The organism is Acinetobacter thutiue (assembly GCF_030385805.1).
In the GTDB taxonomy this organism is placed as follows: Bacteria; Pseudomonadota; Gammaproteobacteria; order Pseudomonadales; family Moraxellaceae; genus Acinetobacter; species Acinetobacter corruptisaponis.
In genome coordinates this window covers 1,040,562-1,098,232 of record NZ_JAUDZE010000001.1, presented here as the reverse complement: position 1 = coordinate 1,098,232, position 57,671 = coordinate 1,040,562, and the positions used below count along the sequence as shown (strand labels likewise).

General features: G+C 41.7%; 52 protein-coding genes (2 of these 52 cut by a window edge). 36 read left to right on the top strand and 16 right to left on the bottom strand.

Annotated features, from left to right (window positions below):
- Positions 1–454 carry the 3' end of an ABC transporter ATP-binding protein gene (locus QTA56_RS05435; protein WP_267979914.1) on the top strand. 1,364 nt of this gene lie to the left of the window's left edge, so the window shows 454 of its 1,818 coding nt (coding positions 1,365–1,818); its start codon lies beyond the left edge, outside the window; its stop codon occupies positions 452–454.
- 27 nt (positions 455–481) lie between these two features.
- Positions 482–1,750, top strand: coding sequence for an acyl-CoA dehydrogenase family protein (locus QTA56_RS05430; protein WP_267979913.1), 1,269 nt, complete (start codon positions 482–484; stop codon positions 1,748–1,750).
- Between the two features lie 55 nt (positions 1,751–1,805).
- Here the strand turns inward: QTA56_RS05430 and QTA56_RS05425 are convergent, their stop codons facing one another.
- Positions 1,806–2,858 carry an ABC transporter substrate-binding protein gene (locus QTA56_RS05425; RefSeq protein WP_267979912.1) on the bottom strand — a complete coding sequence of 351 codons (1,053 nt, stop codon included), beginning with the start codon at positions 2,856–2,858 and terminating at the stop codon, positions 1,806–1,808.
- 286 nt (positions 2,859–3,144) lie between these two features.
- On the opposite strand from QTA56_RS05425, the gene QTA56_RS05420 reads away from it, so the two are divergent.
- Both QTA56_RS05420 and QTA56_RS05415 read left to right on the top strand, forming a co-directional pair.
- Positions 3,145–4,956 (top strand): ABC transporter ATP-binding protein, encoded by a 1,812-nt coding sequence (locus tag QTA56_RS05420; protein WP_267979911.1) that lies wholly within the window; start codon positions 3,145–3,147, stop codon positions 4,954–4,956.
- Entirely contained in the window at positions 4,953–6,785 is a 1,833-nt protein-coding gene (locus QTA56_RS05415) for an ABC transporter ATP-binding protein (RefSeq protein WP_267979909.1), read from the top strand. Before QTA56_RS05420 ends, QTA56_RS05415 begins: the two co-directional genes overlap by 4 nt.
- A 72-nt stretch (positions 6,786–6,857) precedes the next feature.
- Here QTA56_RS05415 and QTA56_RS05410 read toward each other — a convergent pair whose 3' ends face one another.
- Positions 6,858–7,946: an LLM class flavin-dependent oxidoreductase gene (locus tag QTA56_RS05410; RefSeq protein WP_267979908.1), complete on the bottom strand. Its 1,089-nt coding sequence runs from the start codon at positions 7,944–7,946 to the stop codon at positions 6,858–6,860.
- 313 nt (positions 7,947–8,259) lie between these two features.
- Between QTA56_RS05410 and QTA56_RS05405 the strand changes: the two genes are divergently transcribed.
- Positions 8,260–9,336: a sigma-54 interaction domain-containing protein gene (locus QTA56_RS05405; protein WP_267979906.1), complete on the top strand. Its 1,077-nt coding sequence runs from the start codon at positions 8,260–8,262 to the stop codon at positions 9,334–9,336.
- A 34-nt stretch (positions 9,337–9,370) separates the two neighbouring features.
- On the opposite strand, the gene tatC is transcribed toward QTA56_RS05405, so the two are convergent.
- The 7 genes from tatC to QTA56_RS05370 all read right to left on the bottom strand — a co-directional run bounded on the left by tatC (position 9,371) and on the right by QTA56_RS05370 (position 14,348).
- Positions 9,371–10,120 (bottom strand): twin-arginine translocase subunit TatC, encoded by a 750-nt coding sequence (gene tatC, locus QTA56_RS05400; RefSeq protein ID WP_267979904.1) that lies wholly within the window; start codon positions 10,118–10,120, stop codon positions 9,371–9,373.
- Complete coding sequence (gene tatB / locus QTA56_RS05395; protein WP_267979903.1) at positions 10,117–10,533, bottom strand: Sec-independent protein translocase protein TatB; 417 nt, start codon at positions 10,531–10,533, stop codon at positions 10,117–10,119. Before tatB ends, tatC begins: the two co-directional genes overlap by 4 nt.
- A 25-nt stretch (positions 10,534–10,558) precedes the next feature.
- Positions 10,559–10,762, bottom strand: a complete 204-nt coding sequence (locus QTA56_RS05390) for a Sec-independent protein translocase subunit TatA (RefSeq protein WP_267979902.1) — start codon at positions 10,760–10,762, stop codon at positions 10,559–10,561.
- A 95-nt stretch (positions 10,763–10,857) separates the two neighbouring features.
- Complete coding sequence (locus QTA56_RS05385) at positions 10,858–11,613, bottom strand: ABC transporter ATP-binding protein (RefSeq protein WP_267979900.1); 756 nt, start codon at positions 11,611–11,613, stop codon at positions 10,858–10,860.
- Positions 11,614–11,646: 33 nt separating this feature from the next.
- Positions 11,647–12,432, bottom strand: a complete 786-nt coding sequence (locus tag QTA56_RS05380; protein WP_267979899.1) for an ABC transporter permease — start codon at positions 12,430–12,432, stop codon at positions 11,647–11,649.
- Positions 12,432–13,271: an ABC transporter permease gene (locus QTA56_RS05375; RefSeq protein ID WP_267979897.1), complete on the bottom strand. Its 840-nt coding sequence runs from the start codon at positions 13,269–13,271 to the stop codon at positions 12,432–12,434. Before QTA56_RS05375 ends, QTA56_RS05380 begins: the two co-directional genes overlap by 1 nt.
- A 3-nt stretch (positions 13,272–13,274) precedes the next feature.
- Positions 13,275–14,348, bottom strand: a complete 1,074-nt coding sequence (locus QTA56_RS05370) for an ABC transporter substrate-binding protein (protein WP_267979895.1) — start codon at positions 14,346–14,348, stop codon at positions 13,275–13,277.
- Positions 14,349–14,662: 314 nt separating this feature from the next.
- Between QTA56_RS05370 and QTA56_RS05365 the strand changes: the two genes are divergently transcribed.
- From QTA56_RS05365 to QTA56_RS05350, 4 genes are all read left to right on the top strand, one after another.
- Positions 14,663–15,796: an LLM class flavin-dependent oxidoreductase gene (locus tag QTA56_RS05365; protein WP_267979893.1), complete on the top strand. Its 1,134-nt coding sequence runs from the start codon at positions 14,663–14,665 to the stop codon at positions 15,794–15,796.
- 190 nt (positions 15,797–15,986) lie between these two features.
- Complete coding sequence (locus QTA56_RS05360) at positions 15,987–16,814, top strand: energy transducer TonB (protein WP_267979892.1); 828 nt, start codon at positions 15,987–15,989, stop codon at positions 16,812–16,814.
- A 31-nt stretch (positions 16,815–16,845) separates the two neighbouring features.
- On the top strand, positions 16,846–17,583 hold the full coding sequence (locus QTA56_RS05355; protein ID WP_267979891.1) for a MotA/TolQ/ExbB proton channel family protein: 738 nt from the start codon (positions 16,846–16,848) through the stop codon (positions 17,581–17,583).
- Positions 17,583–17,987 (top strand): ExbD/TolR family protein, encoded by a 405-nt coding sequence (locus tag QTA56_RS05350; RefSeq protein WP_267979890.1) that lies wholly within the window; start codon positions 17,583–17,585, stop codon positions 17,985–17,987. Before QTA56_RS05355 ends, QTA56_RS05350 begins: the two co-directional genes overlap by 1 nt.
- A 117-nt stretch (positions 17,988–18,104) precedes the next feature.
- On the opposite strand, the gene QTA56_RS05345 is transcribed toward QTA56_RS05350, so the two are convergent.
- Complete coding sequence (locus QTA56_RS05345; RefSeq protein ID WP_267979889.1) at positions 18,105–19,688, bottom strand: ABC transporter substrate-binding protein; 1,584 nt, start codon at positions 19,686–19,688, stop codon at positions 18,105–18,107.
- 285 nt (positions 19,689–19,973) lie between these two features.
- Between QTA56_RS05345 and QTA56_RS05340 the strand changes: the two genes are divergently transcribed.
- The 4 genes from QTA56_RS05340 (at position 19,974) to msuE (ending at position 27,202) form a co-directional block, all read left to right on the top strand.
- The gene (locus QTA56_RS05340; RefSeq protein ID WP_267979888.1) at positions 19,974–22,586 is read left to right on the top strand and encodes a TonB-dependent receptor; all 2,613 of its coding nucleotides are present in this window, start codon (positions 19,974–19,976) and stop codon (positions 22,584–22,586) included.
- A 249-nt stretch (positions 22,587–22,835) separates the two neighbouring features.
- Positions 22,836–25,169 (top strand): TonB-dependent receptor, encoded by a 2,334-nt coding sequence (locus QTA56_RS05335; RefSeq protein WP_353739498.1) that lies wholly within the window; start codon positions 22,836–22,838, stop codon positions 25,167–25,169.
- 19 nt (positions 25,170–25,188) lie between these two features.
- The gene (locus QTA56_RS05330; protein ID WP_267979887.1) at positions 25,189–26,382 is read left to right on the top strand and encodes an LLM class flavin-dependent oxidoreductase; all 1,194 of its coding nucleotides are present in this window, start codon (positions 25,189–25,191) and stop codon (positions 26,380–26,382) included.
- Between the two features lie 97 nt (positions 26,383–26,479).
- Complete coding sequence (gene msuE, locus QTA56_RS05325) at positions 26,480–27,202, top strand: FMN reductase (protein WP_267979886.1); 723 nt, start codon at positions 26,480–26,482, stop codon at positions 27,200–27,202.
- Positions 27,203–27,595: 393 nt separating this feature from the next.
- On the opposite strand, the gene QTA56_RS05320 is transcribed toward msuE, so the two are convergent.
- Both QTA56_RS05320 and QTA56_RS05315 read right to left on the bottom strand, forming a co-directional pair.
- A protein-coding gene (locus QTA56_RS05320) for an IS3 family transposase (RefSeq protein WP_267979884.1) occupies positions 27,596–28,755 on the bottom strand; the annotation gives its coding sequence in 2 pieces (ribosomal slippage) (positions 27,596–28,509 and positions 28,509–28,755; 1,161 coding nt in all).
- Between the two features lie 69 nt (positions 28,756–28,824).
- Positions 28,825–29,055: a hypothetical protein gene (locus tag QTA56_RS05315; RefSeq protein ID WP_267979883.1), complete on the bottom strand. Its 231-nt coding sequence runs from the start codon at positions 29,053–29,055 to the stop codon at positions 28,825–28,827.
- Positions 29,056–29,346: 291 nt separating this feature from the next.
- On the opposite strand from QTA56_RS05315, the gene QTA56_RS05310 reads away from it, so the two are divergent.
- The 14 genes from QTA56_RS05310 (at position 29,347) to QTA56_RS05245 (ending at position 43,533) form a co-directional block, all read left to right on the top strand.
- On the top strand, positions 29,347–29,958 hold the full coding sequence (locus QTA56_RS05310) for a LexA family protein (protein WP_267979882.1): 612 nt from the start codon (positions 29,347–29,349) through the stop codon (positions 29,956–29,958).
- Positions 29,959–30,431: 473 nt separating this feature from the next.
- A complete protein-coding gene (locus tag QTA56_RS05305; protein WP_267979881.1) occupies positions 30,432–31,919 on the top strand; it encodes a porin family protein in 1,488 nt (495 codons plus the stop codon).
- A 24-nt stretch (positions 31,920–31,943) separates the two neighbouring features.
- Complete coding sequence (locus QTA56_RS05300) at positions 31,944–33,008, top strand: ABC transporter substrate-binding protein (RefSeq protein ID WP_267979880.1); 1,065 nt, start codon at positions 31,944–31,946, stop codon at positions 33,006–33,008.
- A gap of 82 nt (positions 33,009–33,090) precedes the next feature.
- Positions 33,091–34,344 carry an MFS transporter gene (locus QTA56_RS05295; protein WP_267979879.1) on the top strand — a complete coding sequence of 418 codons (1,254 nt, stop codon included), beginning with the start codon at positions 33,091–33,093 and terminating at the stop codon, positions 34,342–34,344.
- Between the two features lies 1 nt (position 34,345).
- Entirely contained in the window at positions 34,346–35,185 is an 840-nt protein-coding gene (locus QTA56_RS05290) for an ABC transporter permease (RefSeq protein ID WP_267979878.1), read from the top strand.
- 12 nt (positions 35,186–35,197) lie between these two features.
- Positions 35,198–35,995 (top strand): ABC transporter permease, encoded by a 798-nt coding sequence (locus QTA56_RS05285; protein WP_267979876.1) that lies wholly within the window; start codon positions 35,198–35,200, stop codon positions 35,993–35,995.
- A gap of 13 nt (positions 35,996–36,008) precedes the next feature.
- Complete coding sequence (locus tag QTA56_RS05280; RefSeq protein ID WP_267979875.1) at positions 36,009–37,079, top strand: ABC transporter substrate-binding protein; 1,071 nt, start codon at positions 36,009–36,011, stop codon at positions 37,077–37,079.
- A 13-nt stretch (positions 37,080–37,092) separates the two neighbouring features.
- On the top strand, positions 37,093–37,923 hold the full coding sequence (locus QTA56_RS05275) for an ABC transporter ATP-binding protein (protein ID WP_267979874.1): 831 nt from the start codon (positions 37,093–37,095) through the stop codon (positions 37,921–37,923).
- Positions 37,924–37,962: 39 nt separating this feature from the next.
- Complete coding sequence (locus tag QTA56_RS05270; protein ID WP_267979873.1) at positions 37,963–38,820, top strand: ABC transporter permease; 858 nt, start codon at positions 37,963–37,965, stop codon at positions 38,818–38,820.
- Positions 38,821–38,836: 16 nt separating this feature from the next.
- The gene (locus QTA56_RS05265; protein WP_267979872.1) at positions 38,837–39,859 is read left to right on the top strand and encodes an ABC transporter substrate-binding protein; all 1,023 of its coding nucleotides are present in this window, start codon (positions 38,837–38,839) and stop codon (positions 39,857–39,859) included.
- 138 nt (positions 39,860–39,997) lie between these two features.
- Positions 39,998–41,125 (top strand): sigma-54 interaction domain-containing protein, encoded by a 1,128-nt coding sequence (locus QTA56_RS05260; protein ID WP_267979871.1) that lies wholly within the window; start codon positions 39,998–40,000, stop codon positions 41,123–41,125.
- Between the two features lie 197 nt (positions 41,126–41,322).
- Complete coding sequence (locus tag QTA56_RS05255) at positions 41,323–41,538, top strand: TOBE domain-containing protein (RefSeq protein WP_004654121.1); 216 nt, start codon at positions 41,323–41,325, stop codon at positions 41,536–41,538.
- Between the two features lie 71 nt (positions 41,539–41,609).
- Positions 41,610–42,434, top strand: coding sequence for an ABC transporter ATP-binding protein (locus QTA56_RS05250; protein ID WP_267979869.1), 825 nt, complete (start codon positions 41,610–41,612; stop codon positions 42,432–42,434).
- 166 nt (positions 42,435–42,600) lie between these two features.
- On the top strand, positions 42,601–43,533 hold the full coding sequence (locus tag QTA56_RS05245) for a TauD/TfdA dioxygenase family protein (protein ID WP_267979868.1): 933 nt from the start codon (positions 42,601–42,603) through the stop codon (positions 43,531–43,533).
- Between the two features lie 28 nt (positions 43,534–43,561).
- Here QTA56_RS05245 and QTA56_RS05240 read toward each other — a convergent pair whose 3' ends face one another.
- The gene (locus tag QTA56_RS05240; protein ID WP_267979867.1) at positions 43,562–44,179 is read right to left on the bottom strand and encodes a TetR/AcrR family transcriptional regulator; all 618 of its coding nucleotides are present in this window, start codon (positions 44,177–44,179) and stop codon (positions 43,562–43,564) included.
- Positions 44,180–44,675: 496 nt separating this feature from the next.
- Between QTA56_RS05240 and QTA56_RS05235 the strand changes: the two genes are divergently transcribed.
- From QTA56_RS05235 to QTA56_RS05200, 8 genes are all read left to right on the top strand, one after another.
- Positions 44,676–45,638, top strand: a complete 963-nt coding sequence (locus QTA56_RS05235; protein ID WP_267979866.1) for a metal-dependent hydrolase — start codon at positions 44,676–44,678, stop codon at positions 45,636–45,638.
- Between the two features lie 46 nt (positions 45,639–45,684).
- Complete coding sequence (locus QTA56_RS05230; RefSeq protein WP_267979864.1) at positions 45,685–46,656, top strand: metal-dependent hydrolase; 972 nt, start codon at positions 45,685–45,687, stop codon at positions 46,654–46,656.
- A gap of 38 nt (positions 46,657–46,694) precedes the next feature.
- Positions 46,695–47,519: an SDR family NAD(P)-dependent oxidoreductase gene (locus QTA56_RS05225; protein ID WP_267979863.1), complete on the top strand. Its 825-nt coding sequence runs from the start codon at positions 46,695–46,697 to the stop codon at positions 47,517–47,519.
- 83 nt (positions 47,520–47,602) lie between these two features.
- Complete coding sequence (locus QTA56_RS05220; protein ID WP_267979862.1) at positions 47,603–49,123, top strand: flavin-containing monooxygenase; 1,521 nt, start codon at positions 47,603–47,605, stop codon at positions 49,121–49,123.
- 361 nt (positions 49,124–49,484) lie between these two features.
- Positions 49,485–50,360, top strand: a complete 876-nt coding sequence (locus QTA56_RS05215; protein WP_267979861.1) for a class I SAM-dependent methyltransferase — start codon at positions 49,485–49,487, stop codon at positions 50,358–50,360.
- A gap of 184 nt (positions 50,361–50,544) precedes the next feature.
- Complete coding sequence (locus QTA56_RS05210; RefSeq protein WP_267979860.1) at positions 50,545–51,303, top strand: LamB/YcsF family protein; 759 nt, start codon at positions 50,545–50,547, stop codon at positions 51,301–51,303.
- A 31-nt stretch (positions 51,304–51,334) separates the two neighbouring features.
- A complete protein-coding gene (locus tag QTA56_RS05205) occupies positions 51,335–52,927 on the top strand; it encodes a 5-oxoprolinase subunit B/C family protein (RefSeq protein ID WP_267979859.1) in 1,593 nt (530 codons plus the stop codon).
- On the top strand, positions 52,911–54,641 hold the full coding sequence (locus QTA56_RS05200) for an acetyl/propionyl/methylcrotonyl-CoA carboxylase subunit alpha (RefSeq protein WP_267979858.1): 1,731 nt from the start codon (positions 52,911–52,913) through the stop codon (positions 54,639–54,641). The genes QTA56_RS05205 and QTA56_RS05200 overlap by 17 nt, the downstream gene beginning before the upstream one ends.
- 244 nt (positions 54,642–54,885) lie before the next feature.
- Here QTA56_RS05200 and QTA56_RS05195 read toward each other — a convergent pair whose 3' ends face one another.
- Complete coding sequence (locus QTA56_RS05195; RefSeq protein WP_267979857.1) at positions 54,886–55,662, bottom strand: M48 family metallopeptidase; 777 nt, start codon at positions 55,660–55,662, stop codon at positions 54,886–54,888.
- A 214-nt stretch (positions 55,663–55,876) separates the two neighbouring features.
- On the bottom strand, positions 55,877–56,584 hold the full coding sequence (gene crp / locus QTA56_RS05190) for a cAMP-activated global transcriptional regulator CRP (RefSeq protein WP_267979856.1): 708 nt from the start codon (positions 56,582–56,584) through the stop codon (positions 55,877–55,879).
- 147 nt (positions 56,585–56,731) lie between these two features.
- On the opposite strand from crp, the gene QTA56_RS05185 reads away from it, so the two are divergent.
- On the top strand, positions 56,732–57,154 hold the full coding sequence (locus tag QTA56_RS05185; RefSeq protein WP_267979855.1) for an OsmC family protein: 423 nt from the start codon (positions 56,732–56,734) through the stop codon (positions 57,152–57,154).
- 69 nt (positions 57,155–57,223) lie between these two features.
- Here QTA56_RS05185 and QTA56_RS05180 read toward each other — a convergent pair whose 3' ends face one another.
- Positions 57,224–57,671 carry the 3' portion of a M23 family metallopeptidase gene (locus QTA56_RS05180; RefSeq protein ID WP_267979854.1) on the bottom strand. Its footprint extends 350 nt past the window's final position, so 448 of the gene's 798 nt are visible here — the last part of the coding sequence; the start codon falls outside the window, past its right edge — the gene reads right to left on this strand; it ends in the stop codon at positions 57,224–57,226.

The following is a 57,671-nucleotide window of genomic DNA, read 5'->3' as shown; positions in this document are numbered from 1 at the left end:
GCATTTCTTTGCATTATCCAAGCAAGAAGCAGCAGAACAAGTTGTACGGGTATTGAAACAGGTATCACTGCCTTTACAAGTTCAGGAACTGTATCCAAGAGATTTATCTGGCGGAGAAAGGCAACGTGTGGCAATTGCACGAGCTTTACTGTGTCAGCCTGATGTGTTGATTTGTGATGAGATTACCTCTGCTTTGGATGTTTCTGTACAAGCATCTATTTTAAAACTGTTACAGCAGTTGCAACAGCAAGGTGTGACCTTGTTATTTGTGACCCATAACCTTGGGGTGGTACGTGCCATTGCTGATCGGGTTGCCGTATTAAAACATGGACATATCGTCGAATACGGTGAAACCGATCAAGTGCTCAGTCATCCTCAACATGGTTATACCAAAACTTTGCTTAGCCATGCACCAAGCTTATTTAAGAGCAATGTGCATGATGCTTGCGCATAAAAAAGAACAGATTTTTCGGAGTTAAACATGAACGATATTCATCAGCACAATTTTTTAGAATTGGGTAGCGTAAGACATATTCAAAGCGAACAAGAAGCACTTGAGATTGCAAAAGAGGTAGCAAAGCAACTGAATCAATTTGCTCAAGATCCTGCCTATAACAAGACCGTACCTTATGAACAGGCGCGCTTAATTTCAGAAGCAGGTTTAACCGCAATTATTGTTCCTAAGCAATTTGGTGGCTTAGGCGCGAGTATTCCAACGCTGGCCAATGTGGTGAAAATTATTTCATCCGCAGATGGTGGTGTGGGGCAGTTGTTGCAGATTCATTTCACCATGTTCCGAGGGATTTTAACGGGTTATGAAGATGAAATCCGTGATCAGTTATTGCGTGATGTATTGAGTGGCAAGCGTTTAGGTAACGCCTTGGCTGAAGTGGGCGGTAAAGATAAATTTCAGCATAAGACACGGGTAGAACGTAATGCACAAGGGCAATTGATCTTAAATGGCAGTAAGTTCTATTCCACAGGTTCTTTATTGGCGGAATGGATTTCTTTATTTGCAGGTAGTGATGAGGGACCTGTTTCTATCCTAATTCACCGTGATACGCCAGGCGTAGAACTGTTGGATGACTGGGATGCCATGGGACAAAATAATAGTGTCAGTGGCACAGTGAATTTTAAAGATGTGATTGTCGATGAACGTTATGTCGCCAAGCGCAATACAGGTGGTTTGGGCACCGTTTTACGGACAGGTTTGACTTGGCCGCAGATTTTACATGCAGCAATGGACACAGGCATTGCTAAAGGCGCATTAGAGGGTGGGATTGATTATTTACAACATCATGCCCGTCCGTGGGTTGAAAGTGGAGTCGATTCTCCAACTCAGGAACCACATATTATTAAGCAAATTGGTGAGTTTGCTGTGTTAGTCCGCTCGGCAGAAGCACTTTTAGATCGCTCAGCACAGATTTTTGAGCAGCATTTAGCCAATGTCGAAGATGAAGATTTACAAACTGAATTGATTTTATCGGTTGCTGCGACTCGAAGTCAGTCTGATTATGCCTCTTTAAAGATTTCCAGTGAGATTTTTGGCTTATTAGGGGCAAGTTCAACTTTATCGAAATGGAATCTGGATCGTTTCTGGCGTAATGCACGTACGCATACCACGCATGATCCAATTCGCTGGCGTTTGTATCATGTTGGAAATTATTATTTAAATAATATTCCACCAGGTGAATATAATTCTGTGCTGTTAAAGAAGCAGGCAGAGAATGTGACTAAATTTTCTAAGTAAAATGAAGTAAATAAAAAAGGTTGTCATCACGACAACCTTTTCTTTTTAAGAGTTATTAAGCCACTTGCGCTTGGATAGAAATGTCTTGTGCAAGCCATTCACGGACATTGATTTGCGCAGGAATAAATTTCCAGCGATAGAGGAAGTCACTTAAATCCTGTAATGCAACAATCGAGATTTCATCAAAATTGGTATTCAGTTTTAGATGTGCATCTGTACCATAAGCTGCATGGACCCATTGCTCACTACTATTACATTCTTTCGCCAGATAACGATGGGTTTCATCGGCATGTGCATGTGCCCATTGTTCTGCCTGTAAAACAGCATCGACAATCGATTGTGCTTGTTCAGGATATTGGTTTAGAAAATCTTCATCAACCGTCAGTGTTCGAGGTGTGCCATTATTGGAACGTAGGATTGGATCAGGATGTGAACCAATATCAATAATGGTATGCAAGGCAAAATCATGGGCGATTTGTGCGGCATGCGCACCTTTTAAAAAGATCGCATCGACATCGCCTTTGATCAGTGCCACGATTTCTGCACTGGCATTGAGTTTATTTCTTTCGCCAAAGAAACTGGAGTCATTTTCTTCAGCCTGTTGTTGCTGCACTGCCAAAATATCAGCACGGAGGCAATCGACCAGTTCAAGATCACTGACATTCAGATCTACCGTTTTTAATGCATTTTCCAAACCACGAATGGCTTGAGCACGTGAGAAATCAATCAGTGCATCCTGATTGAGTGGTAGCCCAAAACGTTTAGCTTTTAAATCTGCAACGGTTTTAATGTTGGAATCATAGCGGGTGAGCAGCAATTGAATTTCATCTGCCCAAGATAAACCGATTACTTTGGTTTTTTGACCTGAAGCATAGGCCCAGATTGCAGGGATACTGCCACCATGCCGAACTGAATTGGCAAGCGTATGGTTAAAATGAGAGTTACGGATGTCTTTGGAATTGGATTCACGAATGGATTTAATCTCAATCTGTTGTCCGCCAAATTTTTCTTTGAGCCAACCTTTCTGAATGGAAATGCCGAGACCCGTAGGAACTGGGCAGCGTGTATACCAAAGTGTGTCTAGTGGCTGAGTTTGATGTGTTGTCATAGGAACATCCTTTTGTGGTTTATATGCTTTAAAGCAATATTGATGCCATTGATTAAGTTTATGATTTTTATGGATTATATTTAATATCTATTTTTATGATGTTGATATATCAAATTTTGTTGCGATTACAGCAGATCATTTGATGGAATGTTTTAAATTCAACACCTGTATATGGGGTGCTTTTATAAAAATTATATAAAACAATAGATTAGAATGTTTTTTAAATTGATGAATTTGGCATAAATCTCGCAATCATCTGCAAGTCTTAAATTCTTGCTGTATTTTTATGTTGAAACATTATCCATTGTTGCGAAGTCTGGCCTTATATCGTTTTATGCCATTTCGCTTTTTGCTGACGGCAACTTTATTTATCATGGCCAATATTGGCCTGGCCTTACAACAATATTCGATTGGTCATGCGCTTGATACCTTAAAACACAGTCAGCCTGAAACTTTATTTCAACATGCGGTGACTGATCCGTTAAATCCCTGGTTTTGGTTTATTTTGCTGACCAGCATTGCCTTGCTGCGTGCCATTATTCAGTATCTGGCAGGTTTGAGTGCCTTGACCATTGGGCAGCAATTACTCAGCATTTTGAGGGAACGAATTTTTAGTCAGGTGCAGCATTTAGATGTGTCGTGGCATTGGAAGCATGGATTGGGGGAAGTGTTATCCAGAACAACGCGGGATTCAGATAAATTAAAAGAGGCGTTAATCAACTTTTGGCGGCAGGTGTTTGAATCGAGTCTGGTGGTTGCTGCAACGGTGGGATTGTTGTGCTGGTATCATCCGTGGCTCGGACTAGTCCCACTGATTTTTATTTTTTTAGGTCTTTGGGTCTTGTTTAAACTCACCAATCAACTGGTCGCGCTTGATCATCAAGTGGCGCATGCCTATGAAAAGGTCAGTGATGCTTTAGCTGAAAGTGTCAATGGGGTTCGGGTGGTTAAGGCATTTCAACTGGAAGATAAGCTGTTACAGCGTTTTAACCATGCCGTAGATACCTTTATCCAGCATTCCATTCAAACCATTCGTACCAGCGCCAAGCGTTTACCGATTCCTCAAGTGATTATTGCCTGTTCCTATTTATGGGTGATCGCCTTTGGGGCTTATTTGATTGGTCAGAACCAGTTGCAGGTCGGGCAGTTTGTGGCAGCGGCACTGATGGCGAATTTATTGGTATTTCGTATCGAGAGTATTGGACAGGTTTTGCATATTTTTGCGGATGCACGTTCATCGGCAACCCGAATCTGGCAAATGCTGGATGAACAATCTGCCATTGTAGATGCCCCGCAACCTGTATCAATGCAATACCAAGATGGCTTAAACATTAAACTGGACAGTGTCAGCTTTCAGGATAAAACCACACAAAAGTATATTTTAAGACAATGTCAGGTTGAATTTCAGGCAGGTGAAATCGTCACCATTGTCGGGAAAACGGGTGCTGGTAAAACTACCTTGATGAATTTGCTCAATCGTTTTATTGATCCAACAGAGGGAAATGTTCTGATTGGTTCAGATCAGCATGGTTGGACGAATATTAAAGATTTAAGCCTGATTGAATTACGTCATTTGGTTCAGATCATTCCTCAGGAAAATTTCTTTTTCTCAGGGACTTTGGCAGATAACCTCAGAATTGCCAAGCAAGATGCAACCGAGCAGGAGATGCGAGAGGCCTTACATTTGGCGTCAGCCTCAGAACTGTTACAGCGCCTTGAACATGGGTTGGACACCTTAATTGGAGATAAAGGTGTGACTTTATCGGGCGGGCAAAAACAACGGATTGCGTTGGCACGTTCCATTTTAAAGAATTCACCGATATTGGCATTGGATGACTCAACCAGTGCATTGGATTCGACCACCGAAAAACAGGTGTTACATCGCTTATCTGCATTGTCTGAAAATACGCATCATCTCAAAAAAACCATCATTATCAACTCAAATAAACAGACCACCATCGCTTTATCTGATCGTATTATTGTGTTGGATCAGGGACAAATTATCGCTCAGGGAACACATCTCGAATTGGTACAACATTGCCCATTTTATCGGGAGTTAATGGGATTTCAGTTAGAGTCACAGGAGATTGAAGCATGAATACCACGGTTAAAAATTTCCGTCCTTTGACCAAAATCTCTGATCTACAAATTGAAGAAAACTTGGCGAAAACCTCAATCCATCGGGGAATGTTCAAGAAACTGATGCCTTTAATTTATCCCATTCGTTACTTAATTCTTGCCTTGATCATAGTAGAAATTCTGCAAGTGATGAGTATCTTTATCCGTCCGTGGGCGGTGAAGTACATTCTAGATTCTGGATTTCAGCAAGTGGCTGGGAAATTGATATTGCAACAACCTGTGTTGTTGACTGCACTTGCTATTTTGGCATTGAGTTGGATTTGTCGTTTTAGTTTGGCGGGTTTATCCAAATATCTTTCAGGGCGTGCTGCCTTAAGGGTAATTAATGATTTAAGGCGTACTTTATTCCAGCATATCCAAAGCCTGAATATTGGTTATTTTGATCGAACCAAAGCGGGACGGATTATTTCACGGGCAGACCGTGATGTGGATACTTTGGAACCTGTGTTGATACAGGGACCACCAGAATTACTCTCCGCAATGTTACGTTGTGGTTTAGCTTCAATCCTGTTATGGCATATTTATCCGCCATTTTTCTGGTGTTTATTTGCGATTTTGCCGATTTTATTTGGCATGACCGCCATCTTTAAAAAATCATCACAAAAGCATTGGGGACGAGTTGCAGAAGAACGTAGCCGATTCACCGCACATTTGGTTGAAACGGTGAATGGTGCCAAAATTATTCAGCAGCTCAATTATACCGAGACCAATCAGCGCCGTTATCGGGACTTACTAAAGGATTTTAATAACTCTATTATTTATGGCAGCAAGCGGACCAGTTGGTTTGCACCTTTTACAGGCCTGCTTTCAACGATTGCGACGGCTGGCTTTATTGTGATTGGCAGCTATGCCTATAGTAAGGGCGTGATCAGTATTGGACAGTTTGCTGAAAGTATTTTTTATGTGTTTTTATTTCTAGCACCTTTACAGGAATTGACTGATTTATTCGAGCGTTATGCCAATGGCGCAGCCTGTGCCCAGCGTATTTTCCTGCTTTTAGATACGCAATCTACGATTCAGGATCAAACGAATGCAGTAAAACTTGATCAGCTTAACGGTCATATTCGTTTTCAGGCGGTGAATTTTGCCTATACCAGTAAACCAGTCTTGCAGAATTTTAATCTGGATATCGAAGCTGGCAAAGTGGTGGCGATTGTGGGGCCGACAGGACATGGCAAAAGTACCATTGTGCAGTTATTAACACGGTTTTATGAACCTCAGCAGGGCGGAATTTTTCTGGATCGCTATCCGCTACAGGACATTCACCTTGCCAGTTTAAGACAGCACGTCAGTATCGTGTTACAAGACAATGTCTTGTTTAGTGGAAGCATCTTGGACAACTTACGTTTAGTTCAATCCAAAGCATCTGATCAACAACTGATTCAAGCGATTGAAGACTTGGGGGCAGATGAGATTTTGCAGCAGCTTCCACAGGGCTATTTCACTGAAGTGGGGACATTAGGTAAAAATCTCAGTCATGGTCAGAGACAACTGGTCTGTCTGGTACGTGCTTATTTAGCCAATCCTAAAATTCTGATTCTGGATGAAGCGACATCAGCCATTGATATTTATACGGAACAGAAAATCCAGTATGCGCTGCGACGTTTATGCCAAAATAGAACCTGTATCGTCATTGCCCATCGTTTAAGTACTATTCGGGAAGCTGATAAAATTGTGGTGATTGAAAATGGGACTGTGGTAGAACAAGGTTCTCATGAGCAACTGCTTCAACAACAGACGGCTTATTATCAGTTATATCAGTCTTATTTACACAATTGGCTTCAATAGTTTGCGTTAACTCATGCTCAATGCAAAACAGCCGCATTAAATTGCGGCTGTTTTATATTGAAGCCAAATATTTTAAGCAATCTGTTTTTGTCGTTTGGCTGCTTCTTCGCGTACAGCAGGGATGATATAGCGACCATAATCCACTGTGTCATAAATCGGATCATAGCCACGATTTAAAAAAGTGGTGATACCAAGATCGACGTAATCCAGTAATGCTTCAATAATGGTATCAGGTGTGCCGACAAGGGCAGTGGTATCACCATAAGCCCCGACGGCTGTTGCAGTTGGCATCCATAAGGCACGGTCATGGCGGTCACCTTGTTGTGCTGCTGCCAATAAGCGTTGTGAACCAACACCTTTAATTTTATGTCCTGACAGTGTGCCGTTATTCTGGAAAGTCGGATTTTTCTGAATATCCGCTAGAATCTGCTCTGCACGCTGCCAAGCAAGCTCCTCGGTTGCACCAATAATCAGGCGTACCGATAAACTGACAGGTGGTTGTGGCTTATTGGCTTTTTCTGCTGCAAGTTTCAGCTTATTGATTTGTTCTTTGACCCCAGCCAAAGGTTCACCCCAAAGTGAATAAAGATCGGCATGGCGGACAGTGATCTCATAGGCAATATCAGATGAGCCTCCAAATGAAATCGGAATCGTACCATTGATGGGTTTTAAGGGACAAAAAGCATTTTCTAGCTTGAAGTATTTACCCTCATAACTGATGGGTTGATCACTTTTCCAAAGTCTTTGGATGATATCCAGATATTCACCTGTGCGTTCATAACGTTGAATTTTATCAACAACATAGTCACCCTCTTGAGGCTCTGCTGTGATCCCTGTAATGGCATGTAAACGGATTCTTCCGCCGCCTGTAGTATGGTCAAGCGTGGCAAAAGAACGTGCCGCAAGATTGGGTGTTAAGAGTCCAGGACGATGGGCGATCATAAACCCAAGTCGTTCGGTATGCTGTGCCAGATACGCTGCAATTTGGGTACTGTCGGGGCTGCTTGGACCATTGGCAATCAAAACCTTGTCAAAGCCCGCATATTCATGCGCCCGTGCATGGTAACGTAAATATTCGAGATCAATTTTATGACCGATCCGTGTACCTTTGGTTTCTGACCATTGATTTGGAAAAACCATGCCGACAAATTCGATGCTCATTATTTCATCCATTTAAAAAATTTAGAGTAAAAGAGCAAAATAAATGCCAAATTTTAAAATGATATAAAATCAATAATTATGCGATTTATATTTTATAAGGTGTTTGTATTTGATCAAGAATCGGATATTTTGTTTGGAAACAAGCATTGCAGAAAAATGAAATTATATCGATGATAAAGTGATAAGTAGACGTGTTTAAAATAATAAATATTTAAATTTAGGATTAAATATCTGTAATTATTATTTATCAGCTTTGTAATAGAATTGTACTATTCTATTTTAATATCATCCTAATCTATTTAAAGGATTAATTATGAAATCCTATTTGGATAATGATTATAAAGTAATTACTTTGCCAGATAATGGGGTGCCTGTAAAACCAATTCGAGCAAAAGCAATTATTTTCTCAGATCAAAACTCCCGTAAGTTGCTCAATCAGGTCGAAACCATTGCACCGAGCTCTGCCAGTGTCATCATTCAAGGTGAATCAGGTACAGGTAAAGAGTTGATTGCACGTGAAATTCATTTAAAAAGTGATCGTAAAAACAAACCTTTTCTTGCTGTGAACTGTGGTGCTTTGGTCGAAACATTGGCTGAGTCAGAGTTGTTTGGCTATGAGGCAGGTGCATTTACAGGTGCCAATAAGACTCGACCAGGTATTTTTGAAACAGCAGATGGTGGAACCTTGTTTCTGGATGAAGTGGGTGAGTTGCCATTATCCTTGCAAGTCAAACTATTACGCGTACTACAAGAAAAAGAAGTGGTGCGTGTTGGGGGACGTAAACCGATTCCAATCAATGTGCGTATCTTGTCGGGTACGCATGTGGATTTGCGTAAGGCGGTGGCTGAAAATAAATTTAGACTGGATTTATACTATCGCTTGAATGTGGTTATGCTCAATATTTTGCCGTTGCGTGAGCGTAAGGGGGATATTCTGCCTTTGGTCGATTTCTTCTTAAACTCGTATTCGCAAAAACTGATTACACCAAAACCGAATATCAGTGATCGCGCAAGAAATGCATTGTTGAATTATAGTTGGCCAGGGAATATCCGTGAGCTGGAAAACAATATTCATTATGCTTTACTGATCAGTGGTGGTAAGACCATTGATATTGAACACCTGAGATTTTCAGAAGAAAGTGGTTCAGCTGCGTTACCTGATAATGATTTGATTCAGGAGTTTGAAGATATTCTGAAGCGTTTATTTCAGGAATATGATGGTGAAGCTTGGCATATTATTGAAGATAAGATCGTCAATACCGCTTTTTCAAGTTGCTGGAATAATCAGGTCAAGACTGCAAAAATGTTAGGTCTTTCGCGTAATGTTTTGCGTAATCTTCTATCTCGTTATAATTTATTACCCAATAAGAATGAAAATGAAATTGCATAAAAAATATTCTATTTTAAGAACATCCATCTTTAATCTATGGATGTTCTTTTTTTATTGTTGTTAATTTAGTGATCCATAAACCTAATTCAAACAATAGCCACATTGGCACTGCAAGGGCGAGCATACTAAAAATATCAGGTGGTGTGATAAACATGGCAATAAAGAAGAAGAACACAATGATATGTTTGCGGTGTTCCTCCAGTTGATGAATAGAGAGAATGCCAATAAAAATTAGAATATAGGTTAAAACTGGAATTTGAAATGCCAGACCGAAAGCCAGAAAAAGCTTGAGACAGAAGTCAAGATAGCTGTTGATATCGGTCATCGGCAACACATTTTCGGGTGAAGCCAACATAAAGAATTTTAAGGCAAGTGGTAAAATCAGGCCATAAGCAAATAAGAGGCCGAGATAAAATAAAAAGATGCTGGATAGTGCCAGCGTAATGCCAAATTTTTTCTCGTTTTGATACAGTGCAGGCGCAAGAAAGCGCCAAAACTGATACAGAATAAAGGGAATACTAACCAGAATTGCCAAGTAGATATTGAGCTTAAATGGTGCTAAAAATGTACTCATGACATCTGTTGCAATCATGGTTGAGTTGCTTGGAAGCAAGGAGATTAAGGGTTGAGCAAGAAAGTGGTAATTCTGTTGCGCAACTGGCAATAACAATAAAAAAATAGCAATAACGGCACCGATGCTATAGATCAAACGCTTTCTTAACTCTTTTAAGTGTTCGCTGTATTTCATTTCCTTGAGGGTTTCACTGGCGATTTGTTCGGTCATGCGGCTTGATCCTCACTCAATATCCTTGATGATGTTGGGTGAATTAAAAAAGGTACTTTCAATCCATCATTGGCGCTTTGATAAAGGTAATACTGTGTGTGCTGCGGTTTGATTTTGTCCTTAACAGCCTTGGTGTTTTGTACACTTTCGATGTCTTGTTGCATTTGTGCCAGTTGTTGTTTGAGCTGTTCTTCATTTTGTTTTATTTTTTGCAGCTCTTCCTGCATGATTCTTTTTAGTTCGATCAGTTCCAGTTCATTTTCCAGATCATTCTGAATTTTATTGAGTTGGTTTTTAATTGCCCTATATTTTATTAATACTGATCTTAAGGTCTGGGGGAGTTTTTCAGGCCCTAAAATAATCAGTGCAATAACAGCGAAAGCCAATAATTCACCAAAACTGATATTGAACATAATGCTTAATGACTCACACTTCGGTCTATTTTTCTTTATTTAATTCCAGATGATTGATATCTTTTAACTGATTTGTTTGTGTCAGTTGTTGATCATCAGCATGAATTGAATCTTTAAAGTCTTTAATTGCACCACCTAAGTCTTTACCCAGATTTTTAAGTTTTGATGTGCCAAATAATAAAATAACAACGACTGCAAATAATAAAATATGCCAGATTGATAAACCCATGATAGGTCTCCTAAATACTATAAAATAAACTGTATTAATATCACGATATCATCTATTTTCTAAATCATATTAATATCGATCAATATTCCATTTAATTATGCTGTGTGATCCAGCAGATGAAGTGCCTGATTACGGAAATTGAATAAGTTCTCACTGTCTTTATGCCGAGGATGAGCTAAAGGAATTGGAATGATTTCCTTGATTTTTCCTGGACGGGCAGACATGACAATCACACGATCTCCAAGATAGACTGCTTCTTCAATATCGTGCGTCACCAGAATCATGGTGATTTTTTCATGTTGCCAGATACGTTGTAGTTCAGCCTGTAAATGGCTGCGGGTCATGGCATCCAACGCACCAAATGGCTCGTCTAAAAGTAAAATATCAGGTTTGTTGACCAGTCCACGTGCGATTGCAACCCGCTGTGCCATACCGCCAGACAGTTCGTGCGGATAAGCATTTTCAAATCCAGTGAGCCCTACAATTTCGATATGCGCTTTAACCCGTGCCTCTTTTTCTGAACGGCTTAAGCCTGTTTCTTCCAGTGCCAAATGAATATTTTCAGAAACGGTGAGCCAAGGCAGTAAACGATGTTCCTGAAAAATTAAGCCTCGTTTTAAATCTGTCCCTTGGATCGGAATTTGATTGAGTAAAATTTCACCTTGATAGTCTTGATCCAGTCCTGCAATCAGACGGAGTAGGGTCGATTTTCCACAACCACTGCTGCCGACAATCGAAATAAATTCGCCCTGCTCAATGTCGAGATGAATACCATCTAAAACGGTTAAGTTGTTCTGATCACGCTGAAATGATTTATTGAGTTTTTTAATTGAGAGTAAAGGAAAAGACATATTGAAATCCTGATCGTATTTTTAAATTAGAGGTTAAGCCCGCCATTGCAGCAGACGTTTTGAAATCAGATGGATACAGGTGGTCATCAAAATACCGCTGATTGTGACGGTGATTGCGCACACCAGTAGGATGTCCATTTCGGCATTAATTTCAGCTTTCATCATGAGATTGCCTAAGCCTGCGCCCGCATTGAATAACAACTCACTTGCTGTGGTGGTGATCCAAGTAAAAGGTACAGCTAAATTTAACCCTGTTAAAATATGCGGTAGGGCTTGTGGTAAGCGGATTCTTTTAAACTCACGCCAAAATGAAAACTGATACATACGTGCGACTTCACTGTATTTTTCATCATAGTGGCTGAGTCCCTGAAAGGTGTTAATCACCAATGGGAAAAAAGAAGCGAGGGCAATAATAAAGATTTTGGCTTCTTCACCATTGCCAAGCCATAAGGCAATTAATGGGGTTAAACCGAGGAGTGGAACTTGTCGAATACTGTTAAACAGTGGCGAAACGAGCGCATTAAAAACTTTTGAATAGGCGAGTAACGCGCCTAAAATTAGTCCAGCTGTTGAACCAAATAAAAAGCCCAATCCCGCTTTTTTCAGGCTACCCCATGTGTTGAGCCACAATTCACCTGTTTCCAATAGCTGAAGAAAGGCAAAATAAATATTCTGTAAAGGGACAAAGGCATAGGCATGACTTGAGCCTAGTCCTGAGTTGTATTGCCATAAAGCCAGCAATATCACTGGAAGTACGAGACCTTGTAACAGGACCACAGGCTGTTGTAATGCACCTTTCAAAGTAAGTGATTGTGACATTATTGCCCCCTTGAACTGAGTGCAGGTGATATAAAGCGTTGTTCGACCAAACGTAAAAGCTTATCGAGACTAAAACCAATCACACCTGTGATAAATACACCGACCATCACCACGTCCAGACGAAGCATTTGCCGTCCCAGTTCCATCATTTGACCAATGCCAGTACCCGCTGCAAGTAATTCAACCGCCACTAAAATCAACCATGCCCGACCCAATGCGATTCGCAACCCACTGATTAAAGGCGGTAATGTTGAGGGGATGATGATGTACCTGAGCCATGCTCGTGTTTTAAGTTTGTAGATTTGACCGAGTTCAATATATTTTTTAGGAATATTTTTCACTGCATCTGCTGTTGCCAAAGCAATCGGGAAAAAACAGGCCTTGATAATCAGTAAAATTTTAAACAGTTCGCCAATCCCAAAAATGAGAATAAAAATAGGGATAAGGACAAAGATCGGAATCTGGTAAAGGATATTGAATAAGATATAAGTGTAATTACGGAATGTGGTAATTGAACCATAGGCAATTCCAAAAGCAATTGCACTGAGCGCTGCAATAGAAAATCCAAAAAACAGCCGAGAAAGACTATCCTTTAAATGCAGTTGTAGTTCACCATTCTGCAATAATCCAATAAATGCATTCCAGACCGTTGCGGGTGGCACCAGAATTTGAGTTGGAAAAATTTGTAAAGAGCAAATAAATTGCCAAGTGAGTAAAGCCAATAAAGGCGAAATCAGCGAGAGTAGCCAATAGCACTGCTCAGCAGAAATCCTCCTCCATAACGGCGGTCTAACCACAACGATATTCTTCTCAATCGGAGGATTCACAAGCGTTTTCATCGCTTAGTCTCCTTGTTTATTCTGATGCTCGTTTGCATGTAAGTTTTGAATGGCTTGATTAGTAAATTGCGGATTTAACAGCTCATATGCATTGATTGGCGTTTGAATCAATTGGTTTTTCACCGCATGGTCGATGACTCTGGCATAGTGCTGTTTAAGGAAATCGACCTGATATTCAGGTGACCAATCCTGTTGCCATGTACTTGCGCTATTCTGGCTTTCACGTTGAATGACAGTTAAGGGTTGACCAAACTTGGTCTGACTTTGCTGAAATTCATCTTGATGCTGAGATACCCAGTTCATTGCTCGTACGGTTGCATCGGCAAGTAATTGAGTGGTCTCTGGGTGTTGCTCAATATAATTTTTACGTCCCCATAGCTCTGCACGCATTTTCCAGTCAGCAGGCAAGGATTGAGATGACCAGATAATTTTTCCGAGATGGCGATCCTGTAAAGTCAATGCATCACTTAAAGTAAAAAAGGCATCCACACTTTTGGCGGATAAAGCCGCAGCGCCAGCTTGAGGGTTCAAGTTGACAATTTGAAAGTCTTTGAGGTTTAAGCCCTTACTTTGGATCAATTGACCAAAATTAATTTCCCACGGACGACCGCGGTGTAAGGCAATTTTTTTGCCTTTTAAGTCCTCAATACTTTTGACTGGTGAATCAGGTGGCACAACCAGATAGACGTTATTGCCAATCCCGCCAGGCACTACAATTTGCGTTCTCACGCCTGTGGCATTCAGTACCACAGCAGGAAGATTGCCATAAAAAGCAAAATCAATTTTATTGTTCAGAAAGCTTTCGTTCACTAAAGTGGCGACAGCCGCAGTGGTCACAGGTTCCCACTTTAATTCAATATTGTTTTGCTTTAAGGCCTGTAGAAAAACTGGGTCTTGTGAGATAAGTTGCGGTACGCCAATAAAGTCCAAGCTGCCCGAAGTCCCATTGGCTACAACGGCAATGCGGAGTTGTTGCTGGGCGGATTTGCTTTGAGTCGGTTGTTCGGTTTTTTGTGCATCGCAAGCGACTAGCCCCAAAAGACTAAAACTTAAAAATAAGCTAGGAAGAATACGCATATCATCATAGGAATTAAAAAATATAGGGGAATAGAGCAAGAACCAAGCCAAAATAATTAATATATATAAATCAACGGATTAATCATTTCTTCAATCGTGTTTGTGATTGAAGCAAGAAAGTATGTTGTGAAACAGACATTTGGAGCTATGCAAGTGTTGAAATTTCAACACTGTGTTTTTTCCTGTTTTTATAAGGTTTAATTAAAACAACAACATAGCTTGTAAATTCTTTGGATAAAAAGCGGCATGATTTCTGCTCATGACATAGATAACGAACCAGATGTCGTCAAACGTTTAATTTATTGAGAAGTATTATGTCAGTTGAGTTTTTATGGAGAATCCCTGTTCATGGGGATGGTCGTCGAGCACATCAGTTACATACCCGCGGTGAGTGGAATCAGTTAAATCCATCAATTCAATCTCCTCAACGTGTTGCACCGCAACATGAAGATCAATTGTTTGCCTATTATGATTATGTACAGCAAGTGGCAAAAGCGGCTGATATTGTTGGCTTTCATGGTGCCTTGATTCCTGCTTTTCCACATACAGAAGAGCCTTGGGTATTAGCCTCAGCATTAGCCAGAGAGACCAAAAGACTTCGACTGCTGATCGCGATTCAGCCGTGGTTTATTCATCCTGCCTATGCCAGTCAAATGGCTGCCAGTTTGCAGCGTCTAAGTCAGGGAAGAGTAGAGTGGAATGTGATTTCAGGAGGTGGTGGCGCACAGCAACGTGCCTACGGCGATTTTATTGAACATGATCAACGCTATGCTCGAACCAATGAGTTCTTGGAGTTTGTAAAAGGTTATTCACATCATGCTCCATTTGACTATGATGGCAAGTTTTTTCATGTTGAACAGGGAGGACTGAAATACCCAATGAATCAATATGATGTACCTCGTTTATGGTTAGCGGGTGCAAGTGATGCAGCCTTACACGTCGCAGGTCGCCATGCAGATATCCATTTAACCTGGGGTGAACCTGTTCAGCAGCAGAAAAAAGTCATTGAACAGGCACAAGCGTTCTTTGAACAAAACGCACCAGATCGCAAAGTCAAATTTGGTATGCGGATTGATATTCTTGCGCGTCCAACACAAGAGCAAGCTTTTCAAGAGCTAAAACAGATGTACGAAACCATTGCTGTTGATGGCAATGCCTTTGAACGTAAAGATACTGAGTCGGTTGGTGCAAAACGTCAGCAGGCCTTGGCACAGGGCAATCGTTTTGAAGACTTATTTGTAAGTCCGAACGTTTGGGCAGGTATGTCCAATGTACGTGGCGGGCCAAACTGTATTTTAGTCGGTAGCTATGAACAGGTTGCAGAGCGTTTGCAAGAATATATTGATATTGGCGTGGGTCATTTTATTTTAGCCAGTAACCCGCATTTGGAAGAAGCCTATCGGGTGGCAGAAGAAGTCTTACCCTTGGTTGGATATAAATTAAAATAATAAATTTAGATCCCTTTGAGATATCAAAGGGATCTTGTTGTTTGAACAGCATAATACTGTCTGAAAACCAACATCTTTCATATCGATCATTTAAAAAATATTGATTAAATTTATAAAAATTAAAAACTTATGCTGTTGGCATGACTTGTGCAATTTTTTATTCAATATTTTATTTTTCGTTTAAATCCCTATGAGTGAACTAATATTTAACTCGCATAAACGGGCATTGCTATTTGAACAATATGTATCTGCATCAGGTTCAAATGACATATCAGATCCGTTTACACGGCATTCTCTGGAGCTTACCCAACCATCTCCACCTCAATTGAATAAATTGTTGATTGCGATTATTGCAGTTGCTTCAGCGCATTTGGGAATTTGGTATATCGCAAAGCACTTACCAACACCTGCTTTGGACATTCATAAGCCAGAGCCAGTGGTGATTGAAATCGTGAAACCTGAAGAACCACCCAAAGTGATTGAGCCTAAAATTCCTCCTATCACAGAGAAACCTAAAATTCCGCCCGTTGTGGAAAAACCCAAGCCGATTTCCAAACAGGTGGAACAGCTCAAACCTGTAGCGAAAACGGTGGAGCAACCTAAACCTGTCGCAAAAGCAGTGGTTCAGCCAACGCCGCAGAAAGTTGAAGAAGCGGTGGTCACGAAAGAGGTGACACCTGAACCTGTTCAGAAAGTGGTTGAGCCTGTTAAGTCTGTGGATGACAACTTACCCGTGACCGAAGCGAAAGGTTATGCGGGTTATCTCAGCAATCCCGCACCTGAATATCCAGAACAGGCGCTGGAACGTGGCTGGGAAGGCTCTGTGATTTTACGGGTCAAAGTATTGGCAAATGGCAGCCCTGATACAGTCAGTGTCAAGCAAAGTAGTGGCAAAAAGCTATTAGACAGCGCTGCCGTTAGAACAGTAAAGCAATGGAAATTTTCACCTGCCTTAAAAGGCAAAACCCCTGTAGAAGGCTGGGTCGATGTTCCAATTCATTATCAATTACCGAAATAAATTTAATTTTATAGATTAAGAGGATATTTTCATGACTGACATTAATTCATTGATTCATGACAGCACAATCTGGTTATTAGTGGCTTTTTCTATTGTCACTTGGGTACTGATTGTCGTTAAGGTGATACAGACCCAAAGAGCAACCAAACAAAGCAAATTTTTTGTCGAAGAATTTTGGAAAGCAAAAAATTTATCAGAGGCTGTAACCAAATCGGAACTGGGTGAGGGGCCAACAGCACGTGTTGCGAATGCTGGTTTTCAGACACTGATTGAAGCAGATGAAAAAACACATCAAGACTTACAAAACAGTTGGAGCCGTCAGGACTTGCTGGAACGTCATTTACGTAAACAAATTTTGACTGAGCGTCGCCAATTAGAAAAAGGTTCAGCACTATTGGCTTCAATTGGTAATAACGCACCGTTTATTGGTTTGTTTGGAACGGTATTCGGGATCATTCATGCATTACAGGCGATTGCACATTCAGGTAATGCCAGTATGGATGTGGTTGCGGGACCGATTGGTGAGGCGTTGATTGCCACAGGGATTGGTATTGCCGTTGCTGTACCTGCTGTGCTTGCCTATAACTACTTTGTTCGTAAAGTTAAAACCATTGGTGCGGACCTGGATGATTTCGCAACTGATTTTCTAAGCTTAAATCAAAAGGCAGGTTTTCAGTTACCTACAGCTAAAACTAAAAACACCACAGGCAGTACAGTCGTAAATGATACTTCAAGCAAAGAAGTGAAAGAGAAAGGAGTATTTGCATAATGGCAATTTCTACCTCTCAAGATGATGATGTGGTCAGTGAAATCAACATTACACCGTTGGTGGATGTAATGTTGGTTCTACTTATCGTATTTATCGTCACAGCACCTTTGCTGACCAATACCGTGAAAGTGAATTTACCAAAGGCTGCACCAACTCAATCCACTGACCAGAACAAAGCCGTGGTGATTAGTGTCAATCCGCAGGGTGAGATATTCCTTGATAAGGATAAAGTGACGCTTGCAAGTTTCGAGCAGGAAATTCAGTCACGCAAAGACAGCAACCCGAAATTAGCTTTGAATCTGAATGCGGATGAGACTGTCCCATATGGAACAGTTGCAAAATTATTGGCAAGTATTGAACGAGTCGGCGTAGATAAATTATCGGTGATCACTGTTCCTCAATAATCACATCATCATGATGGAAATAGCTGCTTTGGCAGCTTTTTTCATGTATTAAAAAAGTAGAAGTTATAAAAAATCCCCTCTATAAAAAGAGGGGGCAATGCGACTAAAACAATAAGCTTAAGCTTTCCATAATTTCTCAAAACGCCATGTTGGGAAAATGGTATGTTCAGGTGCTAATCCGCCAATATCTTTTGCTGCTGCATCAAGGGTATGGCTAAATCCCCAGATCAGCATTCCACCACGTTCATGTTGAATTTGCTGTGCTTGGGTCAAATAAATTTTACGTTTAGCCAAATCGGGTTCAGCCAGCGCTTTATAAAACAGTTCGCTATATTCAGGATCTTTAAAGTTGACCTTGTTGGTTGTTGAAATCGGGGCATCATTTACCACGGCAGTGGACAAATAAGGTGTACCCACATTGGTTGAATTACTCGACAATTGCCACTTACTTCGATCAGGCCCATTAAATGTTGCAAGATCAACTTGTTTGACCCGTATAGTGACATTGGCAAGTTTGGCCTGTTCTGCAAAGATCAGTGCAGGCTGGGCGCTACCAACAGGGGCTATCAGTTCGACACTTAGACCATTTTGAAAACCTGCCTGTGCCAATAGGTTTTTGGCTTCAGCAATATTTTGCTGGCGTTGCGGCAAGTTCAGAAAAGCAGGGTCCTGTGGTGAATAGAGATCATTGGCGATACGTCCCTGACCATTCAGTCCACGCTGTACCAGTTCCTGACGATTGGCAATTAAACGAAATGCCTGACGCACTCTAGGATCATTAAAAGGGGCTTGTTGGGTATTAAAGTCAAAACCATTATGGGTATTGGTTTCAGAGCGAATGGTTTGAATATGTTTCGCCTGTTCCAGAATTTTAATATATTCGGGTGAAATCGCATTGGCGACATCAATTTGCCCTGCCAATAAGGCATTTAAACGCGAGACTTGATCTTTAAAGTCGATCACTTCAAAACTGTCTGCATAAGGTTGATCAGCCTTGAAATAGTTTTCAAAACGGGTAAAAACAGAACGTTGACCTGGTATAAATTGTTTGACTTTATACGGACCTGCACCGACTGGATTATGAATTGGATCAAAATCAGTTGGTACGATTCCACCAAAATTTACCCAAGTTTCAGGGAGCGCCACAAAACCAGCAATTGAATTGATAAAAGGGATACGGACAGTATATTCATCTAGTTTCTGGATGTGGTCACGATCAATCCATTGCACCAGATTACGAAACGGTGAGGCAAGCTTGGGATCAGTTAAACGCCGTACTGAAAAAATCACATCATCCGCAGTGATGGTCTTACCATGATGAAATTCCAAACCTTTACGCAGACGAATGGTCCATTCGCTGGCATTATGATTCGGTTCAGCAAACTCGGCTAAGGCAAGGCGTGGGAGCATATTTTCATCCCATTCCCAGAGTTTATTATAAATGGCAAAACCTCGGGTAATCCCTGCACTTGATGCAGACAAATGAGGGTCTAAACTGCCTGACTGTTGTCCACCAATCAGCCCTAGTCGAATGGTTCCACCATGTTTTGGGGTGCTTGAGACTGACCCCTGTGATTCTGTACTGCTTTGTGGCGATTGACCACAACCAGATAAACCACCAATTAAGGAGGCTCCACCTATCACTGAGAGGCTCTGCGTTAAAAATTTTCGACGTGATAATAAAAATGTTTGTTTTGTCATTCACAATACCTTGTTAAATCATGGTTTATGCTGGTATTGCACAATGAATGCCAATTCTTTATTTTTAATTTTTTAATATTTATCAGTTGCTTATCTAGGTTATATTTTTTATTAGTGTCGATATTTCAACAAATTTGTTGAAAAAATAAACATTCATAAAGATGATATCTAAAGCATTAATAAATTAAAATAATAAAATCAATATCTTATTTTTGGATATTTGGTCGTTTTAAGGTTGGCATAGGCTTTGCGTAACGCACTGTAAACTTAATTACTGAGTGTGATATGAAACAGTCTTTTCAACTAAAACCTTTAGTGATTGCTTTGGGATTCTTGGGAGCATCTTTACCATTACATGCTTTTGCTGAGGAAACGTCCAAACAATCAAGTGATTCCGAAAATGATGTCATTACCTTGGCAGATGTGGTGGTGACGGGGGCAAATAAAAAGCAAACCGTTATACCCAATCGTAAAGTGACATCGGTGTATGGAACTGATAGCTCCGTTCTTGATACACCCCGTGTGGTATCACAAGTTTCGGAACAACAATTTCGCGAAGATGTGATTCGTAGTGCCGATGATCTGGTTAAATACGCGCCAAGTATTACCCGAGGTGGAGGCCAAAATGCCAATTTCGCGCCACAGATTCGGGGACAAAACTCAGAAGTATTTCAAGATAGCCAACGGATTTATAGTACGCGTCATCCGACCAATTTAAATGCTTATGAAGCGGCTGATATCGTGGCAGGACCGACAGGGGTGATTTTCGCACCTACCTCTGGCTCAGGTGGATATATCAACTATCTCACTAAAAAACCTAATTTTAATCAGGTGGAAACAACTGTTTCTGGGTCAGTGGGTTCAATCTATGCGGGTAAAGGTGGTGAGCCGAATTTCTCAGTCAGTATTGATCATACTGCACCGATTTCTAAAGAATTGGCATTTCGCGTCAGTGCGACAGCACAAAAAACCGATGACTATTATGACAATGTGAAAAATAACTTTAATGCGTTCTATGGCGCATTGGCTTGGCGCCCTGATGACAGTCTACGTGTCGACTGGAACATCAGTTATGATGATTATTATGATTTTAATGTTACTCATGGCTGGAATAGGGCAGCACAACAATCGGTGGATAAAGGGCTGTATTACAAAGGTAGGGCAACGCCGATTATTCAAAATGGTATGACCTTTTGGTCGCCAGTATTTGAATCTGGAGCTGCGAATTCCAAAGTGATTGGTTGGCAGAATAGACAAAAGAATGACAAAAACCAATATATTGCAGTAGGTGCGGTTCAAACAACACCATTACCAAATGCAACAGCAGATCAGGCTGGAACGATTAGAGGCTGGGTCTATGATCCATCAATTCTAGGCAATGGCTTGGTCAAACTCGATGATAATGTTTCTGGTCGAAGCGAAGATAAAAATAGTGCCAAACGTTTTAGTACTCAATTAAAAACGGTAAAAGATCTAAATGAACACTGGTCTGTTGCCAATAGTACACTATATCAAGATAGTAAGGATCTAGGGGATTCAGTGGGGAGCTTCTTTACCGATCTGGAACATGAGCTATTTGATAACCGATTAGAATTCTTGGCGGACCATGATTTTGAAGTGCTCGGCGTTAAAATCAATAATAAAAGCAGTACAGGCGGTGCATATCGCCATGAGAAATTTACTTCTTTAGCGGCAAACAATAGCTTTAATATCAATCCTTATGATTTAACCAATGATCCCTCTCAGAAAAATCCTGGGGATTTATTAGGATTAGTGAATAATAGTGGTTCTACTGGGGGCTGGATTGGACAAGCAGGTGTTCCTCAATATTCTCAATACTTTGGTTATTTAAATCTGCCAAGAATGTATCCAAATGATCATGGCTTATATGCTGAAAAAGGTGGTTTCCCACCCAATGGTGGCGGCGCTGTCTATACAGGAAAAGGTTTCTGGGATACATGGAGTGTCTTCACTCAGCAGAATTTCACCTTTAATGATGTCTTTGGCATTAATCTTGGGATTAATCACAGTTCCATCAAAGCCAAACTTGAAAATCCACTGGTTCTCGTCCCAACAGATGTCCGTTCCGACACTAATAAATATAGTTTGTTGAGTTATCAGGCCAGTACATTTATCAAGCCGACAGAAAAAAGTACCTTGTATTTCACCTATGACAAAAGCACAGCACTGAATACTGGTGTATTTGGACCATTTTTAATTTGGGGCGCAGGCAACCAACTCAATCCACTCGCGTTTGATAGTCAAAGTGAATTAAAAGAAGTGGGAGTGAAATATGAACCGATCACTGATCAACTTTTCCTGACCTTGAGTGGATTTGAACAAAAACGTGATTTATCGCCTGATACCAACGGCAATATGGCGCGTTTTGAAGTGAAAGGGATTGAATCTTCAATACGCTGGCAGCTACAGAACAACCTTGCTGTAGGAGGGAACTTGACCTATTTAAATGCTGAATTTAGCTCAATTATTCCAGCAGGCTTTTCACCATTTGGTTTCCATGCAGACAATGCAACCGTTTGGGGAGATAGCAATGGTTTAAACCAGCGTAAAGCTGGGCGTTATGATGCAGCAGGAATCCCGAAATATTCTGCAAGTGCTTATGTGGATTATCAACATCAATCAGGCATTGGTGTGAACTTATCTGGGTGGTGGACAAGTGACTGGTATACCAATTTAAGCCAAACGGTCAAAGTACCGAATAACTATAATCTGGATTTGGGACTTTACTATCGACAACCGCAATGGACTGTTGGTTTGAATATTCTGAATTTGACCAATGAACGTAATTTCGTCAATGGTTTAGCAGGTTCAAATAGCGAGTTTTTACAACCAATGCGTCCACTGACCGTACAAGGGCAGTTTAGTTATAAGTTTTAAATAAGCGAGAACATCAACCATCTAAAGCCATACTGTTGTATGGCTTTTTTATTTATATTTTTTCATTAATAAAGGGTGGAATGCCCAATGTTGGAATAACAACAATAATACGGTTGGAAATGTCTAGCGATCAGCAGATTTGCAGGTATTTATTTTAGTGTTTTATTTTAAGTTGTTGAAAATATTTAAATAAAATTGATGGCATGGAAGTTGCCAATATAAGAATAGATTTATTCAAATGGAGTCACCATGTTTAAGGTTACAAAAATTAGGCAGAGTATTTTAACTGCTATGTGGGGAGTTACAGCGAGCGTTTCAACACTGGCTTTGGCGAACGAAGAGATTGATACAGGCATCACCGCTGAGCAACAAGCACAGGTTGTGAATGCAAAAGATGTAAAAAAGTTAAGTGATGTAATCGTGACTGCGCAATACCGTGCGCAAAATATTCAAAAAGTTCCAACAGCAATTACCGCTGTTTCTGGCAAAGATTTGGCTGCGAAAGGCTCGACCTTTATTGGTGATGTTTTAACGTATACACCGAATGCTGCTGCGGAAAACCCAGATGGTGATAGCCGTCCACGCTGGTATATTCGTGGTTTAGGCACGGGTGATGTGGCTGCATCAACTGTATTTCCTGTCGGAATTTATGCAGATGGTGTGTACTTGAATGCACCAGTTGCGGGTGCAGGTGATTTATTTGATTTGGAGCGTATTGAAGTTTTACGTGGACCACAGGGAACACTCTATGGGAAAAACACCACAGCGGGCGCAGTCAATTATATTTCCAAAAAACCAACCTTTTCAGAAAAACCAAATGGCTATGCAACGATAGGTGTAGGTGATCATAACCTACGTACTTTTGAGGGGGCTGCCAATGGCAAAGTCTCTGATAATATTGCAGTGCGAGGGGCATTTTACTCAGAAGATCGTGATGGCTATGCAAAGAATTTAGCGAATGGCGAAGATTATGGTGATGTTGATAAGAAATCTTTCCGTTTCCAGATTCTTGGCAAAATCAATGATCAATGGAATGCGCTGGTTAATCTTCATAGTCAAACCTACAATGGTTTGGGAAATAACGGTTCCTTAAGTATTGGGAAATACTGGGGAGTCTATGAAAGACCAGAGGGGCGTAACACCAATTTAGATTTAGATGAAAGTAATAAAATTCAGCATGATGGTGCGTCATTAACTTTAAATGGAGATTTGGGCGGCGGCCACAGCTTTACCTCAATCACTGCTTTTGACAAGACCACACAAAAGTCAATTTCAGATGGTGATTACACACCTTATGATGTTGCGCGAAGTTATAGCGATAATGAATGGCGTCAATATAGTCAGGAGTTTCGAGTTTCATCCGATGCGAACAAACGTTTAAGTTGGATTGCAGGATTACATTATTTTAACGAAGATTTAGATTCTACGGGTGTGAGTGCACGGGTCAAGAAAACTTTGCCAAATGGTGCTGCTGCACAGACGGCATCAACCCCTGCATTTAGAGATATTACTTATAATCAAGCCACACAAAGCTTTGCCGTATTTGGGAATAGTACCTATAAATTTACAGATAAATTTAAGGTGACTGGCGGATTACGCTGGACCAGTGAAGAAAAAGATATCAATCTAGATCTGACTCAGATTACAACAGGCGACTACAGCAAAGGCAGTTGGTGGAAAAAAGATGGCTATAGCAATGCGGTCTATAACCCAACTCTAAATGCGAATGGTTCAACTAGCCGTAAGAAAACATGGAATGAGTTGACCTATGACATTACACCAGAATATGAAATTACACCTGATTTAAATACATATTTCAGATTTGCACATGGATTCCGTTCAGGTGGATTCAATACTGGCTTATCGAGCAGCTTAACCCAGCTTGCCGATGTGAACCCAGAATATTTGAACAGTTATGAACTTGGTTTGAAGTCGGCTTTATTGGGTGGAGATTTAGTCGCAAATGCCAATATTTTCTATTATGACTATAAAGATATTCAAACCAATTTATTGGTTGCCACAGAGGGTCAAGGCGGTGGAGTCACCTCAGTTTTAGCCAATGGCCCTAAAGCTGAAGTCAAGGGTGCTGAATTGGAGTTGGATTATTTAGCCACTGAAAATCTACGTTTACGTTTTGCAGGTGCTTATTTAGATAGTGAATATACGGACTTTGTCGACAAAAACCCAGTAACCAATGTGGTTAATGCTGACAATACAGGGAATAGCTTGGTTCGCTCACCAAAATATACCGTCGGGATTGGTGGTGAATATACCTTTAATCTAAATGATGGCGCTCGTATTGTTGTTGGTACTGATGCAAGCTATCGTGACCGTGAATATTTCCTGGTTAACCGCCAAGACTATTCGGTTGATCCGATCCTCAGCCAAAAATCATATACCTTGTGGAATGCCAATATTGGTTATCACAGCGCAAACAATAAATATCAGGTCAATACCTATGTTAAGAATTTGCTGAATGAAGAATATCAAGTACATGGTCGTCCAAATGGTCCAGTGGGACAATATGTTTTAACCTATGGAAACCCACGTCAAGTTGGTGTTTCTCTCACAGCTAAATTCTAACTGTTATACGGAGAACATCATGGGAATTGAATTTTTTACCCGTTTACCTTTGCATGGTGAAGCTGAATTTTTAGCAGGTGATCCTCGCAATCGTGGTGACTGGGCACGTGTATCAGGTGTAGAAAATACAGGTGCTGTATCAAACTACCAAGTCGGTGACGACTTTACCTATATTGACTATTTAAGTCAGGTGGCGCGTGCAGCAGAAATCAATGGTTTTGCAGGTGCATTGATGGTTAATGCACCGACAGGTGAAGAACCCTGGACGGTGTGTTCTTTGTTAGCGCGAGAAACCAAGCGACTAAATTTTGTGACGGCATTCCAGCCTTATCATTTTAGTCCATACAATGCGGTACAAAGTGCGGCAACCTATCAGCGTGCAACTGGAAATCGTCTGGTCTGGAATATTATTAATGGTGGATCTGAGGTGATTCAGCGTCAGGTCGGCGATGCCACGCCTCACGATGACCGTTATGTCCGTGCGACCGAGTTTCTGGACGTGGTCAAAGGCTATTGGTATAACCCATCATTCCATTACCAAGGCAAATATTATTCTGCTGAGGGTGGCGGATTAAAGTATCCACTCAATAAAGCTGAACTACCGATTATTTGTACTGCTGGCTCTTCGGAAGCTGCGCGTGAGTTTGGGGCAAAGCATGCTGACTATTATTTAATGCGTGCTGAAAAACCAAGTGAAATTGCTGCACTGATTGCAGATGTGCGTCAACGCGCGGCCAAATATGGGCGTGACAATATCAAGTTTGGTTTATCCATTGATACCATTGCTCGCCGTACCGAACAAGAAGCTTTTGCAGAGGCACAACGTTACTTGGATGAAGCCGCTGAAAAACAACGTTTGCATGCTTCTGCTGCCCATGCAGGACTTAGATCAGCACGTGTACTCAGTTTCGAAAAAGAATATGCCGATAAGGCAGGCAGTAAAAATGTAGATGATTTCTTTATTCATCCTAATGTTTGGTCTGGCTTTGGTTATATTGGGATTCCACCTGGGGTTGCCTTAGTAGGTAGCTATCAACAAATCATCGAACGCATTCAAGAATATAACAGCATTGGAATCGATTTGTTCTTCTTGGCGGGCTATCCACATTTGGAAGAAGCCTATCGGTTAGGTGAACACGTTTTGCCGCATTTTAAACATCAACGTCAGGCATTACAGCGTATTCCAGAAGAGTCCAAATATCGTATTGCTTAACAGCTATTTTAAAAACGTTAGAACCAAGGCTTTTAGAGAAGAGCCTTGGTTTATTTCAATATAAATCAAAATTTAGTCTTAAATATAAGGTGAAATAATGTCTTATTTAAATGATAAACCGCTCAATATTGTTGCTGTTTCAGGTGGTTTAAATAGTCCATCAAAAACAGAAAGTCTGATTCAAGCCATTTTAGATGAGTTATCACAAGCCATAGAGGTGAATGTACACTTTGTAAAATTGAGTGAGATCGGCCCTCTATTGGGTGGTGCAATTTATCGAAATCAGTTACCTAAAAAAGTACAAGATGATTTGGCTGCAATTGAGGCAGCAGATGCTTTAATTGTCGGGACGCCTGTTTATCGCGCCTCTTTTACAGGATTATTTAAACATCTTTTCGACTTTGTTGAGCAAACTGCATTAGTTGATGTTCCTGTATTATTGGCGGCATCAGGTGGAAGTGATCGCCATGCGCTAGTGTTAGAACATCAACTTCGCCCTCTATTCAGTTTCTTTCAGGCACAGACTTTACCGATCGGTGTTTATGCAACAGATCGTGATTTTACCCCTGAATATACTGTCAAAAGTGAAGCCTTAAGTGATCGTATTACACTTGCGGTTGCACGAGCATTGCCGATTTTACAATGGGCACCTGCAAAGGGGCTACGTGAGCAAAAGGTAAAATCTAAATCGGAAAAAGCCAATCAAGATTTAGGGATTAACAAACAAATTGAGCAAGATCCAATTCTACCATCGGTTGAAGTTCCTAATCTTGATGTGGCTGAAGCAAGGCTACACGCCAAAAAAGTAGCTGTAATATAGAATTTAATTTTTGTATATCAGTATCTTGAATTTTAATATGATTGCAACTACTTCGTCTAAGCTTTATAAAAGAAATCAAAGGAATGCTTTGGTTTCTTTTATATTGAATACTACGTTAACCCACTTTAGAAATCTTGGTTGAAATTTTTGATAATTCAGACTTATATTTTTCTAATCTCATACCTCGTATTTCTCCCGCCACCCTTATACCTGAACCACAAAAAAGAGATTTTTTATTGGTTGAGAGTGTGGAGGAAAGTTGGAAGTTTGTTGAGCAGACGGTGCTTGAGTTTTTATATCAACTGGAGAAGTTTGGGAGGTTTAGAGTAGGTTCTTTGAATCAGGTAATGGAGCTTTATAAGGTTCGTGCCATTAGATTTGATACAGGTGATCCTAGACAGTATTGTGGACAGCGGCTGCCTCTAAATTCTTAAAATATTTCTGTTCAAATGCTTCAGGACTTAACCAGCCATTTGCAGAATGCTTTCTAATTCGATTGTAATAAATCTCAATATAATCAAACAAGACCGCATTCACCTCTTTTCGAGTGGGAAATACACTGCCATGTATCACATGACCTTTCAACGTATGAAAGAAGCTTTCAGTCACTGCATTATCCCAACAATTCCCCCTACGTGACATGCTTTGAATACAGTTATTTGTTAATAATAACATCCTAAAATCACGACTACAGTACTGTGAGCCTTGGTCCGAATGCACCATGACACCTGTTGGATAACCCTGACGCGCCATTGCATAATTAAATGCATCACATACCAATTGACGATCTATCCGATGGCTGGTTTGCCAACCTATAATACGACGACTAAATAAATCTAGCATCACGCATAAGTACAACCAACCGTCTTTAGTTCGAACATAGGTAATGTCGGTTGTCCAAACTTTATTTGGCAGAGTGACTGTAAACTGGCGATCTAACAGATTCGGTGCCGTCGGCAAACGATGATTTGAATCAGTCGTATACTTATATTTACGTGCAATCTTACTGCGTAAACCGAGCTTTTTTAGCATCTTTCCAACTGTACGTTCACTCATACAGTAACCTAAATCATGCATGTCGTGCACCAATGACGGTGCTCCTAAGCGAGCATGGTGTTGCCAATATACAGCTTTTAAATCAGCGTACTTCTGCTTGACGTATATCTGTCTCTTTCGCCAAGCATAGTAGCCCGAAGTGCTAACACCTAGGCATTTACAGGCAGAAGAAACCGTAATTTCAGTCACAGCTAGACCTTGGATTACCGTGTACTTTTCTTGGCATGATCTGTCAGGAAGTACACATGCGCCTTTTTTAAAATATGATTGGCTTCCCTGAGTTGTTTGACTTCTTTTTCTAAATCGAAAATACGTTGCTGTTCTGGCGAGAGCTGTCTTTTGCTGGAACCAGTTGGGTTGGCCTCACGAATCCATTTATCTAATGTTGAATAACCCACACCTAATTTCTGGGCGATAGCAGCCACAGATTCGTGTGAGTTTGAAAGTGCATAATTAATTGCTTGCTGTTTAAATTCTGGACTAAAGCGTTTAGCCATTTTTTACATCTCCAAAGTTAACTTTACGTTAGCTTTAGAGGGAAGCATTGTCCATTATTTTGGCTAGGATCAGGTAATGGGGTTGAGACCTTTGACAATATCGTTAAATTCAGAGCCATTCAGCCAAAAGGATTTCTTTAAAAACAGAGTAGTCATAATACTTTCCGCTGCCTCACTATTCTGGCTTTCACAAAACAGTCCATAACTATTGCCCAGCACTGTATTGTTTTCAATCAGGCGAATAAAGTAAGCATGTTTCTCATCAGCATAGCCAAGAATAGCATCACGTTGATTGTTCATTTTTCATGTCTCCACATCAAAAATATTTGAATAAAACCTAACTGCTGAAGATCAGGTATGATATTGAATTAGATCAATAACTTAATATTATTTAACAGGTTGGTTGATAATATAAGTTATTCATTTAAAACATAAATTCTAGTTTGTTGTACATCCTTGTCTAAGTGAAACAAGCTAAAATCTGATCTATGAAATTTATTGTTATGCAAAATTTTATGTACGTCAACTTGAATTTGTAACTTTTTCAAGTTAAATTAAATTATTGTTTAGTTATCTGGGTTTGGAGGAGCTATGTCTAAAAAAAATGAATTTGAGCATGGTGGTGCGAGAACCAATGCTGGGCGTAAGGCACAGTTTAATGAACCCACCAAGGTGATCCGTGTTCCCGAATCTCAGGTGGATTTTATCAAAAACTGGTTACTGAATAATGTCAAAACAGGTGCACGTACAGATTTGATGTCCTCATTAAAAATTCAGAATGTACAAGCCCAGAATGATCGAATCTACCATATTCCACTGGCAACAGAACGTGTGGCAGCAGGTTTTCCATCACCCGCGCAGGACCATGTTGAGCAATCCCTGGATTTAAATCAGTTTTTAGTTCGCAATGAAAATTCCACGTTTATCGTGAAAGCAAATTCTCTGTCTATGCTTGATGCTGGGATTGATATTGATGATCCCTTGGTGGTTGACCGAAGTATTCCAGCAAAGTCAGGCGATATTGTGATTGCGTTGATTGATAATGATTTTACTGTTAAGCGCTTAATGATTGACCATCATTTTAGTCCACCCAAAATTTGGCTCAAGGCTGAGAATCCAGACTATCAAAATATCTATATCCACGAGGGGCAGGAACTGGTGATTTGGGGCGTGGTGACCTATAACCTGAAACCTATGCGATGATGTTAAATCGAGCTTTATGCATCTTTATTTTGATTGATTTGGGCGAACACAGTTCACCACTACCTGATTTTGATGTTTGATCATCTTTCAGATCAATCAAATGGGTGAGCTGACCAAGAAATCAGTGTTATATCTAAAAATAAGAAATAAAAACAAAAAAATATGATGTTTTTGTATAAGCAGGGTGCTGATTTTTCAACACCCCATCAACACATAAATACACCGTTATATATTTTAAATATCATATAAAACAATTAATTAAAATTTGGCATAGCCCTTGCAAAGAACTTAGCATGGTATTTACACATACATTTTTACAGGCTGAGGAGTCCATGATGTTTATTTCACGTTGTTGTATGCAAACTTAATTCTTTCTCTCTTCTTCATTTGAAATTTTTAGCCGTGATTGTTTTTTCAATCATGTCAGGAACTTTTGTACTCAATTTTTAGCATTTAGTTTTAGGGGTTTATAGGTGAAAAAACATCATCTCTCTTTATCCGTTACGTTGGGTTTGGCAACACTGCTGGGAAGTGGGGTTGTTCAGGCCGCCGAAGATGTGGACACCACATTGGCACAGTTGCAGGCGCAACTCACTGCCTTGCAGCAACAGGTCAATGTGTTAAAGCAAAAGAAACAGGCTTCAGTGGGGGAAACCACTGAGCAGATTGCTGTTCAGCAGGAAAGTGAAGCTCAGGATGAGGATACCGAAAATAGCTTTGCCACACAGAGCGAATTGGCGGGTTTCCGTACTGATCTGGAAAATTACAAATATGACCAGTCGCGCCAATATGAGCGAACCTCGGTAAAGTCTGCCCGCGATACCACATTATACGGTACGGTTCAGGTACGGGCCCAAGGCCAGAGTGTTGATACCGCATCGGGAAATCCCGCACCTGTTACACCACGTCGCAACACTTTTGATATTCCAACGGCATTGTTTGGGGTGCGCGGTAATCTGTACAGAGACTATAAGGAAGGGAAGAACCTAGATTATCAGCTTTCCTTTAGTTATGGCAAACGTACAGGTACAGCGGGCAGTGCCAGTGACCTGAACCTGGCCGATGCCTTTGTCCGTTACAACTTTACCTCAACCAATGGTGGCCCTGAAATCCCACGCTTAAATGCAACTTTGGGTCAACAGTTAATTCCATTTGGTCTCGATCCACAATCGCCAGAGGACTTACGTCCAACCATCAACGTTGCGACAGGTCTGGCGCAGTTGGGGCTATTTAACCGTCAAACAGGCCTGATCGTTCGCGGCGATATCAAGCCTTTTGTGGATTATTCATCGAATTATCGTGCGCCGTTATTTGAATACGCCCTGGGTGTGGTCAATGGTAATGGCACCAACAAGGTCGATGACAATGACAAGAAAGATTATATCGGACGTGTCGCTTTTACCTTGCCTGTGGACTATGCCAGCTGGTTGCGTGAGTTGAAGTTTGGTGCTTCCTACCTAAAAGGCAGTAAAAACGTCATTTCTGGGGCAACCGTTGTTGATGGAAATGGCCGTAATGATCGTCTGGGCTTCGATATTTACTACAACCATGCGCCTTTTGGGATTACCTATGAATATGTTAAGGGCCTGAGTGACTTTGCAACTGCAACAGGCTCAAGTTCTGAGGTGAAAGCGGAAGGTCATACTGCAACCCTGTTTTATACCATTGGCGACCAATTTTATAACAGTGTGAAATCCGCTGCAAAATTCGACGACTTCTGGCCAAAGTCGATTCAAACCTTTTATCGCTATGACACCTATAACCCGAACAAGGGGGCTGATGTAGTGGGTATTGCAGGGCATGGCCTGGGTAAGGTTGACATTCACACACTCGGATTAAATTTCTTCTTTGCACAAACCACAAAGTTCCAGCTTGGGCTAAATCGTTGGAGTTATGACCACGAAACGGCGACCCAAAAAGACTTTTCTGAAGTGCAGGCACAATTTCAATACACCTTTTAATTTTTCAATATGAGTAATAAGACCATGACATTTAAGAAACATTTATTGATCAGTGCAGCGGCGGGTTTACTGGTTGCAACCAGCTTCTCGGTTTTTGCTGAAACCAACCCGACTGAGATCCGACTGGGCGTTCCAGGTGCGGGTGTGGGGGGTAAGCCTAAAGTGGGTGCGAGTGCTTATGCAAGTGCGCACTTACGGGGTGTACTGGAAAAAGAGTTTTCCAAGGATGGTATTAAAGTCAAATGGATTTTCTTCCCAGGCGCAGGGCCTGCATTGAATGAGGCACTTGCCAATGGCAAGGTGGATTTTGGTATTGGACATGGTGATCTACCTTCAATTGTGGGGCGTTCCACAGGTTTAAAATCAAAATTATTATTCGTGACTGGACGTTTTGGACCTGTTTATTTTGCCGTTCCTTCTGATTCAGGGGCAAAAAGTTTAGCGGATTTAAAGGGTAAAACCATTTCGGTATTTAAGGGAACCAACCAGCAACTGATCCTGGGCCGTCTGTTGCGTAAATATGGTTTTACTGAAAAAGATTTCCGCATTATTAGTCAGGATACATATTCCGCCCAAACCTCTTTATCCACGGGTGATATTGATGGAATGATCACCAGTCCCTGGACATTGGAATCGCGTGGGGTCGCAAAGCGGATTTTAGAGGTGCGTAAAGATTCAAATCTAAATGGCCCACTTGTTGCGTGGGTAAGTGAGGATTTTGAGAAGAAGTATCCACAGACGGTGCAACGTGTGGTCACGACATTTATTAAAGACAACGTATGGAGTTCTGACGAAAAGAACCGTGATACGCAATATAAATTATGGGCACAGAGTGGCACACCATATTTAGATTATAAAAAAGACTGGGATGACTATGCGCTGAAAGACCGTAACTCTCCATATTTCGATGAGTATGCGGTGACATCCTTAAAGAAATCTGTACAGCAATCCATTGACTACAAGCTGATTCGCCGTCCTGTCGATATTGATTCATGGATTGAGCGGAAATATCTCAACAATGCACTGCAAGAGCTGAAACTTGAAAACTTCTGGCCGCAATTTGATGCCAATGGTAACCATAAAAAATAATCCAGAGCAGGGGTTGGCTAAAGCTCAAGTCTTTAGCTAGCTGATTGATGTGTGGCTTTCATTCATTTTTAAGGACGTGTACATGGCTGAGCAGTCAGTTGCCCAAGCAGGGCTAGGCCAGTTTCGCTTTGTGTTTGGCTTTATTGCCTTGGCGCTATGTGCAGGATTGGGAATCGGTATCGCTAAAATTGTCACCTCTTTATATGCGGTGCAGTTACAGGCAACCGAGTTTGAAATGGGACTGGTGGCAGCGGTGCAGAGTCTGGGCATTTTATTTCTTGGACTGCCCATCGGGATTTTGGTGCAGAGATATGGCCCGAAGAAAATGTTTGTGATTGGAAGCTTCCTTGCTGCATTGGTCTATCTCACCGTGCCATTTTATCCAACGGTCTGGTACCTGATTTTATGCACGTTTTTGGTTGGCCTGTGCATGCCGATGCGTTTTGTTTCCCTGAACACGGTCTATATGCAGCATTTAAAAAGTATTGGTGCGGCAAAGGCGGGCTGGTTTCGGGGAACGCACATGATGGGTTTCTTTCTGGTTGGCCCATTATTGGCGGTGAGTCTGGTCAATGGTTCAGGATTTTCAGGTGCGTACTGGTGGATTGCGGGACTGTTTTTGCTTCCAGCCTTGTTTGCTCCCTTGGCATTTGCCTTGGGTGGATCAGCACAGGTGCAACCCCAGCAGCATGAAGTGTTTAGCCTAAGCGTAATTGCCAAGCAGTTGACCCTGCTAAAGCATGACCAGACCTTACGCCGTACCAGCTTAATTGAATTGGCCAGCAATGCAGTGATGGCGTACTACGGTTTCTTCATCATTGTGATTGCGATTAAGGATTTTGGTTTTAGCGAAACCATTGCAGCAAGCTTGGTGACATTACAGGGTGCGGTTTTTGTTGCCGCATTGTTCAGCACAGGGGTTTTGCTGGCACGCTGGGGGATCAAGCGTTTTTATCAGGTCGGTTTTGCCCTGATTGCGATTGCCTCGGTTGCCTTGGGAACGCCAAAAGTACCCGCTTTGCTCTGGGGCGGTTCGGTGGTTTTGGGTTTGGGTCTTGCCATGCTGCATATCGTAAATTTCACCATGTTTGCCAATGTCGGTGAGCGTCTGGGCATGGCGAAAGTGTCAGGCCTGAGCGCAATGGCAGGTCCAGCAGGTGGCTTGCTCGGCAGTATCGTCGGGGGCTGGTTGGGTCATTACTGGGGCCTACAGTCCATGTTCCTGATCTCGGCGGCCTTGTTTGCTGGATTGATTGGCTTTGCCCAGCAGCTTACCCAGATTTTTACCGCATCTGCATCAGAGATTGAAATGTATTCAGAAATAGAGGGTCAATAAAATGAGCACCATAGAAACTCAATTAGAAAATGAACAGACGTGGCAATGGACAAGTTTAAGCCCTTATCTCAGGCAAACGGGAGCCTGGATTGCACGTCTTGTGTTGGCGCTGGTTTTACCTGCGGTTGTCCTGGCTGTTTGGCAGCATGCGTTCCAGAAACAGTGGTTGCCTGAACAGATTTTGCCTAGCCCAGCACTGGTTTGGCAAACCACCCTGGAACTGATTGATACCCATGAGTTGCAGGATAACTTATTGATCAGTTTAAAGCGTGTCGGATGGAGTGTGTTGGCAGGTGGCAGCATTGGCCTGTTACTGGGTTTTGTCATTGGTCTGTCCCGCGTGGCGCATAAATTTATTTATCCCACCTTTAACTTAATTGCCCAGTTCCCTGTGATTGGCTGGATTCCATTGCTCATGATCTTTTTGGGCATTGATGAGGGTTTAAAGATTGCCGCAATCTCACTTGCCGTTTTTGTTCCTGTTTTGGTGGCAACCTACCGAAGCGTGCTGAGTGTGCCAGCACATTTACTTGAAGTCTCCCGTGTCTATGCCTTTAGTCCTTGGCAGACTTTTAGACGGGTGATTTTACCCTCAGCCTTGCCGAATATTGTCAGTGGACTGCGTCAGGGCATTATGCAGGCGTGGCTATCGCTGGTTTTTGTCGAACTTCTGGCAAGTAGCGAGGGTATTGGCTACCTGATTGTCTGGGGTCGTCAGTTGATTCAATCCGATATTATTTTCATGGCGGTGATTGTGATCGGCATCGTGGGTTTTGTGCTGGACCACATTTTGGGCTGGGTTGAGCGTTTCTTTAGCCAATGGCAACGCAGTGCATTCTAGGGGAAGCAGAATATGTCGATTACTACAGATTTTAACAACCAAATTAAAAAACTTAAGCTAAGCCATGTGCAGTTTTATGGCTTGGTATTACCAATTGGCTTCATTGTTTTATGGACGCTGGCCTCGAAATTTAACTGGGTCAATCCAAAGTTGATTCCAGCGCCGATTGAAGTGGTCAAAATAGCAATTCAACAATTTCAACAGCAGGAGTTCTGGCAAGGTCTAGGTGCAAGCCTATTCCGTGACCTGACTGGATTTGTAATTGGCAGTGTCCTTGCCATTATTTTCGGGATTGTGGTGGGCGTGTCACGCTGGGCGAATTATTTATTTTTGCCAAGTTTTAATGTACTGCGTCAAATCTCCTTATTTGCATGGTTGCCGTTGATTACCACCTTTTTAGACTATGGCAACAGCGCAAAAATCCTGTTTATCGTGCTCTCGGTGTTTTACCCAGTGGCACTGCATACCATTGATGGGGTACGCCGTATTCCATTGAACCAATATGAAGTCGCAAAAGTCTATCAATTTAATGCCTGGCAGACCTTGAGCAAGTTGATTCTGCCTGCGGCAGCACCGCAAATTTTCTTGGGTCTACAGCTTGGGCTGATTTTTGCCTGGGTTGCCACCATTGGCGCAGAGTTTCTATTGGCGAATTATGGGGTGGGACTGGGCAATATCGTAATTCGGGGTCGTGCTGCCTTGGATGTTGGACTGATCGTATTTGGCTTAATCGTGATTGGCTTTATTGGTGTGACGTGGAACAGCTTAGCCAATTGGGCTGAACGCCGCATTTTGGTTTGGCGACGTTGAGGATGATATAAAGATGAAAAAATTACAAAATTTCTGGCAGCCGTTTCGCCGTCATTTTAAACAGGCAGCTCAGTTGGGTTTATTCGGTCTGATCACGGTTAGCTTATTGGCATGTAGTAAAAACCCAGAAACTCAATCCAATGCAGTGCATGAATTACGTTATCAGTCATTAACAGGTGTGGTGTCTTTACCCGAACTTGCCGAGGATTTGGGCTATTTAGGCGACCTGAAACTTAAATATGTCGGTAGCGTTCAGGGTGGTCCACAGGATTTACAGGCGTTGAGCACAGGCGATGTTGATGTTGCCACCGCTTTTGATGGTGCCATCATTAAGCTGGCTGCCGCAGGCATTAAGATCAAGGCTGTTGTGGCCTCGTATGGTAGTGATGATAAAAGCTGGGTCGGATATTACGTTCAGGACAATAGCCCAATTCGTTCAGCCCGTGATCTGATCGGTAAAAAGGTTGCGGTGAATACCTTGGGCGCACATTACGAGTTTGTGCTCAAAGATTATCTGGCACGTCAGGGCCTGAGCGACGATGAAATCAAGCAAGTTGAATTTATCGTGTTGCCACCCGCCAATACCGAACAAGCGCTACGTGCAGGGCAGATTGATGCGGCTGCTCTGGTTTCGATTTTTCAGGATAAAGCGTTAGAGCGTGGCGGTTTAAGAAAATTGGTTTCAGATACAGATTTATATGGCAGCTTCACCGCTGGCAGTTATGTCTTTACTGAAAAATTTATTCAGCAGCATCCTGATGTCGTTAAGCAGTATGTGACTGGTGTTGCCAAAGCCATAGAGTGGACCAAACAAACCCCACGTGACGAAATCGTGGCACGTTTTAAAAGCATTATTGAAAAAAGAAAACGTAATGAAAGTGATGCACTCATGCAGTACTGGCATAGCTATGGCGTGGTGAGTCAGGGTGGTTTATTAAGTGCAGCACAATATCAACGCTGGATCGATTTGTTTGTAAAGCAAGGTCAGTTCAAGCCAAACCAGATCAATGCTGACAGCTTATTTACCAATCAATTCAATCCTTATGCAAATGAAAATCATGCAGCAACAAATCAGCAAAACTGAAAGGAAGATTCGAATGACGACTAAATTAAAAATTGAAAATGTATATAAATCCTTTGCAGCAAAAAAAATCAAGGGTGCAAAAATTCAGGCTGAAGATTTCGTTGCAGTTGAAAATTTATCTCTGGATGTCAAAGCGGGTGAGTTTGTGGCAATCGTTGGGCCAAGTGGTTGCGGTAAATCGACCTTGCTGGATTTATTGGCAGGGTTGACCACGCCGACCTCAGGACAAATCACCATTGATGGTCAGCCGATTAAAAAACCAGGCTTGGACCGCGGAATTGTCTTTCAACAATATGCTTTATTTCCATGGCTGACAGCGTTGGAAAATATCGAATTTGGTCTGGATGCCAAAGGTGTAGGTAAAGACGAACGCTATCAGACGGCAAAGTATTTTTTGAATCTGGTTGGGCTTTCTGAATTTGAACATCATTATCCGAATGAACTTTCAGGTGGAATGAAACAACGTGTGGCGATTGCCAGAAGTCTGGCTTATGACCCCGATATTCTACTGATGGATGAACCTTTTGCCGCCTTGGACGCACAGACCCGTGAAACGCTACAGGCTGAACTGGTCAAGATCTGGCAGCAGACGCAGAAAACCATCATCTTTATTACCCACAGTATTGATGAGGCGATTTATCTGGGACAGCGCATTGCCATTATGACCTCACATCCAGGCCGAATTAAGCAGGTGATTGAAGTTCCTGCCGAGTTAAGAAGCGACCAGGAGGATGTTCGTTCCAGCCCTGAGTTTAGCCAGCTACGCCACCAGATCTGGAGCCTGTTGCGTGAAGAAGTACTGAAAGCGCAGGAGCAGGAAAAACAAAAGCAGTTGGTTGCTTAAACACACAATCATCAATATTAGAAAGAATCAGAGGTCATTATGTCGAGTTCAAAAGATACCCTAACATTTCCAAAAACAATCCAGCCCAGTGCTGTTCATTCCACGCAAAAGGTGAGTTCTTTTTGGACTGATCTCAATTTAAACTGGCTTTCCAGCAGCTTTAAACATTCGGCTGCCATTTTATTGTTTATCGCCATTTGGGAAATTGCGCCGCGTATTGGTTTGGTCGATCCAGCATTTTTGCCACCATTTTCCACGGTATTGGTGAGTGGCTGGAACCTGATTCAAAATGGTCAGTTGCTGACACACCTGCAAGCCAGTCTGGTTCGTTCATTCAGTGGTTTTATTCTATCAATACTCATTGCAATTCCTTTGGGCTTGGCCATTGGCTGGTATAGCCGTTTTTCAGAATTTTTAAGTCCTTTACTGGAAGTGTTCCGCAATACGGCTGCCTTGGCTTTACTACCTGTATTTATTCTATTTTTGGGAATTGGTGAAAGTTCCAAAATTGCGTTGGTGACCTATGCCTGCACATGGCCAATCTTGCTGAATACCATCAGTGGCGTGCGCAATGTCGATCCATTATTGATTAAATCAGCAAGAACTATGGGACTCAGCCCAATTCAGTTATTCCGTAAAGTCATTTTACCCGCAGCGATTCCTACGATTTTTGTTGGGGTGCGTTTGGCTGGTTCGTTTTCGGTGTTGATGCTGATTGCGGCTGAAATGGTGGGTGCAAAAGCAGGGCTGGGTTATCTGATCAACTATGCACAGTATAACTTCCAGATTCCAGAAATGTTCTTTGGCATCATCAGCATTACTACAGTTGGTCTGTTATTTAACTACAGTCTTTTGTTTATCGAAAAACGTTTAACTGCTTGGAAAACTGAACGATAGTCAGGAGCATATCTCGATGCAAAAGCCTTACTGGAACAAACATTTATTTCACTGGAGCAGCATCATTGTCATGTCGGTTGTTTTGCTGGGATGTACAAAGCCAGAGTCAAAACAACTGACATCAGATGGACTGGAATCTTTGGAGTTTAAGTATCTGGGTTCACCAGGGATCGTCACGCCGTTGGAGCTGGCGGAGGATTTGGGGTATCTCGCTCCCATCAAGCTGAATTATCAAGGCGTATCTACAGGTGGCCCACAGGGTATCCAGTCCGCCCTGTCAGGTGATAGTGATATTAGCAGTCCAAGTTTTGCGGGATCAGCCGTCAAGATGGTGGCGAGTGGTGTGCCAGGAACCGTGGTCATCGCGGCCTATGGTACATTTGATGATCCATTTGCAGGCTATTATGTACTGGAAAATAGCCCGATTCATTCAGCCCGCGACTTAATTGGCAAGAAAGTGGGCACCAATATTTTAGGGGCACAGGTTGAATATATGCTGAAAACCTACCTGAAAAAAGGAGGACTGACACCCGAAGAAATCAATCAGGTCACACTGGTGGTATTGCCACCTGGTTCTTCAGAGCAGGCATTACGCAATAAGCATGTTGATCTGGCTCCCTTGACAGGCCCATCAATAGAACGTGGTGGGGTTCGTCGTCTTTATCGGGACTATGACTTGGTTGGAGACTTGACCACAGGAACTTATGTCATGGCCAATCGCTATATTGCAGAACATCCAAACACGACCCGCAAAGTGGTGACAGGCATTGCCAAAGCTATTGAATGGTCTAGACAAAGCAGTCGGGATGAGGTGATCACACGCTTTGAACATATTTTGGAAAAACGTAAACGTCCAGAAAATAGTGCCATGTTAAAATACTGGACCAATTGGGGAATACCAAGTGAAGGTGGGAAATTTGAACAGCATGACTTTAAAATATGGGTAGATAATCTGATTGCTGAGGGGCAGTTAAAATCAAACCAGATTGATTATAAAAAGATATATAGCAATCAATATAATGAATATAGCCTGAATTAAAACTGATTTTTAGTTTAATTAACTGCTGTTTGTTTCTATTTTAATAAATGGAAATAACAAAGGTGAATTATTGATTTCTATTTAAACCCATAGTCATGCAAGATAACTCCTCATTCAGCAAAATAGGGGAGTAAATGCATGTCATTCATTACTTATCCACAAAGTCATACCTTGACTCGTACTGAACGTGCCACAGCAATGGTTTTTGAAGATCAAAAATCAAGGGAATTGCTAGACCGCATTGGACAAATTGCGCCAAGTGAGGCGAGTGTCCTGATTATTGGAAACACGGGAACAGGCAAAGAACTGGTCGCGCGTCAGGTTCATATGATGAGTCAGCGTGCTCAAGGTCCTTTTGTGGCGGTAAATTGTGGCGCATTTACAGAATCACTGGCTGAAAGCGAACTGTTTGGACATGAAAAAGGAGCGTTTACAGGGGCAATCAACAGTAAGGCGGGCTGGTTTGAAGCTGCCAATCATGGCACCCTGTTTCTGGATGAGGTTGGCGACCTGTCTCCAGCCATGCAGGTCAAGCTGTTACGGGTGTTACAGGAACGTGAAATTGTACGGGTCGGTTCGCTAAAACCGATTAAACTCAATGTCCGTGTCATTGCAGCGACCAATGTCCATCTGGATGAAGCTGTACAAGCGGGTAAATTTAGAGAGGATTTATTTTATCGTTTAAATGTAGCATTGCTCAAAGTTGCTCCTTTGGCGGAACGTCCTGGTGATATTTTGCCGTTGGCCAACTTTTTTATTGCCCAATACTGCAAACGTCTGGGTTATCCATTGGCAAGCCTAAGCCCAAGTGCGGTACAGAAACTATTGACCTATGGTTATCCAGGCAATATCCGTGAGCTGGAAAATGCGATTCACCATGCCTTGCTGGTGTGCAAGAATCACCAGATTCAGCCCACCGACTTTTGTTTTGCCTCTCTATCCAGTAGCCTGAATTTACGGCAAATTTCAGATTTGGAGAAAAGTACCCAGACCATTCCACGAACAGATTTACTGCCCAAACAAATGTTGCAGCATGCTCTACTCAATCTCTTTGAATCGTCACATGCCTTGAAAAATGAAAATCTGGATCGCCTGATTGAGGAAGCCACCATTCGGATTGCCTATGAATACTGCCATCGTAATCAGGTGCAAACCGCAAAACTTTTGGGGATTAGCCGTAATATTGTGCGGGCGAGACTGGTAAAATATGGATTGGTGGGAAATGATAAAGTCGTGAATATCATGCTGGAAGAGTTATTGAATTAACATTCATAAATAGTGAGGTGACATACAGTCACCTTTTTATTTAACCCAATTTTCTTTGCTTAAAAATATATAATTATTGATGGAAAATAAATATAGTTTTTTAATCAAAAAATATCGAAAAATAATAGTTCAAAATATTTTATCATTGCCTAATATGACAAGACTAGATTGAATAAACAGATACTAAGTGGTGAAATATGAGTATTCCTCAAATTAATGTACGTAATCAGTTTCGTGGTGTGGTCAAGGAAATTATCGAGGGCAGTGTGGTTTCTGAGGTGGATGTGGAAACCCCCGCAGGTGTTTTTACTTCGGTGATTACCACACGCTCAGTAAAAAACCTGAATCTTGAATTGGGTAGTGAAGTGATTGTATTAATCAAGTCAACAGAAGTTGCTTTGGCAAAACTATAGAAAATATAGGCACTAAATATAATAGGGAGATTCCTTGTTATATTTAGGCTTTCTATCTCTGGGGGCTAAAAATGACATCAATAAATGTCGGATCAGTAAAAATTAATCACCTGAATAAATCTTATGGTCATCATCAGGGACATGAGTTAAAGGTTCTGGATGATATCTCTTTGGATATCAAGGCGGGTGAATTTGTCAGTATTGTTGGGAGCAGTGGCTGTGGAAAATCCACCTTACTGCGCCTGCTGGTTGGATTGGACAGCCAGTTTGAAGGCAAGATTCTGGTGGATGGACAGCCGATTGAGGGGACAAGTCTGGAACGTGGTATTGTGTTTCAGGACCACCGATTATTTCCTTGGTTAAATGTTCAGGACAATATTCGCGTTGCTTTATTGAATAGTAAATTGTCTATAGAAGAACAGAATCAACTCATTGATGAACACATTGAACTGGTGGGATTAAGCAAGTTCAAGCAGGCTTATCCAGCACAGCTTTCAGGCGGGATGAGCCAACGTGTTGCCATTGCCAGAAGTCTGATCAACCGACCGAAAATCCTGCTGCTGGATGAACCGTTTGGCGCGCTGGATGCACTAACGCGTGCCAACCTGCAAAAGGAGCTACAACGGATTTGGCAAACTGAAAAAATCACCATGATTATCGTGACCCATGATGTTGAGGAAGCAGTTTTCTTGGGTGATCGCGTGGTGGTGATGCAACCGAATCCAGGACGTATCAAACGAATCGTTCCTGTCAGTTTGGCTCATCCGCGTGTACGTGAAGATGTTCGTCTTGCGGCCATTCGCAATGATATTTTGACTGATTTTAGCCATAATATTGAAGATCATTTACTGGTTGCACCGACCAAAGATTTTAATCAGTTTCAGTTTGCCTGGTAATACTAGGCAAACTTTTTGTAATCATAAAAAAGACTAAATTAATAAAAAAATATTGGTTCTTAAATTGCATAAATTAAATATATTTTAAAGTATCACTTAAATGGTGGCCTAACCTTAATTAATTAAAATTAAGTTTTTTAATAGAATGAGTTGACTGGAAAATAAAATGACTGCACTTACACAACTTTCAGCGGCAATTGAAAATGCACCACGCTGGCATGAATATCACAAGCATACTTTGGATACTGTACAGATTACTCCCATCAATGGTGCCCTGGGTGCGATTGTGACAGGACTGGACGCAGGCAAGCCGCAGAGTGCCGAAGTCATTCTTAAGCTAAAAAAGGCATTGCATGAGCATTTGATCTTGGTGTTTAAGGCACAGCAACTGGAGGACAATGAGCTGCTTGCATTTGCCAGTTATTTTGGCGGGATTTTCCGTCCACCGATTGATGTGCCTGTTTTGGCGACACGCAATGATACCAACGCACCGCCTGACATTGTGCCTGTCTCCAATGCGGTGGGTGAGGGCGATTATACAGGGCATGGCGAACTAACCCCGCATAGCGACCATCATTGGACACCACAGCCGTCCAGTGGGTCTTTGCTGTATGCCATTGAGTTGCCCAAAGATGGTGGTGCAACCAGTTGGTACAACACGGTACAGGCCTATGAAGATCTGGATCAAGCAACCAAGGATGAAATCAAGGGGCTGCAACTGATTACCTATAACCCATTCTTGCGTTTAAAGGATAAAAGCCCAATTCCAAAATACCGTTTTTCAGATCAACCGATTTTAGGTACGGCGTTTCCACACCCATTAGTGCGTACCCATTCTGAAAGTGGTAGACGCGGTATTTATCTGGATGCGCAGACTGAAGTGGAGGTGGTTGGCTATGACGACCAGAAAGGTTCAGCCCTGATTGAGCGTTTAAGGGCGCATATCGTGCAACCCAAATACCGCTATGAACACCAGTGGGAAATTGGTGATATTGTCTATTGGGACAACCAGTTGACGTTACACTCCCGTACCGCCTTTCCTGCCGAACAACGCCGTTTGCTGAAACGCGTCAGTCTGGCAGGGTCAAGACCATTTTAAATGTGTTGAAGCCAGTGAAAGCTGGCTTCTAGCTTTCAGCCTTAGCCAGTTCCGCATCAATATAGCTGATAATCATGGTGCTTAGGCCCCTGACCATCTCATCAAAGCTGATTTGTGGATTGGGTAGGATCAGGTGACGCGCCACATTAAAGATACTGCTGTTAATGCTGATATAGGCGGTAACGCTGAGGTTGTTGACCTTTAAGTATTTTGGATGGCGCATCATATATTTCATCAACACTTCCATCAGCGCCATTTCAATCTGTCCAATGTAGCGCTCGTACTTGAGCTCAGTGGCATATCGGAGACAGATCAGGTAACGGTCATTGTCACGGGTTAGCAAGTCACGGAACGTATAGAAAATCATTTCAAACAGAGGTTCCAACTCCATTTCCACAATGATCGGGGTCAGCTCTTTCACCATATCCAATACTTCCTTGACAAAGGACTTGGCCATGGCATCGTAGATTTCTTCTTTATTTTTAAAATATTCGTATAAGGAACCCACGCTCACACCTGCAATATCAGCAATATGGCGGGTGGTGGTGCCACTGGTGCCATTGCTGGCGACAGCAATAAAACCAGCTTCAATAATGGTGTCTACAGTAACTTTGGATCGGGTTTGACGGGGTTTACGGGTAGCCATGACAGGTTATTTAAAAAATCCGAACATAACGTCAGATTAACATGGGGCAGCATCCTATAAAAGTCTTATGCCTGTAATCCGAACAAATAAAATTACACTGTTTTTAATATCCAGTTTTAAACTGTAATAAATGTAATCAAAAAATCGTCTGTCAGACCTATTCTATTTTAATTAATATTGTTTAAATTAAATTATATAATTGATTTTAATTATTTAATTTTATATTTGTGAATAAGTGAAATTATTAGAAAGTAGAGTAAATATACTAATTTTTAAACTCAATATTTTCTTGAAATTGGCTGAATTTACCCGAATTGAATCCGAACATAAGATCAGTTTACATTGGTTGCAGTGGTAAATTAGGTTCAAAAATATCTCCCGAATATTTTTTCGTAACTTCAAAGATTGTTTTAGAGATACGAAAAGCGATGAACCTGATTCAGAGAAAGAATGTAAAAGGGCAAATGACGCTCAAGTGAAGTAGGTAGGTGTAGCCATGATTAGCAGCACATTAAAAAAAGGTTTAAGTCTGTTTAAATCTAACCCAATAACTGAGCAAATTGATTTTGCAAGTAAAAAAAGTATTCCAATCCGCCACTTGGCAATCGGGTTTGAAGGCAAGCAGGTTGATCTTTCATTTTATATGAACAATCAATTCGCCACCATTTTCTTCGCTACACTTTCAGTATTCTTGACCTATGGTGAAGATCTGGTGATTGAAACTGCACGTCATCACCGTGACCTGCTCAAAGACCCAATCCTGAAACAGCGCGTGACTTCATTGATCGGTCAGGAAGCGATTCATTCAAAATTGCATAATGAATTTAACGATGCGATTATTGAACTTGGTTATCCTGTGAAATTGTACCGTTTTCTGGGTGAAACATTCTTTGAATTAATTTTCCTCAAGTTTCCACAACCATTAAAACTCTCATTAATGGCAGGGATCGAGCATTTTACCGCTGTGCTGGCGGAATACATGATGGAACATGAACAGAACTTCTATTTTTCTGAGGATGCCAAGACACGTGCGTTGTGGATGTGGCATATGCTGGAAGAATCTGAGCATAAAGATGTGGCTTATGACGTTTACCAAACATTGAATGGTAACTATGCATTGCGTATTGCTGGTTTCTTCCTTGCGTATTTTACCATTCTAGGTCTTATTCCAATGACCACAACATGGGTGCCTTTACTGCGTAAACCACAGGAAATGTTGACTCCTAAATTCTGGAAAGATGCGGCACGTGGCGTGAAACTGGTATTCAGTCCAAAAGATGGTGTGTTTGGTAGTACACAGGGACGAATCTTTGATTATCTACGTCCTGACTTCCACCCGAATGACCACGATGCTTCTGCTTATTTTGAATACTATGAGAAGAAACTCCTGTCAGAGGGCGGTGCGTTACATCCATTCTTTGTAAAAGAATTTACACCTAAGGTTCAGAAAGTTGCCTAGATTTTTAAGGCTTCTCTTCCTACCTGATTTTTATAGGATTTAAAGAATGGTCGCTCAAGTGATACGTAAGGTTTCAGATAAGCTGAGTACGAAATATAGAGGGCTTATTCAGGAGTTGGCAAATAAGCCATCTATACCGATTCGCCACTTCGATTTTAAGTTTAATCCGACAGAATTAGATGAAAGGTTCTTTTTGAATAAAGAGCTGGCAACGTCTTATTTTCATGCATTATCTATTTTCTTAACCTTTGGTGAGGATGTTGTGATTGAAACTGCACGTCATCACCGTGATTTTATTGATGATCCTATTTTAAAACAAAGATTGACTTCTTTGATTGGGCAGGAAGCGATTCACTCAAAAATTCACAACCAGTTTAATGATGAAGTTTTGAAGGAAAATGGCTATCCAGTAGAGTTGCTTCGTGCGATTGCAGATAAGGTCTTTGAATACGGTATTTATAAACTGCCACAGTCATTGCAGTTATCTTTAATGGCTGGGATTGAACACTACACCGCTGTGCTGGCTGAATTTATGATGCAGCATGAAGACTATCTGCTTGGCTCACAAGATGAAAGACAGCGGGCAATGTGGATGTGGCATATGCTGGAAGAGTCAGAGCATAAAGATATTGCTTATGACGTATTCCTGGAATTGTCAGGTAATTACTGGCTCAGAATTACAGGTTTTCTATTGGCAAGCCTGACCATTTTAGGTGGAGTGTCACTTGGTGGTTATCTGATGCCATTTATTCGTAAACCAAGCAATCTGGTGAATCCCCGCTATATGAAAGATATTGTGGAAAGCACAGGACTGCTATTTGGTAGTGAGCGTGGCGTGTTTGGTAGCAGTTTTATGCATATTTTGGAATATCTGCGCCCAAGTTTTCATCCAAATGACCATGATACGACAGCATACATGGAATATTACAAAGAGCGGTTGCTCAATCCTGAAACAGGATTACTGACACCGTATTTCCTGAAAGAATTTGTACCACCTGTACGTGCAGCGACTGCATAAGCTGGTCTATGTATATACGAGATGACTGGAAAACAAATATGAAATTATTTGGTAAAAAAACCAAGCCAAGCCAAAAAGCATTTGCTGTGGTCACTGGTGCGGGAAGTGGGATTGGTCGTAGTTTTGCACTTGAACTGGCAAAACGCGGTGGCACAGTGGTATGTTCAGACATCAATCTGGATGCGGCAAAAGAAACAGTAGGTCTGGTTGAGGCATTAGGCGCAAAAGCCTTTGCGGTGCAATGTGATGTTGCCAAAGAGGAACAGGTGAATCAATTGGCTGAACAGGCTGAACAGTTGATGCAGAATCCTGTCACCTTGGTGATTAACAATGCAGGTATTGGTCTAGGTGGTAAATTTGATGAAATGTCATCAGAAGACTGGAAATGGTGCATGGACATCAACCTCTGGGGTGTCATCTATGGTTGCCGTGCCTTTGTACCGAAGTTTAAACAATTGGGTCATGGTGCAATCATTAATGTTGCTTCAGCGGCATCCTATACCGCAGCGCCAGAGATGACCGTTTATAACGTCTCTAAAGCGGGTGTCCGTGCCTTGTCTGAAACCCTGTCGGCTGAATTGAGAAAATCTAACATCAAGGTCAATGTGCTTTGCCCAACGTTAGTGCCCACCAACATCATTAAAAATGGCAAAGTACCACACAAAGGTCTTTTGGACTATGCCTTGACCAATCTGGCATTTACCACCAGTGACAAGGTTGCGAAGCTGACATTGGACCGTTTGGATAAAGGTGAGCTTTATACCATTCCACAAATTGATGCCAAGTTGTTCTGGTTTATGAAACGTACTGCACCGAATTTATATGCAAAATTCCTGGGCACATCGTATCGATTAATGAAGTAGGCCCAGTCGGGTAAAAGATTTTGATGACTGAAATAAGGTGAACGACACGCTTATTTCAGTGCAATAAATGAAAGGAAATTTTAATGACAGCTCAAGCAAAAAAATTAAATTCTGCTGACAAAAAAGCATTACCTCAACACATTTACGATACCTTTATCGTAGGTGCAGGCATTTCAGGAATTGCAACCGCAATTCGTCTTGATCAGGTGGGTTATAGCAACTACAAGATCATTGAAAAGGCAACCCGTGTGGGTGGTACATGGCGTGAAAACACCTATCCAGGTTGTGGCTGTGACGTACCATCAGCGTTGTATTCATATTCATTTGCACCAAGTGCGAAATGGAGTCACTTGTTTGCTCGCCAGCCTGAAATTTTAAGCTATCTAGAAGAAGTCAGCGAAGATTTTGGTGTGAGTTCAAAAATCGAGTTTGGTACAGAGTTGTTGGGTGCTAAATGGGACAATGAACGTAATTTATGGGTGATGGACACCAATAAAGGGCAGTTCCTGTCGCGTACTGCAATTTTTGCCACAGGTCCAATTACTGAAGCTCAGATTCCAAAACTGGATGGTTTAGACACCTTTAAGGGCGAAATGTTCCATTCAGCAAAATGGAATCATGACTATGATTTGACGGGTAAACGTATTGCAGTGATTGGTACGGGCGCATCGGCCATCCAGTTTGTGCCACAAATCCAGCCAAAAGCTAAAGAACTCTATGTATTCCAGCGTACTGCGCCGTGGGTCGTACCAAAGCCTGATACTGACTTGGGCGATATCAGCAAAAAATTAATTGAAAAATTTCCGTTGATTCAAAAAACATGGCGTCAAACTGTTGCTCAATCATTGAATGCAATCAATTTTGGGTTACGTAATCCAGCCGTGTTAAAGCCTGTTGGTGAGTTGGCAAAGCTGATTCTACGTTTCCAGATCGAAGATCCTGAATTGCGTAAAAATGTAACGCCAAACTTTACCATTGGTTGTAAGCGTTTATTGTTCGCTAACAATTATTATCCAGCATTGCAGCAACCAAATACCAAACTCATTCCACATGGATTGGTCAAGGTTGAAGGCAATACTGTGGTGTCTGCAAATGGTGAACGTCATGAAGTGGATGTGATCATTTGGGGTACAGGTTTTGAGGTTTCTCATCCGCCGATTGGTAAGCGTGTTGCCAATGAAAAAGGTGAGATTTTAAATGACCTTTGGAAGAGCAGTTCACCAGAAGCGTATTTGGGTACCAGCATTGAAAATGTACCAAACGCATTTTTGGTATTAGGTCCAAACGTATTGGTGTATGACTCATTCATTGGTTTGGCAGAAGCGCAACTGGATTATATTGTTGATGGTTTATTGAAAATCAGAGACCAAGGTATTGCCAAGTTGAACATCAAGCCTGAAGTGATCAAGCACCATAATGAGTTGGTACAAAAACATCTTAAAACCACAGTATTCAATGCGGGCGGATGTAAGAGCTACTATCTGGATGCCAATGGCCGTAACTTTGCTGCATGGCCTTGGTCGTTGAAGAAGTTAAAGCAACGTTTAAAACGTATGGACTTGAATGATTATCAGGTGACATACCAGACTGAAAAAACCAACTAATTTTAGATAAATCGTGAAAGGGCAGTAAATTTTATCTTAGGATGGAATTTGCTGCTTATTTTTTGCAAGATAAATAGGGCCTGTTGACATTTCACAGATGCTTGCGACAGAGGACATTTTTTAGACGGTACAAGGCATGGATTGCGAAACTTAGTAACTCTAAGTAAGCAAGACATAACGCAGTAGCGGCAAAAAATGTCCCTGTCCCGTAGGGTTATGGCTAAAACTTCCCTAAACTGCGTTATGAAACTTGACAAGGGTATCGCCATTGCCTACGTTTCATGCCTTGTTTATGTCGTTTTAGCTGATAACGCAATGCATGGCTGAAACGTCAACAGACCCTAAAAATTAGGAAAGAAAGATGAAAGAAGGACAATCAAGCCGAACGGCTGAGGCTGCGGCGGCATTAAGAGCAAATCACTTTCAGAATGCTGAAAATCCAGTGTTTTCTGATCCTTTTGCATTTGAGTTGACCAGTACAGGTTGGAAAAAATTACTAACGACACCACTGACAGTTAAAGTGATGAACTCATCCATATTTAACCGAACTTTGGGATTGCTGACAGGACAGGTGGTTGGGCGTTCATGTTATGCCGAAGATCAGCTTTATGAAGCGATTGATCGAGGTGTAAAACAATATGTGTTGGTTGGGGCAGGTCTGGATTCATTTATTTTACGTCAAGCACAGTATTATCCAGATTTAAAAATCTTTGAAGTGGATCACCCTGATACTCAGGCAGCAAAACAAAAAAAACTAAAAGAGTTTGGAGAAATCCCGACCAATGTTGAATTTGTGGCAATTGATTTTGAAAAAGAGTCGATTGCCGATGCCTTGGCTCGAAGCGGCTTTCAACAGGACCAAGCTGCATTTTTCTCATGGTTGGGCACAACCCACTATCTTGAACCACAAACCACGCTATATACCTTACAAAGTATTGCCAATATTGCGGCAGCCAATAGTGAGGTGGTTTTAGACTACTCCATTGATTATAGAGAATTGGACGGGGTGGAGCGCTTTGGCAGTTTATTTGTATCCCAATTTACCCGTTTTTTAAAAGAACCATTAAAAGGGCAATTTAGACCAAAGGTATTACACCAAGAGGTTGAAAAAATGGGCTATGTTGTTGCAGAAGATTTATCGGGTGATGGTTTGAGTGAGCGTTATTTTCATAATCGCCCTGATCATATTCGTCATACCATTGCGACACGGATGCTACATTTGCGTTTGATGAAATAGGTTACTCATGATCCTCTAGCTTTTATCCTTTGTGGCTAGAGGTTTTAAAATAATGATGATTCAAGACCTAATGATATTTTCAAACTATAAAAATGATAAAAATCAGTGTTGTTAAACGGCCTGTTTGGCGTATATTGCTAAAGTGAAGACTTGTAAAAATGAAAAGATGCGAGTGGAATGCAGTATGCAAATTGATTTAAACAGCGACTTGGGTGAAAGTTATGGCTCATGGAAAATGGGCAATGACGCGCAAATTCTCCCGATTGTCAGTAGCGCCAATATTGCCTGTGGCTTTCATGCGGGTGATCCGCTTAGCATTCTCAGTACACTAAAACAGGCGGCTGAACTTAATGTAAGTGTCGGCGCGCATGTGTCCTATCCAGATTTGGTCGGTTTTGGTCGTCGCAATATGGATTTATCTTATGATGAATTGTTTGCTGATGTGCTCTATCAAATTTCCGCATTACAGGGCTTGGCACAAGTCGCAGGAACTCAGGTTGGCTATGTCAAACCACATGGTGCGCTCTACAACAGCATTGCCATAAATTTAAATCAAGCCAAGGCGGTGATTGAGGCAATCAAACAATATGATGCCAATTTAGTTCTGGTGGCATTGGCAGGTTCACCGTTAATTGAGTTTGCACGTGAGCAAGGTTTAAGAGTTGTTTCAGAAGCATTTGCTGATCGAGCCTATCACAGCAATGGGGCGCTGGTTTCACGCCGTCAAGCCAATGCCGTGATTCATGACACCGAGCTTGTTGCGCAACGTGTTTTAGACATGGTGTTAAAAGGTGGGGTTGAATCAATCGAGGGTGAATTTACAGCGATTCAGGCAGATAGCATTTGTGTGCATGGGGATACTTTGGGTGCAGTGCAGATGGCGCAGGTGATTCGTCAGGCACTTACAGCCCATCAAATTGACGTACGCCCTTTTGTAAACTAAATACTGTAATTAATGTGGAAAGAATGATGACATGCGGTTTTTATCGGTCAATCTAAATTGTTTTTTAATTGAGTTTTCCAGTTTAGAGGAAACCGTTGCAGCACATCATTTTTTACAGCATGCCCAGCATCCACATATTCAGGAAATGATTCCAGCCGCTCGAACCATACTGGTTTATTTTGATGATTTATGCACAGATGCAAAAGCACTGATTCAATGGATTTCAGCCCAGAAAATCGATCAGGATTTTTTTAACTCAGGTAAAGAGGTGGTGATCAATGTTCGTTATGACGGTATTGATTTAGCTCATGTTGCTGAATATCTGGGTATTGCTATAGATGAAGTCATTCAAAAACATACTGATAGTCGTTGGCAAGTTGCCTTTATCGGTTTTGCACCTGGTTTTGCCTATTTAATCAGTCCAGACCATCCTTTTGGCAGTATTCCACGTTTGGCTTCACCACGGAAAAAGATTTGTGCAGGCTCAGTTGGACTGGCTGGTGAATATAGTGGTATTTATCCCAAAGATAGTCCAGGTGGGTGGCAGTTGATTGGTCAAACTGATGAGAAGATGTGGGATCTGCATCGCCAACAGCCTGCCTTATTACTTCCGAGTGATCAGGTTGTTTTTAACAATACCACTCAGAATCCAGTGCAAATTACTGTTCCATCTACGCGATTCATTGCTAATCAATCAGTAGAAAAAACAGCCATTTTAAAGGTTAAAAGTGTTGGCTTGCAGGTCTTGATACAAGATCAGGGGCGGCGAAATGTGGCATCTCTTGGTGTGGGGCAGGCGGGTGCAATGGATCGTACTGCCTATGTAAGCGCCAATCAAATCGTTGGCAATCCTCGTCATGCCGCAGTTTTGGAAATCCTTAATGGCGGATTGCGGTTACAGGTTTTACAATCGACTGTGATTGCAGTGACAGGTGCACAAGCAGAACTGTGGATTCACTATGCCAGTGCGCATCAAGTAAAGGAAAACTTATATCAACCCATTGCATTGGATCAGGACGATGAAGTCTATATTTCATCGCCGCAGGCTGGCGTTCGGAATTATTTGGCCATCCGTGGCGGTATTATGGTTGAACAGGTGCTAGGCAGTGCAAGTTATGATTCTTTGGCTGAGTTGGGTACACCGCCAATCAAGATGGGGAATGAACTTTATTCAGCCCAGTTAAAAACATGGCCTGTCGATTTAAATCAATTGCCAGTATCGTTACCGAAAGCGGGTGATCAAGTCATTGTTGATATTGTATTGGGGCCACGAACTGATTGGTTTACTCAAGACAGTCTAGCATTACTGTGGGAACAAAGTTGGTTGGTAACGACTGAAAGTAATCGTATTGGATTAAGACTATTTGGTGATCAACCTCTACAACGGCAACTGCATCAAGAATTACCGAGCGAGGGCTGTTGCACAGGTGCATTACAGGTACCTGCAAATGGTCAGCCTGTACTGTTTATGAATGATCATCCCTTGACTGGCGGTTACCCAGTCATTGCTACGGTCGCACCTTACCATCTTGATTTAATTGCACAGCTTCCAGCAGGTTGCTCGATCCAGTTCCGCCCAATTTCAGATTTTATGGACATCAATCACAATGAATCAGCCACATAAGCTTTTGATTGCCAATCGCGGAGAGATTGCAGTCCGTATTATTCAGGCATGTAAGGACTTGGACATTCACTCAGTCGCCATTTATGCAGATGATGATGTAGGCAGTATACATGTCAAATTCGCCGATGAAGCATGGGCATTGTCTGGCGTGACAGCTAAAGAGAGCTATCTGGATATTGATAAGATTCTAAATATTGCCAGACAGTCACAAGCAACCATGATTCACCCTGGCTATGGCTTTTTATCTGAGCGTGCTGACTTTGCCCAAGCAGTGATTGATGCGGGTTTGATCTGGATTGGACCATCACCTGAAAGTATTGAGAAATTGGGCGATAAAATACAGGCGCGTAAAATTGCCCAATCTGTTGGCGCACCATTGGTACAGGGTACAGCGCAACCACTCAAATCAGCTAATGAAGCGGTTGCATTTGCACAGGAATATGGTCTGCCGATTGCAATTAAGGCGGCATATGGCGGTGGTGGACGTGGCTTAAAAGTGGCTTGGCAGTTGGATGAAGTTGCAAGCTTATATGAATCTGCGGTGCGAGAAGCACAGGCTGCCTTTGGGCGTGGTGAGTGCTTTGTTGAGCAATATCTAGATAAGCCCAGACATCTGGAAGCACAAATCATTGCAGACCAACATGGTCATGTGCTTGTGGTGGGAACTCGGGATTGTTCCTTACAACGCCGTAATCAAAAACTGGTTGAAGAAGCGCCAGCACCGTTTATTAGCCAGCAGGTTTATCAGCAGTTGGTACAGTCCTCAGTCGATATTTGTCGGGCAGCTCAGTATGTTGGGGCGGGAACAGTTGAATATTTATTGAGTCAGGATGGTAAGCTTTCCTTTCTGGAAGTGAATACTCGTTTGCAGGTTGAACATCCAGTAACCGAGCAAACAACGGGTATTGATTTAGTCGTTGAACAGATTCAGATTGCATTGGGGCAACCACTTTCTATTCAGGAAACACCAAAAGCACATGGTCATGCAATTGAGTTCCGTATCAATGCGGAAGATCCTGCACGAGGATTTATTCCAGCATTTGGGCAGATTACCAAATTTAATCCGCCATCAGGCATTGGTATCCGACTAGATACAGGTGTGATGCAGTCCAGTCAGGTTTCCAGCCATTTTGATTCTTTAATGGCCAAATTGATCGTGACGGGTGCAACTCGTGAGATTGCTATTCAGCGCGCTAAAAGGGCATTGGTACAGTTTGAACTGGAGGGGATAGCATCAGTATTGCCATTTCATCGGGTCATCTTGTCTGATCCTGATTTTGTCGATGAGTTTAAGGTGCATACTCGCTGGATTGAGCAGGACTGCCAGCATGAGTTTCAAGCTTATGCCCGTAGCCAGAAACCCCGTGACAGTGAGTTACAACGCTACCCGATAGAAATTGATGGCAAGCTGCACCAAATCGGCTTGCCAATCGGGCTGTTTAGTCTTATCGGGTCACCGAAAGAAAACACATCTACTGATCAAGGCATGCATATCTCACAGCATGAAAATGATGTGTTGGCCCCAATCAATGGTGTGGTTACTGAATGGAACGTTCAGGAAAATGATCATGTCGAGCAAGGAAATGTGATTGCCATTATGGAAGCAATGAAAATGGAAGTGCAGGTAGTTGCACATCGTACGGGACAAATAAAATCGTTGGCAGCTTTAAACCAAACGCTAAATGCAGATACTAAAATTGCGGAGATTGTTTAGTATTTACATACGTTAAATTTTAATAAATGATATTTTTTTAAGGTTTAAAAATAATACTTCTAGAAGAAAATTTATATACTTTTATTATAAAATATAATGGGGGAATTTATATATGCTAGATACAGGAAGATAATTTAAAACATGCTTGTGAGGGCTGATTAAAATCATTAAAACTGTCCAGAAAATAGAACAATTATAGTATCTTGAAATAGGCCTTTCTTTTAAAAGAAAGGCCGTATGCTTATTAACGGCGTTTGTTATATACAGCCATCGCAGCTGGCAGGTTTTTACGCATATCGCCAATACGCTGTGTATTCGATGGGTGAGTTGACAGGAATGAAGCGCCACCCGCACCATCTAAACGATTCATTTTTTCCCAAAGGCTAATGGCCGCATTTGGGTTGTAGCCCGCTTTTGCCATCAGCATTAAACCGCCGTAATCGGCGCGGCTTTCCAGATTACGTGAATAAGGCAGACCAATACCAATTTGACTGCCTAAATTAATTGCGGCATTGCCTAGATCACCGATATTGGCGCCCGCATAAGACGTACCAATGCCAATCGCCAGGTTGGTCAGTGCCTGTGCACCAATCTTACTCTTGGCATGCTCTTCAAGTGCATGGGTCATTTCATGGCCCATGACTGCTGCAATTTCATCATTGGTTAAATTCAGCTTGTTGACAATACCTGTATAGAACACCACTTTACCGCCTGGTGCCACATAGGCATTGACGGTATCAGATTTTAATACAGCCAGTTGCCAGTCAAAACGTTGACCTGTTTGATTCAGCTGGTCAGCGTAGGGTTTCAGGCGCAGGAATACGCTGTTAATGCGTTGATAGGTATTTGAACTGGTATCCAGCTGGTTCTTGGCACGTGCTTCCTGAGTCATCTGTGCAAAGCTTTGTGCTGATTGCGCATTCAGGGTTGCACTGTCCGCACCCGCCATATCTGCAAATGAGGCACAGCCTGAAATGGTCATTACAGTGATCGCACAAAGGCTTAAAGCCAATTTTTTCATACTTATTCGCTCCAAATCAGTATCTTATGAATATCGTCATGATTAAGGAGGATTATAAAAAATGTTTATAATGCTTTACATTCCGAATGGCTCTATAATCATAGTAATTATGTAATCACTATTTTGTCATATTACATGGATTTTCACGTAAATTGATAAAATTAAAGCCAGTGTTTTGCACTGGCTTTGATAGTGAGACAGAAGCCTGATGAAATCAATCTTCGTCGTCAAATTCCTCTTCAGAAAAAGCATTTTCTTCTAAAGACGTATCAAAAATTAAAATGGCCTTACCATCAGTCTGGATCATGCCCTGGTCTTCAAGCGTTTTAAGCACACGGCCAACCATTTCACGGGAACAGCCCACAATACGGCCAATTTCCTGACGGGTAATACGAATCTGACGACCATTCGGTAAAATCATTGCCTCAGGCTGTGCAGATAGGTCGATTAGACAACGTGCAATACGACCAGACACATCAATAAACGCAAGGTCAGTCACTTTACGGGTGGTGTTCTTAAGACGACGCACTAACTGGGCAAATACCGCATAGCTTAGGTCAGGGTATTGCTTGCTTAACTCATGGAAATTGTCGTAGGAAATTTCAGCAATCTCACATACATCTCGGGTACGTACTTCTGCGGTACGTTGAGGATTCTTTTCAAAAAGACCCATTTCACCAAAGAAGTCGCCTGGGTTGAGGTAGGCCACAACAATTTCACGCTCATCATCTTCACGTAATATAATTGACACTGAACCTTTTAATATTAAATACAGTGATTTTGATTCAGTTCCAGCATCAATAATCGTGGTGCGTTTAGGGTATCTGTTAATATGAGCACGTTTTAGCAAAGCCTTTACTGACTCAGGCAGTTGGCCTGGAGATAAAGCATCAGTGCTAAGTTGTGAAAAATTTGAAGTCATGCTTAAAATTTCCGAATTTGGATAAAACCGATCGCACAGGCCTTGTTAGAGCCTTTTCTACACAGAAGAGATGAAATTCCTTATCAACTCATTTTATGTTAGTGTACAAGAACTAGGTAAATTTATAACGTTTTTTGGGTAGTTGCAATGCAAACAAGTGTACATTGGTTAGAGAATGTTGCTTTTGAAGCGAAATCGGAAAGTGGCCACAGTGTGGTGATGGATGGTTCCGCTGAATATGGGGGTGAAAACCGTGGTCCACGTCCTATGGAATTGATTTTAATGGGACTTGGTGGTTGTGCTTCGTTTGATATTGTGACCATTTTAAAGAAATCCCGCCAAGATGTGACAGATGTTGTATGTCAGTTAAAAGCTGAAAGGGCAGATGCAATCCCAGCCGTGTTTACAAAAATCCATCTACACTTCATTGTGACAGGTAAAGCTGTAAAAGCCAAGCAGGTCGAAAAGGCGGTTGAGCTTTCAGCAGAAAAATACTGCTCAGCAAGTAAAATGCTTTCGGATGGTGGGGTGGAAATTACCCATGACTTCGAAATTATTGAAGCGGAATAAAGCCTGATTGTTAAGTTTTACTAAAAAGTGACCTATTGTCATAGATCACTTTTTTATAAGTTTATCTTTTTATTTTATGAACAGTTGGGGATCTACCCGAGCATTATTCAGGCTCATTCCCCAATGTAGATGCGCACCAGTCACACGTCCAGTATTACCCACTAGTCCAAGTTGTTCGCCCTGGCGAATATGCTGCCCTTTTTCAACATTAATTTTGCTGAGATGGCAGAACATACTGATCAGGCCCTGACCATGATCAATCAGTACAGTATTGCCATTAAAAAAGTAATTACCTGTTTGCACCACAATGCCATCCGCAGGTGCAATTACCTTTTGCCCAACGGGTGCTGGAATGTCCAGACCAGAGTGGGGTGCGCGTTCTTCTCCATTAAAGAAACGCTTTTTTCCAAACGAGTTACTGAATTTTCCTGCTGTAGGTCGAATAAATTCTGGAAATGTTTTCCATGTGCTTGGGTTAAATGAACTGTAGATATCATTTTGCTCCTTTGCCTCACGC

What these genes read in the sequence shown, in the direction of transcription:
- QTA56_RS05425 (WP_267979912.1), bottom strand. Translation starts at nt 2,858, where the DNA reads ATGACAACACATCAAACTCAGCCACTAGACACACTTTGGTATACACGC.
- QTA56_RS05345 (WP_267979889.1), bottom strand. Translation starts at nt 19,688, where the DNA reads ATGACAAAACAAACATTTTTATTATCACGTCGAAAATTTTTAACGCAG.
- QTA56_RS05250 (WP_267979869.1), top strand. Translation starts at nt 41,610, where the DNA reads ATGACATCAATAAATGTCGGATCAGTAAAAATTAATCACCTGAATAAA.
- QTA56_RS05330 (WP_267979887.1), top strand. Translation starts at nt 25,189, where the DNA reads ATGGGAATTGAATTTTTTACCCGTTTACCTTTGCATGGTGAAGCTGAA.
- QTA56_RS05300 (WP_267979880.1), top strand. Translation starts at nt 31,944, where the DNA reads ATGACATTTAAGAAACATTTATTGATCAGTGCAGCGGCGGGTTTACTG.
- QTA56_RS05280 (WP_267979875.1), top strand. Translation starts at nt 36,009, where the DNA reads ATGAAAAAATTACAAAATTTCTGGCAGCCGTTTCGCCGTCATTTTAAA.
- QTA56_RS05375 (WP_267979897.1), bottom strand. Translation starts at nt 13,271, where the DNA reads ATGAAAACGCTTGTGAATCCTCCGATTGAGAAGAATATCGTTGTGGTT.
- QTA56_RS05195 (WP_267979857.1), bottom strand. Translation starts at nt 55,662, where the DNA reads ATGAAAAAATTGGCTTTAAGCCTTTGTGCGATCACTGTAATGACCATT.
- QTA56_RS05275 (WP_267979874.1), top strand. Translation starts at nt 37,093, where the DNA reads ATGACGACTAAATTAAAAATTGAAAATGTATATAAATCCTTTGCAGCA.
- QTA56_RS05245 (WP_267979868.1), top strand. Translation starts at nt 42,601, where the DNA reads ATGACTGCACTTACACAACTTTCAGCGGCAATTGAAAATGCACCACGC.
- QTA56_RS05260 (WP_267979871.1), top strand. Translation starts at nt 39,998, where the DNA reads ATGTCATTCATTACTTATCCACAAAGTCATACCTTGACTCGTACTGAA.
- QTA56_RS05230 (WP_267979864.1), top strand. Translation starts at nt 45,685, where the DNA reads ATGGTCGCTCAAGTGATACGTAAGGTTTCAGATAAGCTGAGTACGAAA.
- QTA56_RS05335 (WP_353739498.1), top strand. Translation starts at nt 22,836, where the DNA reads ATGTTTAAGGTTACAAAAATTAGGCAGAGTATTTTAACTGCTATGTGG.
- QTA56_RS05385 (WP_267979900.1), bottom strand. Translation starts at nt 11,613, where the DNA reads ATGTCTTTTCCTTTACTCTCAATTAAAAAACTCAATAAATCATTTCAG.
- QTA56_RS05235 (WP_267979866.1), top strand. Translation starts at nt 44,676, where the DNA reads ATGATTAGCAGCACATTAAAAAAAGGTTTAAGTCTGTTTAAATCTAAC.
- QTA56_RS05340 (WP_267979888.1), top strand. Translation starts at nt 19,974, where the DNA reads ATGAAACAGTCTTTTCAACTAAAACCTTTAGTGATTGCTTTGGGATTC.
- QTA56_RS05315 (WP_267979883.1), bottom strand. Translation starts at nt 29,055, where the DNA reads ATGAACAATCAACGTGATGCTATTCTTGGCTATGCTGATGAGAAACAT.
- tatB (WP_267979903.1), bottom strand. Translation starts at nt 10,533, where the DNA reads ATGTTCAATATCAGTTTTGGTGAATTATTGGCTTTCGCTGTTATTGCA.
- QTA56_RS05420 (WP_267979911.1), top strand. Translation starts at nt 3,145, where the DNA reads ATGTTGAAACATTATCCATTGTTGCGAAGTCTGGCCTTATATCGTTTT.
- tatC (WP_267979904.1), bottom strand. Translation starts at nt 10,120, where the DNA reads ATGACCGAACAAATCGCCAGTGAAACCCTCAAGGAAATGAAATACAGC.
- QTA56_RS05365 (WP_267979893.1), top strand. Translation starts at nt 14,663, where the DNA reads ATGTCAGTTGAGTTTTTATGGAGAATCCCTGTTCATGGGGATGGTCGT.
- QTA56_RS05185 (WP_267979855.1), top strand. Translation starts at nt 56,732, where the DNA reads ATGCAAACAAGTGTACATTGGTTAGAGAATGTTGCTTTTGAAGCGAAA.
- QTA56_RS05415 (WP_267979909.1), top strand. Translation starts at nt 4,953, where the DNA reads ATGAATACCACGGTTAAAAATTTCCGTCCTTTGACCAAAATCTCTGAT.
- msuE (WP_267979886.1), top strand. Translation starts at nt 26,480, where the DNA reads ATGTCTTATTTAAATGATAAACCGCTCAATATTGTTGCTGTTTCAGGT.
- QTA56_RS05370 (WP_267979895.1), bottom strand. Translation starts at nt 14,348, where the DNA reads ATGCGTATTCTTCCTAGCTTATTTTTAAGTTTTAGTCTTTTGGGGCTA.
- QTA56_RS05295 (WP_267979879.1), top strand. Translation starts at nt 33,091, where the DNA reads ATGGCTGAGCAGTCAGTTGCCCAAGCAGGGCTAGGCCAGTTTCGCTTT.
- crp (WP_267979856.1), bottom strand. Translation starts at nt 56,584, where the DNA reads ATGACTTCAAATTTTTCACAACTTAGCACTGATGCTTTATCTCCAGGC.
- QTA56_RS05205 (WP_267979859.1), top strand. Translation starts at nt 51,335, where the DNA reads ATGCGGTTTTTATCGGTCAATCTAAATTGTTTTTTAATTGAGTTTTCC.
- QTA56_RS05430 (WP_267979913.1), top strand. Translation starts at nt 482, where the DNA reads ATGAACGATATTCATCAGCACAATTTTTTAGAATTGGGTAGCGTAAGA.
- QTA56_RS05210 (WP_267979860.1), top strand. Translation starts at nt 50,545, where the DNA reads ATGCAAATTGATTTAAACAGCGACTTGGGTGAAAGTTATGGCTCATGG.
- QTA56_RS05240 (WP_267979867.1), bottom strand. Translation starts at nt 44,179, where the DNA reads ATGGCTACCCGTAAACCCCGTCAAACCCGATCCAAAGTTACTGTAGAC.
- QTA56_RS05270 (WP_267979873.1), top strand. Translation starts at nt 37,963, where the DNA reads ATGTCGAGTTCAAAAGATACCCTAACATTTCCAAAAACAATCCAGCCC.
- QTA56_RS05200 (WP_267979858.1), top strand. Translation starts at nt 52,911, where the DNA reads ATGAATCAGCCACATAAGCTTTTGATTGCCAATCGCGGAGAGATTGCA.
- QTA56_RS05285 (WP_267979876.1), top strand. Translation starts at nt 35,198, where the DNA reads ATGTCGATTACTACAGATTTTAACAACCAAATTAAAAAACTTAAGCTA.
- QTA56_RS05380 (WP_267979899.1), bottom strand. Translation starts at nt 12,432, where the DNA reads ATGTCACAATCACTTACTTTGAAAGGTGCATTACAACAGCCTGTGGTC.
- QTA56_RS05220 (WP_267979862.1), top strand. Translation starts at nt 47,603, where the DNA reads ATGACAGCTCAAGCAAAAAAATTAAATTCTGCTGACAAAAAAGCATTA.
- QTA56_RS05255 (WP_004654121.1), top strand. Translation starts at nt 41,323, where the DNA reads ATGAGTATTCCTCAAATTAATGTACGTAATCAGTTTCGTGGTGTGGTC.
- QTA56_RS05310 (WP_267979882.1), top strand. Translation starts at nt 29,347, where the DNA reads ATGTCTAAAAAAAATGAATTTGAGCATGGTGGTGCGAGAACCAATGCT.
- QTA56_RS05410 (WP_267979908.1), bottom strand. Translation starts at nt 7,946, where the DNA reads ATGAGCATCGAATTTGTCGGCATGGTTTTTCCAAATCAATGGTCAGAA.
- QTA56_RS05225 (WP_267979863.1), top strand. Translation starts at nt 46,695, where the DNA reads ATGAAATTATTTGGTAAAAAAACCAAGCCAAGCCAAAAAGCATTTGCT.
- QTA56_RS05360 (WP_267979892.1), top strand. Translation starts at nt 15,987, where the DNA reads ATGAGTGAACTAATATTTAACTCGCATAAACGGGCATTGCTATTTGAA.
- QTA56_RS05355 (WP_267979891.1), top strand. Translation starts at nt 16,846, where the DNA reads ATGACTGACATTAATTCATTGATTCATGACAGCACAATCTGGTTATTA.
- QTA56_RS05405 (WP_267979906.1), top strand. Translation starts at nt 8,260, where the DNA reads ATGAAATCCTATTTGGATAATGATTATAAAGTAATTACTTTGCCAGAT.
- QTA56_RS05350 (WP_267979890.1), top strand. Translation starts at nt 17,583, where the DNA reads ATGGCAATTTCTACCTCTCAAGATGATGATGTGGTCAGTGAAATCAAC.
- QTA56_RS05290 (WP_267979878.1), top strand. Translation starts at nt 34,346, where the DNA reads ATGAGCACCATAGAAACTCAATTAGAAAATGAACAGACGTGGCAATGG.
- QTA56_RS05215 (WP_267979861.1), top strand. Translation starts at nt 49,485, where the DNA reads ATGAAAGAAGGACAATCAAGCCGAACGGCTGAGGCTGCGGCGGCATTA.
- QTA56_RS05265 (WP_267979872.1), top strand. Translation starts at nt 38,837, where the DNA reads ATGCAAAAGCCTTACTGGAACAAACATTTATTTCACTGGAGCAGCATC.
- QTA56_RS05390 (WP_267979902.1), bottom strand. Translation starts at nt 10,762, where the DNA reads ATGGGTTTATCAATCTGGCATATTTTATTATTTGCAGTCGTTGTTATT.